This is a genomic window from Candidatus Njordibacter sp. Uisw_056, assembly GCF_047730085.1.
Classification (GTDB): domain Bacteria; phylum Pseudomonadota; class Gammaproteobacteria; order Pseudomonadales; family Balneatricaceae; genus Njordibacter.
This window is the reverse complement of sequence record NZ_CP159830.1, coordinates 485,001-542,671: the sequence shown is the minus strand read 5'-3', so window position 1 is coordinate 542,671 and position 57,671 is coordinate 485,001. Positions and strand designations below refer to the sequence as shown.

Sequence of the window (57,671 nt, the reverse complement as noted above, 5' to 3'; positions counted from 1 at the left end):
ATATGTCTCAGGCGTGATCTTTGTAGTGATATTTGCTAGTTCAGCCGTTGGCCTAAGGTGGTTTAAAGGCTCTTCGGCTTCGGCTATGGATGAGATCACCATTGCTAATTTCAGCTTGCCCGTCATGACTATGGCGTTCTATGGTATGGGCTACATCGCCCGCATGACACGCGCCTCAATGGCGGAGGTAATGACCGCGCAATATATTCGAACCGCACGTTTAAAAGGCGTTAGTTTTCGCAATATCGTACTCAAACATGCACTACGCAATGCGTTAATTGCACCCTTTACGGTGATCATGTTGCAGATCCCATGGCTGCTTACTGGTGTTGTTATTGTTGAAACCTTGTTTAACTATAAGGGCTTTGGTTGGCTGCTCGTTCAGGCTGCCTCCAACAATGATATCGACCTCTTGTTAGCCTGCTCAATGGTAGCGGTATTCGTGGTACTCATCACACAGCTTATTTCAGATATTGGCTATGTATTCCTCAATCCACGCATTCGTATCAATTAGGGCTCACTGATGGACGCATTATCCGCACTGCAAATTACCATCGGCATTTTTACCCAGCTGATCCCTGTATGGGTTGCTATGGGCATTATATTAAGCCTCTCACTTTATTATCGACAGCACCTAGGCTTGTATGGTCATCTGTTTGATAGCCGCGTTGGCACTATGGGCTTGGTGCTCGTGCTATTTTGGGTGTTAACCGCTATTTTCGCCGATTTAATCATCACTCACGACCCTTTGGGCCAAATTTCTGGTATGAAAAACAAAGGCGTAGGTTTCCCTGTGCGGGGCGAGGAAGGGGCATACTATTTGTTGGGCGGTGACAACCTAGCTCGTGACATATTCTCTCGCGTGGTGATGGGCAGCCGATCAGTATTAACCATTGCACCAGCAGCCACTGTGTTTGCATTTATGGTGGGCATTACTTTAGGGTTGCCCGCTGGTTATCGATCAGGAACGCTGGATACAGTGTTATCGTTTTTGTCTAATTTAGTGCTGGCCTTCCCCGTAATTTTACTGTTTTTCTTACTCGTAACACCAGAAATTCGTTCCACCGGCGTGCCTATTTATTTGGCTGCTGTGTTGTTCTTATTTCCTATTATATTGTTTGTGGTGTTATTTCAATCTCGCTTTTATACCCAGCCTGTGAAACGTAATATTTATGTCTTTATTGTACTGGTGTTGGGGTTTTGGGCCTATTCAGGCCTAGCTTTTAACATGGACCCATTAGGTGTCTTTTATATGGAACCTAACCTACTGAATATTTTTGTTGCCGTGGTATTTGTTAACTCGCCAACAGTGTTTCGTATTGTCAGGGGGCTCACTTTGGACATTAAAACCCGTGACTATGTAGCAGCAGCCGAAACTCGCGGCGAAGGCCCCTGGTACATTATGTTGTGGGAAATTTTACCTAATGCACGAGGGCCCTTAATTGTAGATTTTTGTTTGCGTATCGGTTACATCACTATTTTATTGGGCACCTTGGGTTTCTTTGGCCTAGGTGTTAGCCCAGAAAGCCCAGACTGGGGTATGACCATAAACGAGGGCCGCAAACTCTTATCGATATACCCACATCTGGCCATTCCTCCTGCCCTAGCGTTGATGTCGCTAGTGCTAGGCCTTAACCTGTTGGCCGACGGCCTGCGCGAACAGTCACTCAAAGACTAAAGGAGCAGGATCATGCAACAGTGGGATTACGATGGCCCTATTTTAGAAATAGACAACTTGTCAATCAGCTTTTTTACTCGACTGGGTGAAATTCCTGCAGTAATGGATTTCTCTTGTGTGGTAGAGCAAGGTCAAGCGATGGGCCTTGTGGGGGAGTCTGGCTGCGGCAAATCTACCGTAGCCTTAGGCGTGATGCAAGACCTTGGTGTAAATGGCAAAATTGTGGGCGGTAGCATAAAATTTAAGGGCCGAGAGCTCAACACAATGAACGAAGAAGAACTGCGCCATTTGCGTGGCTCTGAAATTGCCATGATTTATCAAGAACCCATGGCCTCTTTGAACCCGTCCATGAAAGTCGGTAAGCAACTCATGGAAGTGCCCATGATCCATCAAGGAAGCTCTGCCAAAGCCGCCTGGGATCTAGCCATGCAAGTGGTTGAAGATGTTCGGCTGTCAGACCCAGAGCGAATATTAAATAGTTATCCACATCAGCTATCCGGTGGCCAACAGCAACGTATTGTCATTGCTATGGCGCTGATGTCAAAGCCGTCATTGTTGATCCTTGATGAACCCACCACGGCACTGGATGTCACTATTGAAGCAGGCATTGTCGACCTCGTCAAAGGGCTCGGAGTGAAATATGGCACTTCCATGCTATTTATCTCCCATAACCTTGGCTTAGTATTGGAGACCTGTAATGATATTTGTGTGATGTATTCTGGTGAGGCTATAGAAGCTGGGCCGATTGAAAAAGTATTTGAGCGTATGCGTCATCCCTATACCCAAGCTTTGTTCCGCTCAATTCCATTGCCCGGCGCAGATAAAAATGCCCGCCCTTTAGTCACTATACCCGGTAACTTCCCGTTACCCCATGAGCGCCCCAACGGTTGTAATTTTGGTCCTCGGTGTAATTATTATGATGCCCAAACATGTGGCCAAAATGAAATTCCCATGCTGTCTTTGACAGACGATCATTACCATTCTTCACGCTGTGTAAGAATCAACCAAATAGACTGGCTAAACCCTCCAGTAGCTGCTGAAAATAGGCAATCTACCCAAATAGGTGAAGTGGTTCTTAAAGTTGATAAGCTACAAAAATATTATGAGGTTGCAGCCAGTGCTTTATTTGGTAGTGGAGAAAAGCGTGTTGTTAAGGCCAATGAGAGCATCACCTTTGAAGCACGAGAATCAGAAACTCTTGCTATTGTTGGCGAGTCTGGTTGCGGTAAATCCACTCTGGCCAAAATGTTATTAGGCCTAGAAGAAGCCAGTGCAGGCACTGCTAACTTGCTTGGCAAGGATATTCAAAGCACCTTAATCCATGACCGTGGGGTTGAGTCTGTATCCGCCATTCAAATGGTATTTCAGAATCCATTTGATACCCTTAACCCGTCTATGAGCGTTGGCCGCCAAATTGTACGCGCCCTTGAGGTTTTTAGGGTAGGCACTAGCGAGGAGGACCGTGAGCAAAGAATGTTGGGGCTATTGGATTTGGTTAAACTGCCCAGGGAGTTTGCTCTGCGCAAGCCACGCCAGTTATCAGGCGGTCAAAAACAACGTGTCGGCATTGCTCGCGCATTCGCAGGCAACGCTCAAGTAGTCGTAGCCGATGAGCCCGTTTCTGCGTTAGATGTTTCGGTTCAGGCAGCTGTAACGGACCTGCTAATGGAGTTGCAAAGAAAAAATAAAACCACCATGCTGTTTATTAGTCATGACCTATCGATCGTTCGCTATATCTCAGATAGGGTAATGGTTATGTATTTAGGTCATGTGGTAGAAATGGGGAGTACTGATCAGGTATTTAGCCCCCCCTACCATCCCTATACTGAAGCTTTGTTGTCGGCAGTTCCAATTGCCGACACTAGCATTAAGCGCAAACATATTGTCTTAGACGGTGATATACCCTCAGCCATGAACCCACCATCAGGCTGCCCTTTCCAAACGCGCTGTCAGCATAAACAGCAGGTTGCTGATAATCGTTGCGAAAAAGAGTTACCCACAATGAAGTTGATGGCTGATAACCATGAGCTTAGATGCCACTTATCTGATGACTTTTTAGGGGCTATGATTCCTGTTATACAGCTGGCTAATTAACTGCGGACTAAGGCCATTAAATCTGCTAAATTGCCACTTTCCAAGTGCTCAATATAGGCCAACACCTGTTGAGCTTTTTTGCGGCCCCACACCGGCTCGCACAAGTTCATATACTTATCCTGGAATTGTACTTTACTCATAGGCTTATGAGGATCCCCTAGGGCTTCATGAGGGTCTGATACCATTTCTGTACCGTCTACCATGCGGATACAGACATGCGCCCAACGCTGCGCTGGAAATACCTCATTATATTTGGCACTTTCCAATAACGTGACTTTACCAATCATGTCTTTGACCTTTGCGTCGTTAAAACCACTGTAAACATCATCCGTACTAATCACACCATTTAACACGGCCATGGCGACTGGAAAACTGATGGCATACTGAGCTTGCTCGGTATTATTAGGCACATTGCTGAACAACCGCACCCCTTCATGAAAAGTCCAAAGCGTAATTTGCTCTACCAAGCGTGGATCAAAGTGATGCTGCAAACGCAAACTTAAGCAGGCCGCAACAGCTGGCTGAGCCCAACGGCATACCGGGTAAGGTTTAAAATACTGATTGAGGATCTGCCAATGTTGGCCCAAATCCTGCCAATAAGAAGCTACATTATCGGCGGTAATAGTGATGGCGGGGGCTCCTGTGAAGCCTTCAGCTGCCAAATATGCTGCCGAGGTGCCCGCCATGGCACCCCATCCAGAACCATCTTTTAGCATGGTAGGGTGGTCAATGTTTCGCATCATCTGACTGCGTGGCCCATGATATTCAGCAATGCCCACAGCGTGATTAAATTGTTCTTCATTAAGCCCTAAAACATGAGCGGTTAACGCTGCACAGTTGACCGCACCCCATGCACCAGACGTATGATAATCAGTCACTGTTCCATGCAATGCCATACCAGCTCTAGTGCCTATTTCATAACCAGCAACAATCAAACTAATTAACTCACTACCCGTGACAGGCCGCGACTGAGACTCTAAAACTGCAATCAGGCTAGGCAGCATACTGCAACCTACATGCCCTTTGGTATCTCGCTGACCATCGTGACAGTCCAGTGCATCAATCATGGCTGCACCCACCAGAGCAGCTCCCACAGGGCTTATAGGGTTGCCGCCTAGTAAGGGTTGTACTGCAGTAATATTGGTGCCAGCACCGAAATGGTCCAGCGCATGCTGTGTGATAATTGATGCTGTGCGGGAACGGCTACCACCCACCGCCGTGCCAAGCAGGTCAAAACAGCAAATTTTTGCCTGTTCAATCACTTCGGGGGGTAAATGATCAAAGCTAATAGCTAATAAAAACTGCCTTACAGAGTCTTTTTTTGGCATTAGGTCAGCTCCGTGTTAATACCAGTAATAAATACTGCAAAGAGATTAATTAGTTGCACCAAGCCACTCACGGGACAGGACAGAATGCCTTTCACATTAGCATTTAACTGATTAAAACTAGAACACTAAATCGACAATAAACAGACTTACAACCGTAAACTTTTAATCACTTCGTAGCAGGCTCCCATGGTGTGATAATCGGTCTTTCCAGCAGGGCTTTTAAGGTCATCATAGCTGTTATTTTCACGCGTGAGAATGCGGTACCAAGCGCCATTTTCATGATCTACAAAATGTGTCCATGCATAGGACCATAATGCCTCATACCATTGCCAATAACGCTGTTCACCAGTTTTTTTAGCCAGTAACGCCGCCGCTGCAATGGATTCTGCCTGAACCCAAAAATACTTATCGGTGTCGCAGATTTCACCGCCAGGGGAAAACCCATAACACAAACCACCATACTCCTGATCCCAGGCTTTTTCTAAGGCTTTATCAAACAGCATTTTAGCCGTCTCTACAAACCATGGCTTTGGTGTGTGGCGATCTAATATGAGTAATAATTTTGCCCACTCAGTGAAGTGCCCGGGCTGATAACCCCATGGGCGAAATAAGTGTTTAGGATCGTGTTTGTTGTAATTCCAATCTGGCTGCCAAGCAGCGTTATAGTGCTCCCATATTTGCCCTTGGGTGGTTTGGGTTTGGCGCACACAAATATTTTCTGCTAGCAGCACTGCTCGATCCAAATAAGGTTCATGCCCGGTGGCTTCAAAGGCTGCAATAAGTGCTTCACATGAGTGCATATTAGCATTTTGCCCACGATACGCTGGCACTGTTTGCCAATCTGCACTGGCTTCATCGGCGTAAAGGCCATACTCAGGCAACCAAAAGTGTTGCTCCATAACAGCAAAGGTTTCATGCAGGTATGCTTGGGCTTCGGTGATGCCAGCTTTTACAGCAGAAGCGTAGGCCAATAAAACAAAAGCCAAGCCGTAACAATGATTAGTTTGATCTACTTTTTGGCTATTGTTAATAAGCCAAGCGTAGCCGCCACTCATAGGGTTTAAATGAGCAGTGCGAAGGTAATTTAGGCCATGGCGCGCAGTAGCAAGGTACTCTTTGTTGTCAAAATAACGCGCTGCTTCGCAGTAATTAAAGATAAACCGCGCACTACTGACTAAATGTCTAGTGTCAGTGTCGTAGACACTGCCGTCATCACGAAAGTGATGAAAAAAACCACCTTTAGTATCGATAGCTTGGGGGTGATAAAAATCCATAGTGGTTTGAATATGTTGAGCAAGAAAGCTGACATCTCGAAAACCTGAAGCTTGTATTCTATTCATGTGACTCCTATGCGTGAAGCGCCTCATCAGTAACTTAGGGCACGCGCAAAGTTTAATCTATTTAAGTGGCACCTCTGGTTCCAGCCGCAGCGCCTGAGGCACATCTTCTTGTTGCCAATAACCAATTAGAATGCCCACCTCGCCAGCCTTGCCTTCACGCTGACCAAAGGTTTCCTGACTCACCGTGACACGGTTCTTCAGCCCCGCTGACCAATCCAACATTTGTTCGCTGAGCTGCCCACGGATAGCTACATAACCCTCATCCCTGCCTAAGTCAGAAAACTCTTGGGGGTCTTCTTGTAAGTCAAACAACATCGGTTTAAACCCTAAACAATGAACGTATTTGTAACGTCCATCATACAACATGGTCATGCGAGCATTATCCCTAGTACGGCCTAATTGTTTAGCAAACCCCATAACACCATAATCACATTCTGACACCACACAATCTCGATCAACAGCTGCAGTTTTATGCAGCACAGGCACCAATGATTGGCCTTCTAACCAGTTCCACTGGGGCTTACCACCGGCCCAATCAACAAAGGTGGGAACTAGGTCAATGGCACACACTAATTGATCACACTCACTACCGCGGCTTGAGTTAGCCGCTGGGCTAGGGTCCATAATAAGCAAAGGCACGCGAGTCACCACATCATGGAACAAGTCTTTCTCTGCCAACCAATGGTCACCAAAAAAGTCACCATGATCCGACGTTAAAACGATCATGGTATTTTTATCTTGACCTTGCATTTCTAAGCTAGCAAATAGGCGGCCTAAGTTGTCATCTATTTCCTTTACTAAACCATAATAGGTTGGCAAAGCGTGATTACGATAGTCATCTTGGGAATAGGTTTGGCTTTGAGGCAACGCCATGAACGCTTGGTAAATAGGGTGGGCGTTATGTTTTTGGGCCTCACACTTACTCGCTTGTGGTAAGTCCACACCACGGTACATTTGATGGTAAGGCGCTGGAGCCGCCAAAGGCCAATGGGGTTTAATATATGACACGTGTAAACACCAGTTTTGGTGCCCCATGTGTTGCATCATTTCAATAGCGCGGTCGGTGGTGTAGGCCGTTTCTGAATGTTTGCTAGCCACTCTTGATGGTAGGTGACCATGTTTTAAAAACATACCGTTACGCACTACCCCTTCTTCATCCTCCATTGCGTTAGCCCAATTAGCCCAAGGGTTTTTTGCTTCGTACCCCTGCTTGCGCAAATAGTCAAAGTAAGCTGGGGTACCTTTGCCATAATTACCTGCCACTCCCACAGTGTGCAAACCATCATCATGCTCACCTTGGCCAAACCCTGCGTTACTCAAAAACCGCCCTAACTCCGATTGTGGTTCAAGACCTAAGCGGCGCATCCCAGAGAAGTCTGCTTTCATGTGGGTCTTACCCATTAGGGTAGTACTCATACCACAGGCTGCTAAATGATCTGCCAAAGTCAACTCATCAACCCTGTTCGGCCAACCATTCCAGGTTGCTCCATGGGAACGCACGTGCCGGCCTGTATAATAGGAAGCTCGCGAATTACCACAACTAGTCCCTTGTACGTAACAGCGGTTAAACTTCACACCGTTCTGTGCCAAGCGATCTATATTGGGTGTAGCCACTACACCGTTACCATAACACGACAGAGCGTCTGCTCGTAGTTGGTCTAACATGATGAAAAGTATGTTTTTTTGCGTCACAAAAATTTCCTTACCTGCCAAATTTATCAATAATAGACTAACACACGCTTTCCAGTTATTCAGGGGAGAAAAACATCGTCAGTCGCCTGCGGTTTAATAACTGCTATTAGTAATAATTTGCTTAGCTAGTGCAGATTTCGTTAAGACGCTTGGTGCTGACCAGGTGATTGATTACAAAAAAGAAGACTTTTTAGCGCAGGTGTGTGATTTTGATGTGGTATGTAACACCTTAGGCGGAGCCTAAACGCTTAACGCTTCTAAGGTGATAAAAAAAGGTAAAAGCAGTCATTGACTGCAGTTACCCATTTACAAAAATCATTGAGGCCTTCGACTACCTATCCAAGGCAATAGCCAAAACTAAACTAGTCATTACGCACTAGGCAATGGTTTTGGTTTGCCGTCTCTGTCTACCGCCACGAAGGTAAACATTCCTTCTGTTACCTTGTCTACTGTGTCGCTGTGGTGGCGCCTAACCCACGCCTCCACATGCACAGTAATAGAGGTAGTGCCGCGCTTAGCCGCACTGCAGTAGCAACTTACATCGTCCCCTATATACACAGGTTTATGAAAGGTCATGGCATCTACTGCCACTGTAACTACCCGCCCTTTAGCAACATGGGCTGCAAATACACCACTAGAGGTGTCCATTTGAGACATAATCCAGCCACCAAAAATATCCCCATCAGGGTTAGCGTCGGCAGGCATGGCAATAGTGCGCAGCGAAGGGTTCCCTTCGGGCATGGCTATTGGCTTAGGTGCTGAATTAGGCGTTGAAGTGGACACGAATATTTATACCTTCTCTAATGCTTGTTCAATATCAGCAATGATATCACTCACGTGCTCAATGCCCACAGAGATTCGCACTAAATCTTCCGTCACACCAGCTGCAGCAAGTTCTGTTTCATTCAACTGCCGATGAGTGGTAGAGGCTGGGTGACAGGCCAGAGACTTAGCATCACCAATATTCACTAATCGCAAAATCATTTGTAGCGCATCAATAAAACGACCGCCTGCTTCTCGACCACCTGCCACACCAAAGCTCAAGATGCCTGAGGCTTTACCACCACAGATCTTTTTACAAGTGGCTTGGTAAGGGCTATTTTCTAAACCTGCATAATTTACCCACTCTACCTTGGCGTGGTTTTGAAGATAATGAGCGACAGTTTCAGCGTTATCGCAATGGCGTTCCATACGCAAGCATAAGGTTTCTAAACCTTGCAGCAACATAAATGAACTGTGGGGAGATATAGCAGCGCCAGTATTCCGCAATGGGATCACCCGGCAACGGCCAATGTAAGCTGCTGGGCCTAAGGCTTGCGTATACACGACACCATGATAAGAAGGGTCTGGTGTATTAAGCACAGCAAAGCGCTCTTTATTCTTCACCCAGTCAAACTTGCCAGAATCAACGATCATACCACCAATGGTAGTGCCATGGCCGCCAATGTATTTGGTCAAGGAGTGGATCACGATATGTGCTCCGTGCTCTATAGGTCGGCACAATACTGGAGTTGCTACAGTATTATCTACCATCAAGGGAACACCATGACGTTCGGCAATTTCAGCCAGTTTTGCAATATCAACAACATTACCCGCTGGGTTACCAATAGACTCACAAAAAATAGCTCGGGTGCGGCTGTCTATATGAGCTTCTAATGCCGCATAATCATCGTGAGAAGCAAATCGTGTCTCAATGCCTTGGCGTGGCAACGTATGAGCAAACAAGTTGTACGTGCCACCATACACTTGGCTAGTGCTGACGATGTTATCACCTACTTCACAAATACACTGCACCGCATAAGTAATGGCAGCCATGCCAGATGCTACGGCTAAGCCGGCAATACCACCTTCCATTGAAGCCACCCGTTCTTCCAGTACCGCTGTGGTCGGGTTAGTAATTCGGGTATAGATATTACCTGCAACCTTAAGATCAAATAAATCAGCACCGTGTTGGGTGTCATCAAAGGTGTATGAGGTGGTTTGGTAAATAGGTACTGCCGCCGCTTTAGTGGTGGCTTCGGATTCATAGCCGTGATGTAATGCTAAAGATTCTAACTTCATGAAACACTCCTGTTGTTGTAGAATTAGATACAAGTTTGAGCATACCAAACTTGTTATTCCAAAAATAGCATTTTATGCTTTTTGTTATGCGTATTAGTTATATATAAACCAAGGACAACCCCTTATTATGCCGACACGCCACGTTATACATTGTTTATTGGGCTTTCTTGTTAGCCTGTCTGCTTCACACTCCGCTTTGGCGTCATGCGCGCCATGGCTCAAACACAACCTAAAACAACTCCACTCCGGAACACCACTGGACCTATGTGCAGTGACAGCTGGAAAACCACTGTTGCTAGTTAATACTGCAAGCCACTGTGGCTTTACGGGTCAATTTGAAGGCTTAGAAGAATTACATCAAGAATACAAAGATCAAGGGTTAGTGGTTATTGGTTTTCCAAGCAATGCCTTTAATCAAGCCGCTTTAAACGAAGAAGAGGCTGCTAAAATCTGCTTTTATAATTTTGGTGTTACCTTTTTAATGAGTGAAACTATTGCCGTTAAAGGTGCTAATGCACACCCTGTATTTCAACATTTAGAACAACAAAAGGGGGAACCTAGCTGGAATTTTAACAAATACCTTATTGATAAAGATGGCAATGTTGTTGAGCGCTATAGGCAGTGGACGTCTCCAACTTCATGGCCAATGACGAGCGCTATTGAAAAATTACTTTGAACAAAAAAGGGGCCCACGCTGATAACTTAAAAAACCCTCAGTGCTATTGTAACTCTGGTATAGGTTTTAAATTATGTTGTGAGCCCGCCCTTAGTGGCAACGATCCAGCTAAAACGGCAGAGATGTTAATGCGCTCGCGCTATACTGCCTTTTGCCTGCACGACCAAAACTACCTGTTACAAACTTGGCACTTGAGCACACGCCCGAAAGAGGTTAGTTTTGAAGCCCAGCAACAGTGGCTTGGCCTTAAAGTTTTAGCCACTCATTTTGGCAAGCAAGAAGATACCCAGGGGCAAGTGGAATTTATAGCCCGTTATAAAATTCATGGCAGAGCTTACCGGATACACGAGAACAGCGATTTTTTATGGCAGGATGGCCACTGGTATTACACCCAAGGCACGCTTTTTGCTGAGTAAGTTGTTGTGCATCTACTGCAAGCACAGTTTATCCAAGTGGCTCCATTATTCAGTTTGTATTTACTAATGGTAATAATGGGGATTACACAAAGAGACGCGTTATGTTTACACAAGATTTCAAACAACAGCCGTATTGGTGGGATCGCAGCGCACCACCAATAGAGCAAGACACAGAACTTCCCAAAAAAGTTGATGTCCTTATCATAGGGGCAGGTTACACAGGCCTTCATGCTGCAATCCAGACTGCCAGAGGGTCAAGAAACACATTAGTTATTGATGCTGAACACGCCGGCTGGGGCTGCAGCACAAGAAATGGTGGGCAAGTTAGCACCAGCATAAAACCAAGCTTTTCTGAGCTTGAGAAAACATACGGTAAAAAAATGGCGTTTGCCATTTATTCAGAAGGTGATCAATCTTTACAATTTACTGGGGACTTCATCAGAGATGAAAAGCTAGACTGCAGTTATGCTGAGGTAGGCTGCTTCCATGCCGCACACAATACTGCGCAATATGAAAAACTAGCAAGGGCTATTGAACATCAAGGTTCTGTACTTAATGATGACGCCTACATGATTCCAAGATCAGAACAGCGCTCTGAATTAGGCACAGATACCTATTTTGGTGGGATCATCTTTCCTAAACACGCTTCAATCGACCCGGCAGCTTATCACAAAGGCTTACTGGGCAAAGCACTTGAAGCAGGTGCGAACATTATTTCTAATTGCGCAGCTGAAAACATTAATAGAGACAAAGATGGCTTTACTGTAAAAACATCAAAAGGCATTGTGCAGGCCGATAAAGTTATTATTGCTACAAACGGTTATACGGGTTCTTTAACACCACGATTGCAACGTCGGGTGATTCCAATTGGCAGCTATGTGATTGCGACAGAACCTGTTGGAAAAGATCTTATGGATCAGCTAATGCCAAAAAATCGCATCGTTAGCGACACACGTAAGGTGGTATATTACTATCGGTCAAGCCCCGACCGAAGCCGTATTATATTTGGTGGTCGTGTATCTCTTGGAGAAAGTGATCCACGCCTGAGTGGCCCAAAGCTCCATAATTCCTTATCTAAAATCTTTCCAGAATTAGAAAATACAAAAATTAGTCACTCCTGGATGGGCTATGTGGCATTTACCTTTGACTCGCTCATGCATGTAGGAGAAGAAGATGGCCTTTTCTATGCAATGGGCTACTGTGGCTCCGGGGTAGGCATGGCTGGGTATCTAGGAAAGAAACTCGGGCAACAGGTGCTTGGACTTCAAGCAGGTAAAACACCTTTTAATGACATTAAATTCCAGACACGTCCGTTATACACGGGAAAGCCGTGGTTCCTTGCGCCATCTCTCATGTATTACCGATTCATAGACAGTTTAAACATTTAGCTAAAATAGTTTAAAGTGTATTTTGCTGCAGCAAAAGGTTGTTATCCCTCTCAGCTAAAAGTCAGGCTCCAAGGCGTAGACCGCGATAAGACAGCCATTTTTGGTGGTTGAATTGTGGACAGTGCCGTCTCGAAGCCACACCATATCGCCTGGGCCATAGTCGACACCATCATGGTCTCTTAGGTCCCCTTGGATAATTAAGAATTCCTCGTCGCCTGTGTGTTTATGCGGCACTGTTGTAGCACCTGGGGCCATTTTGTAGATATAAAAACCACTGCCTAACGGTTTGTCATTATTAAGTTGCAGAACCTCACCATCAGGTTTTCCGTTTGATTGAATTGGAGTGAACACACTGTTAAAAATGTTCACCACCCGCCGGTCTGTATTAGAAATTGGTTTCATTATGTATTCCTCAGGCACAATAGTAACTGTCTTTTAATGGCTCTTCCCTGTTACTACACTCTATCCATCCACATGATTTAGGGATTCTCTTTTCGAATCTCAACATCTTCACTCTTAACATGAGGCCACAAGTCTAGGCTAACCTTGTTTGGTGATGGTACCCAGCGGTGCATGAAAACGCCTCAATTGTTAATGCCTATATCGTATTAAGCTATTTTTGAGATTACTTTTATAGGTCAATTAAGAATTCAGGCTAGGCATTTCACGTTTGAATAGCCCTTGTTCTACAACATCAGGGTCAGCCTCAAACTCTTGGGCCCCTTGGTGCCCAGAAAATACCGCGTCAGCAATCAAGCCAGGCGCCAATGCATCACCGATTAAGGTCAGCGACATAGCCATCGAAGTGCCGTCGTCTTTTAGTAACTGCTGCAATTGTTCATACAAGGGTGAAGCTGATTCGCGTTCCGTTACTAGTAACAAACTGGCGCAAGCAAGCCATACATCTTGGCCGCCATATACACATTTCAATTCAACTCCCGCATGGCCAGACTTTTGGCTAACGCCAACAATACTCTTGTTGGTATAAATGTCTACTCCCTGAGCTACCAAGCTGCATTGAACTTGTTTTTGCTCAAGAGTAAGTTCAGTAAAGGGCGACACAATGCTAGCACTGGTAACAAAAAGCACCTTGTGACCTAAGTCACTCAAGTGGTCAGCCAACACGCCACCTAAATAACCTTGATCATCATCATAAATCACTACTGGGCCTTGGCCTGGAACAATCCCGTTCATAATGTCATCAGGGGTATAAACGGCAACCTGTTCTAACCCTTCTATCGGCATACGAGAAGTACGACCAATACCGTCTTTCCTCCAGATAGCACCCGTGGCAACAAACACCTGTTCGATGCCCAGTTCCAATACCTGTTGGGCATTTAGAGCACTGTCGAGGTAAATATTAACATTGTCCAGCTGTTGTAATTGATAGATTCGGTAATCACTTACACGGCGCCATAGAGCTAAGCCTTTTAAGTTAGACTCAGCGACTACTCGGCCACCTAAGTGTTTACTAGCTTCACTAAGAATAACCTCATAGCCACGGTTGGCCAGTTGTAAAGCACACTCCAAACCGGCAGGCCCAGCACCCACAACTAACACAGATTGTGGTGTTTTAGCAGCCGCAATTTTTTCTGGATGCCAGCCACGACGCCACTCTTCTCCCATGGTGGGGTTTTGTGTACAGCGAATAGGCACACCTAAGTTATCGCACGACACACACACATTGCAGCCAATACATTCGCGAATTTCTTCGGCCCTTTGTTCACGGATTTTATTGGGCAAAAAGGGGTCTGCAATTGACGGCCTTGCCGCACCGATAAAATCAAGGACACCGTGTTTAACTAACGACACCATCATGTCTGGTGAAGTAATTCGCCCTACACCCACGACAGGTTTATTGGTCACTTTTTTTACGAACTTCGTGTATTCGGTCTGATAACCTGAATCTGGTTTAAAACGAGAGGTGGCTGAATCATTTGCCCAACCAGACACATTAACGTCCCACAGGTCGGGTATATCTGCCAGCATCTCCACAACCGCCCGCCCCTCTTCATGTGCTTGCATACCATCAACACCCAGCATTTGATCCACAGCAAAACGAAATGCCACCGCACAGCTGTCACCTATAGCCTCTTGCGTGTCTTGCAGGAGTTCCCGGGTAAGTCTCAGCCGGTTTTCTAAACAGCCGCCGTATTCATCTGTTCGTTGGTTATATTCAGGTAATAAAAAATGGTGAGGCAAAGACATCTCGTGCCCAGCATAAACATAAATAATGTCAAAACCAGCTTGCTTAGCACGTATAGCAGCAGCTTTATGCCACCGGCGAAATTCTCGAATATCAGCTTTATCCATGGCCCTAGCTTGTTTTGGATAAATCATATCTAAAGAACGGCTACTGGGGGCCAATGCTGGGGTACGGGAATATAAGTTAGAAGTGTGGCTACCGTTATGCACTAATTCCACAGCGGCTAAGGCGCTATACTCATGCACACTCTGAGTCATTAATTGCAATGCTGGGATATCACGCTCATCCCAGAGACGCTGCTCTACAGCGGGTGATAAATCAGAACTGGGATGGATTTCTGTTTCTTCAGTACTCACTACGGCCCAGCCACCTTGGGCTTTCATGCCCCTCATAGCCGCGTGGGCTTGGGGACGCAGGTGGCCCATACCACAGCAATGAGGCACTTGATAAAAGCGATTTTTAGCCGTCACTGGGCCAATTTTAACAGACTCAAATAACACATCGTAATTAGACATTTACTGTGCCTCATGGCAATTAATGGACAATCGTCCATTTTATTTTTATACTTATGGCGCCATTTGTCAATACGATGTTTTCATGTTTCAAACTCCCACCCTGCGACAGCAAAAGAAAGCTCACAACCGTGAACTATTGTTAGAAGCCACAGCCAGTGTGATTGCCACTGAAGGAATTACAGGCGCATCTATAACCCGTATTATTGAACACGCGGGCCTGTCACGGGGCATGGTGCATTTGCATTTTGTCAATAAAGAAGCCTTATTAGTGGCCGTGGCTAGGCATATGAGAGAACAATATTTTCACCATATAAACGAATTTTTAACAACGACCTCACCTGCGCCTGCGCATCAGCTTGAAGCTATTATTAGCGCTGAGTTAAGTGAGCAAATACTAAATCGGCGTAGCATCAACATTTGGTACGCGTTCCGTGGCCAATGTCACCAAGAAAATGCCTATATGCAATATGCAGACACACGCGACGCGGCCATGAAAGACAAGGTTTACCAAGCCTTTTTACAACTTCTAAACCAACCATATAGCAGGCAAGACGGAAAGCAAGACCTATGCAGTGATGCGACCTATGGCTTACTCGCCTTATTAGAAGGTATGTGGTCAGATTATTTTTTACACAGCGATGAGTTTAATCGCCAATCTGCCAAACGTATAATATTCCGCCAGTTAAGTGGGTTGTTCCCCAACCACTTTGATTTAGCCGGTGCCATGTAAAAAACAGCCAGAGTTATGCTAATACGCCGCTTACGAATGAGCTAAGTATTCGCAACAAATAATGCTGAGGAAGCTAGCCTTATGAGCAAACGTGATTCTCGATACGACATATTGTTTGAACCTATAAAAATTGGCCCAGTAACTGCTAAAAATAGATTTTACCAAGTTCCCCATTGCACAGGAATGGGCTGGATGAGGCCGCGTATGGTGGCCGATTTACGCGGCGTGAAAGCCGAAGGAGGTTGGGGTGTGGTTTGCACAGAGTACTGTTCAATACACCCAAGTTCTGACGACTCTCCCTACCCATCACATTCGCTTTGGGATGAAAATGATATTAAATCTCATCGTTTAATGACTGACAAACTCCACGAGCATGGAGCCCTAGCCGGCGTTGAGCTTTGGGTGTCAGGTAGCAGCTCTGCTAATTTACTCACTCGTGAAGTGCCTATGGATGTGGTTTCATTGCCCAATGGTAACGGTGATCCTTATCAGTCCCGAGCAATGGACAAAGCTGACATTAAGGAGCTCAAGCGTTGGCACCGTAACGCCGCATTGCGAGCAAGGGAGGCTGGTTTCGATATCGTTTACGTTTACGCGACACATCATTATTTGTTGGACAATTTTCTCAACCCTAAATTGAATACTCGCAGCGACGAATACGGTGGTTCACTTGAGAATAGAATGCGCCTGGTGCGCGAAATTATTGAAGAAACTAAAGATGCAGTAGGTGACAAGTGTGCCGTGGCTGTTCGCTTTAGTATCGATGATGGTGGCGGTGCTGATGGCTTTCCTGTGCATGGCGAACGGATGAAAATGTTTGAATTAATGGCCGAATTACCTGACCTTTGGGACATCAACATCTCAGATTATTCACTGGAGATGGGTGTGTCTCGGTTCGTGAAAGAAGGCTCGCTGGAAGCGTATATGTCGGCCGTTAAATCGAAAACTAGTAAGCCAGTTGTTACCGTTGGGCGTTTTACCTCTCCAGATACTATGATCAGTCAAATTAACAGGGGCATTGTTGATTTTATTGGTGCTGCCCGACCATCGATAGCAGACCCCTTTTTACCACAAAAAATTGAACAAGGGCGGCCAGAAGATATTCGTGAATGCATCGGTTGTAACATTTGCTATACGGGTGATAGCCGACATGTGCCAATTCGATGTACACAAAACCCAACCATGGGCGAAGAATGGCGACGTGGCTGGCACCCTGAAAACATTGATCCTAAAGGATCAGACAGCCAAATATTGATTGTTGGTGCAGGCCCAACCGGTTTGGAAGCTGCGCGTGCACTTGGTCAGCGGGGTTACGACGTGATACTGGCCGAAGCGAGCCGGAAACTGGGTGGTCGAGTCAATCAAGAAAGCCAGCTTCCAGGTTTAGCCGAATGGGCCAGAGTAAGAGATTACCGAGTGACCCAAATTGCCAAAATGCCTAATGTAGCGGTTTACCTAGAGAGTAATCTGACCGTTAACGATATCTTAGAAATTGGCGCTGATCATGTCGCCATTGCCACAGGGGCAACGTGGCGTAGGGATGGTTTTGGTAGCTACAATACGGCTCCGATGCAGCCTTTACCACCGGCCAAATCAACCTATACTCCAGACGACATTATGTCGGGCCACTTACCAATTGGCAGCACGCTTGTGTACGATGACGACGGCTTTTACATGGGCAGTGTTATTGCCGAAAAACTACGAAAAAACGGTAACACGGTGATTTACTTAACCCCTGAACCAAAAGTTTCAAGCTGGAGCAGTAACAATGCGGAGCAACCGCGGGTTCACCGTCGCTTAGCAGAACTGGGCGTAGAAATTATATTAAACCATGGGCTGGATGCCTACGATGGCAAGCAGGCCCTTTTAGGGTGCAGCTATACCGGTCAACAACACAATGTCTGGGTTGACAACATTGTAGTGGTGACTAGCCGAACAGCTGAAGACCAACTTTATCATGGTGTACTTCAGGCAATAGAAAATAACTCACTCGGCGCACCAAAAACAGTTAAACGAATCGGGGATGCTGAAGCGCCTGCTATTATTGCCGCCGCCATATTTGCCGGCCACAAGTATGCTCGCGACATGGACGTTGCCATAGACCGTGACAACCCTTTCAAACACGATAGAGTATTTTTTCAAGATAATCAGTAACCTGAGAATTAACTATTAGTCATTACTGGTACTGGTATAAAAGCTTGTTATAAAACTAAAACTAGTAGAGTAATTCAATGCTTGCTAGGGCTAAAAATGAGACAGGACGCAGGGTATAAGGTGAAAAAAGCACCTATAACAGCGCCTTGGTTTTTAGCATCCTACCCACCTTACTGCCCAAATGTTGATTGTTCTACTTTGTGTTCGCATCACGCTCTAGTAGGTGCTTCTGACGGATCATTAACCAACATGCTAGTAATACGCCAATCGTGACCATCACAATCATAATCGTCGCCAGTGCATTAATATCTGGACGCAAGCCTACCTTTACCCGGGAGTAAATAAGCATCGGCAGAGTATTTGATCCAGGCCCAGATACAAAACTAGCAATAATTAAGTCATCAAGCGATAGAGTAAATGCCAACAACCAACCTGCAATCATACCAGGGGCTAATAATGGCAAAGTAATGTCAAACATCACCCTTAAAGGTCGGGCACCCAGATCCTGAGCGGCATCTTCCAAATCAGTACCCATACCAGAGAGGCGCGATTGAATAATGACCGCAACATAGGCAAGTGAAAACGTAATGTGAGCAATGGTGATGGTGGTAAACCCCCGTTGCGGCCAGCCAAATAGATGACTTAAGGCGATAAAGAACAGCAATAATGACAAGCCAGTAATCACTTCAGGCATGACCAAGGGTGCCGTAATCAAACCAGAAAACAGCGTACGCCCTCGAAACCGCCCAAAACGCACCAACGCAATGCCTGCAAGCGTTCCCAGTATCATTGCGAAAGTTGCATTAACTAGGGCAATCCGCAAGCTCAAGCCTAACGCCGCCCACATCTCTTCACTTTCAAATAAAACGGTATACCACCGCGTTGAAAAACCACCCCATACGGGCACAAGCTTAGAGTAGTTAAACGAGTAAATAATTAGCAAAATCATCGGTACGTAAAGAAACGCTAGGCCAAAGCACAGCATTGACAGTATGAATGTTGAACGGCGTTGCTTCATGAGTTCTGCCTCTCTCGCGCCTGAATCCTTTGATATAACATCATTGGCAGTACCAAAACGATGAGTAACACAATCGCGACGGCAGAGGCTATGGGCCAATCACTATTGGAGTTAAATTCATCTGACAGAATTCTACCAATCATCAACACGTTTCCACCGCCTAGCAGATCAGGAATCACAAATTCACCAGTAGCCGGAATAAACACTAACAAGGATCCAGCAATAATACCTGGAACCGTTAACGGTAGTGTAACTGTGAGAAATGCTATTGTAGGTTTAGCACCCAAATCTGCTGCTGCCTCGTTAAGCGACATATTAAGCTTTTCCATATTGGCATACAGCGGTAAGATCATAAAAGGCAGATAGGAATACACGATGCCAATGTAAACAGCGAGCTCTGAGTAAAGCATCCGAATGGGTTCATCAATGACGCCCAGCCAAATTAATAAGCTATTAATTGTCCCCTGATCTGCCAGTAACCCCATCCACGCATATACTCGCAAAAGAAACGACGTCCAAAAGGGCAAAATAATTAACATTAATAAAATATTTTTGGTGGTTGGGCTGGAACGGGTAATACCATAGGCCATAGGGTAGCCGATGAGCAAACAAAGAACAGTTGATACAGATGCTATTTTTAACGAGTTGATATAGCTATTAATGTAAAGATCGTCTTCCCAAAGGTAGCTGTAGTTTTCAAAAATCACCCTAATAGTGAGCACACCATCTTCGGCTCGCTCGTACAACGGGGTGTATGGGGGACTGGCAATCAATGATTCAGCAAGGCTGATCTTAATAACGATAATAAATGGCGCCAAAAAAAACAACAGTAGCCAGATAAAAGGAATACCAACTACAAGAACCTTCCAATGTGACTGAAGCATGTCGACCAATCGAGATAGCAACCGGCTGCCTGCCTGCCCTACTGAATGATTAGTATTATTCGCAACGGTCATTTCATCAGCACCACGGCGCTAGATTGGTCCCAGTTCAGGTAAATTTCTTCATCCCAGTCTATCGAGTGTCGCTCACCCCTAGGTCGCTTTTGACTAGGCACGCTCACTTCAATAATTTGATCATTATTAATGCGTATTCGGTAGGTGGATGTTTTGCCGTGGTAGCCAATATCAACGACTACTCCTTTGAGCTGATTTGTTGACGCATCCAACGATGTTTTTGATAGCGTGATTTTTTCTGGGCGCACTGCTACCCAAACTTTAGTTCCCTCTATAATCGACATAGGATGGTTGGTATAAAATTCGACATCCAGCTCTTTACTGGTAACAACAACATGACCAACGTCACTTTGAGTAACCCTCCCCTCAAACATATTGGCAGAACCAATAAAGTTAGCTACCAGTCTAGATTCAGGGTACTCATAAACTTCTGTTGGTTCGCCAATTTGCTGAAACTTGCCTGCATCCATCATTGCCATGCGGGTAGACAAGGTCATTGCCTCTTCCTGATCATGGGTCACCACAACAAAGGTAACGCCGAGTTGGTCTTGAATGTTTATTAGCTCAAATTGCGTTTGCTCCCTTAAACGCTTATCCAATGCACCTAAGGGTTCATCAAGCAGGAGGACTTTAGGCTGCTTGACTAGAGCTCGAGCAAGGGCGACACGCTGCCGCTGCCCACCCGATAGTTGATGGGGTTTGCGCTTCACAAAGTCTGATAGCTCAACCATGCTGAGAATTTCCTCAACGCGCCGCTTGATTTCGTCTTTTGGGATTTTATCCCGCTTGAGCCCATAAGCGACATTTTGTTCAACCGTCATATGCGGAAAGAGTGCATAGGATTGAAACATCATGTTAATAGGGCGAGCATAAGGAGGTACTTCGGTCATATCGACACCGTCGATATAAATGGTGCCACTTGATGGGGTCTCAAATCCAGCTAACATGCGCAGTAAGGTTGTTTTGCCGCAACCAGAGCCCCCTAAAAGGGAAAACAGTTCGCCTTTATAAATATCCAGATCAACATTGTCAACTGCAGTGAATTCGTCGAATTTTTTACTAATACCGCGCAGTTTGATAAATGGCTCTGCATCAGCATCAAGCCAAGGTCTATAGGAATAATCGGTTTGTTGTGGCATCGTAAAAATCCAATGGCTTATAGTAATAGGCCCTAGGCCATACAGATACAGTTACCGCTCTATGGAACGATAACCGTATTGCTTTAGATATTATTGGCCCGATTTAAACTTTGTCCATGCACGAGTTCGTACCCGCTGCATTTTTCTTGGAATAGCTTTGTAGGTGTACATTTTTGCGACAGATTCGGCAGTAGGGTAAGCAGCTGGGCTGCCTGTTACTGCTGGGTCAATCAAATCAAATGCCGTTTTGTTACCGCTTGCATACCATGTGTAATCAGTATTAGCTGCCGCCACTTCAGGACGCATCATATAGTTGATAAACAGGTGAGCATTTTCAACATTCTTCGCATCTGATGGAATCACAAGGCCGTCAATCCACAATACCGCCTTACCGTCTCCTGGTGGTACGAAAAAATCAAGCACTACGCCAGTGTTTGCTTCCTCAGCACCAGACATGGCTAATAACCCATCTGGTCCCCAAGTCACCGCGATACAAAACTCTTTCAGCGGCATTTGTTGGTAGGCGTAATTATCGAAGGTTTTAATGTAAGGTCGAACTGCAGACAACATTTCTTCTGCTGCGGCATAATCCGCTTTATTGGCTGAATAAGGATCTAACCCCATATGTGCCAACGCCATAGGTAAAATGTCTGTTGGTGAGTCCAAAAAGGCTACCCCACACTTCCCCAGCTTCTCCATATGTACCGGATCAAAAACCATATCCAATGAACCAATGGGCGCTTCTGGGTATGTTTCTAACACTAATGCCTTATTGTATGTAACACCGTGTGTGCCCCACATATAGGGGGTGAAGTAATTGTTACCGGGATCAATATTAACGTCTAATTGCTTGTCCAAGCTATCCATTATATGAACCAAATTAGGCAGTTTGGATTTATCCAGCTTTTGTAAAATATTTGCGGGGAGTAATCGTGCAACCGCACTACTTGAGTGACTCACCACGTCGTAACCAGAGTTACCAGCAAGCAATTTTGATTGAATCGATTCTTCCGAGTCATAGTTATCGTAAGTCACCTTAACGTCAAATTCTTTTTCAAAATTAGCGACGGTGTCTTCGGCAATATACTCTGCCCAATTAGTCACATTTAGCACACCTGCGGCATAACCAGTAGATGCACCAAACACCAAGGTAAAGGCTATTGTTCCACGCGTTAAATGTTTAACGAACGTATTATTTTTATAGTTCATGTTCTCTCCAATTGACATGGTTTACATGTCTAATGATTAATTAAACCAACTTTCCTGTTTTTTGTATAAATACTAGAGTGCTCGACAATAGCATAAAGCCGTTTTAACCTTCAAGTGAAGCGTGTATTATTTTGAACACCCTGATTAAGCCACTTTTATACCTTATCGATTGACGTAAACACCTGTTATACAACATATAAATAGTAGATAACGCCTCTTTTTTAAAAGGCTTTATGGTTTTTTTATAGAAAATAGTCGCATTATTCGAAACATATTCCTTTAGAAGCTTGTCTATTACGGCCTTATGTTTGCTGCCAAAGCACAAAAAAACCTGCATCTAAAACTAAGTCACGCTAAGTGCTTCGGGTTTTCAGGTCATCATGGCTAAGGCCATGCTCTGCTCAAAATTAATTTATACCGCCTTTTTCACTTGGCTATTTAATAACACTTTATACTGCGTTATCGTGCTTTTCTGCAACGGAAACATAAGCTCCATCACATCAAACACTGTTGTATTAGCCTCCTTAGGGCTAAATTTACTTTCGCCAATAAGACAACTTTGCCAAAGCCCATCGAGCATTCCCTCGATGCCCATGGCTGCAACGTCGGCTGATACAGGTGTTTTTAAACCCGTACATAACTGGGTGCACAAACTGAGCAGTGTTGATGAAAACTCACTATCCGTTTGACCACACACTTCCTGATAGGTTGGCCTCGATTGTGAAGCGCCCCAAAATGCATACCACACTCCAACATTCTTACGGTTACACACCTTGGGGCTGAATGCAGACATAACTATTGAGCACAATTTATCAATGGGGGCCTCTCCAGCCAAAGCAATCGCAGATTTCCAATTATCAGTGTATTCCTTAGACAAAAACCGCAAGACCTGCTCAAGTAACAGATCCTTAGTTTGGAAGTGAAAGATCACTACCCCCTGTGATACACGTGCATGCTGAGCTATTTTGGCTATGGTCGTTTGTGACAAGCCGAAATGATCAATACATTCAATGGTAGAGCCAATTAATTGTTGCTTTCGAAGGAGTGATTGAACCGCTCTACTTTGGTGTGCCTGAGTGCTTTTTTTGGCTTCAGCAACGTCCATTGACGCTCCTTATTTATCAATCTATGCCAGTTAGTATTATTGACAAATAAAGTTTTGTCCAGTATAAATTGACTGAGCACTTACTCAGTAAGTTATAGGGATGAACCTTATCGATACAAGCTGAACTGGTTTTTGGAGATCTATGAACAACCCTACCGAGCATATTCAAAAGCAGGATAACCAATTTATCCACCCTTGGGACAACTTCCAAAACTTGGGTAACAATCAACGTACTGTGGTTGAAAAAGGCGATGGAATTTATATATATGATAGTCAGGGAAACCGCTTAATAGATGGCCCCTCCGGCATGTGGTGTGTCAATATTGGGCATGGCCGCAAGGAGATGGCGCAGGCCATTTATGATCAAGTCATGCAGTTACCGTTCACTTCTCCATGGTCAATGGCCACCAGCCCAGCGGCTCAATTCAGTGAAGCTCTTGCAGCTGAAGCACCGGGGGATCTCAACCACGTATTCCTTACCACGTGTGGCTCAACAGCCGTTGACTCTGCCTTACGCTTTGTCCAATTTTATAATAATTACCGAGGCAAACCTGAAAAGAAAAAAATCATTTCCCGATTAAAAGGCTATCACGGCAGCACTTATCTCTCAGCAAGTGTGTCTGGGAAAGAGCGTGATAAAAACTATCTCGATTTTGCTACCGACCTTGTACACCATATCCCGGCACCACATCCATTGCTGAAACCAGATCACATGACTGATGCTGATTTTCTCGATCAATGTGTTGCCGACCTAGAAAATAAAATTATTGAACTGGGAGAAGACAAGGTTGCCGTTTTTGTTGCTGAACCGATCCTTGCTTCTGGTGGTGTTATTGTCCCACCAAAGGGTTATCACAAACGCTGCCTAGACGTATGCCATAAATATGATGTGCTTTATCTATCTGATGAAGTCGTTACCTCCTTTGGAAGGCTTGGGCATATTTTTTCTTCCGAAGCCGTGTTTGATATTGTCCCTGACATTATCACCACAGCCAAAGGTTTGACCTCAGCTTACATCCCCATGGGTGCTTTTTTGGTTTCAGACAGATTACTCAATGAGTTCAATAATCCAGACATTGAGAGTGCTATATTTTCTAATGGATTCACTTATTCAGGGCATCCAGTCGCTGCTACTGCAGGATTAAAAAACCTTGAAATAATCAAACGCGAAAACCTTTGCGAAAATGCGCGTGAAGTAGGCGCTTATTTGCAGGAAAGAATTAAGTCACTTTACGATATTCCTATTGTTCGGGATGTTCGAGGACTTGGCTTAATGTGCTGTGTTGAGTGCGAACTAACCAAGGGTGCAGATGACCTAGAAATGGACTATGAAATTGGCGAGCGCATTGACCAACATTGCCAAGCCATGGGCCTAGTTGTGCGACCACTGGCTAATATGTGTGTGATATCCCCACCCCTTATAATTACCAAAGCACAGATCGATGAGCTAGTCGACATTCTCTATAAAGGCGTGGAGCTGGCGATGCATGATTGTATTGCTGACGGCAAATTTAAAAACGTTTAAATTAGTTTATTTTTGGAGATGTAAGCATGAATTTTATGAGTCCAGACACTGTGTATGCACAAGCCAGCAATAGCCGCCAAGGCTTGCCTGCATGGACGTATAATAATGCAGAACTAACTGATCTAGAAATAAATAGTATTTTCTTGAAGACTTGGTTATGGGCCGGCCATGTCTCTGAAATTTCCGAGGTTGGAGATTATCAGTGTATGGAGTTAGCTCATGAGCGTGCGATCATTATTCGTGGCGAAGATGGTGTTGTTCGTGCTTTTCATAATGTGTGCAACCATCGTGCATCACGTGTTGTTGCCGACGATAAAGGACATTGCAGAAACGCATTAGTGTGCCCTTTCCATGGCTGGTCTTATCACCTTGATGGGCGCTTAAAAAATATTCCTCGTGCCGAGACATTTCCTGCCATTGATAAGTCTGCTTTGGGGTTAAAGCCAATTGAATGCGAAATATGGCACGGTATGATCTTTATTCGATTTTTTGGAAGTGGCCCTAGTGTTGCAGAAACACTTAAAGACGCCGAGGAAGAAATTTCGCTCTACAAAATTGAAGATATGCAGCCACTTGTTGAGCCTTGGACGACAGAATTTAACTGTGACTGGAAATCAATAGTCGACATTGATACTGAGGGTTACCATGTTCCAATGGGGCATAAAGATTTATACGACTTACTGGGCAGAAGTTATTACGATCAGGTTTTAAACGATGAAGTGAGTCGTTCATATGGCAATATTGATGCAGGCAAACATAAGTCTCAACTAAACCAAGATTATGTTAATACGCTGCCACAAAAGAGCTACCTACCTGCTACGCATCAACGGGAATGGATATACTGGTCCGCATTTCCAGGCTTCGTTATCACTCTCTTTCCAGATCAGATTGAAATTTATCACTCCTACCCAATCAGCTTTCAAAAAAGTGCCATGGCAGGGCGCAGCTACGCGCTTACAGATGACCGACCTGAGATGAAAAGCGCACGTGAATACAATCGCCAAATTAACATCATTGTGGGTCAGGAAGATGTGCAGCTCTTAAAATGGTCCGCAGAAGGAATGCGCTCAAGTGCCTATAATGGGGCAATAATGTCGGATTTAGAGGTAGGTACAGCCGCCTTTCACAATCAGTTGCGCAGTACCGTACCAGTGGCATTATTAGATAGCCCGCCCCCTGCCGGCACCTTGGCACAGGTTAATCAGCAGATGGTCAAAGAAGATTAACCTAACCATCAAAAACTAAGCATAACAAAAAGGCGACTAGTGAATGTGCAACGGGCTTTGCGTTTGTAATGCACTACTGCATGCAAAATTGCTCGTATATCTCTAATGGTAACCCGTCAGGGTCATTAAAAAAAGTGAACTTTTTATTCGTGTATTCATCCACACGAATGGGTTCTACAGCAATATTTTTTGATATTAAATAGTCTGACATCAAGTCGACTGAGTCAACCGAAAAAGCTAAATGTCTTAAACCTAAAGCTTCAGGAAAACTTGGTCTTTTGGGTGATTTAGGAAACGAAAATAATTCAATTTGTTCGCCACTTGGCAGCTTTAAATCTAGTTTATAGGAGCGCCGGCTTGGTCTATAATTTTCTGCAATAATTTCCATCCCTAGAATAGCCGTATAAAAATACTTTGATTTTTCATAATCAGAACAAATTATTGCTACATGATGAAACGAATTTAACACCTGCGCCTCCTTGGCATATAACCGTCAATTTATGAGGCTAAATCGCGTCATAATGGTGAGCAGCAATGCTTACCTAAACAGTAAGTATGTGATGCTGATGAGATCAAAATGCTTGTCGCCCACTCTAGACTATAAAACATAGCGCGGATAAGATGAAAAAACTTAGACAAAAAAAAGACCTACCCTTGGGTAAGCCTAGTCTTTGCAACATTTAAATCTACATTTGGATCCATTTTGATAATGGAAGCCAACTCTAAAATGGCGCGCCCGAGAGGATTCGAACCTCTGACCGCTCGGTTCGTAGCCGAGTACTCTATCCAGCTGAGCTACGGGCGCTCAAAAAATGGCGGAGAGGGAGGGATTCGAACCCTCGGTACCAGTATTAGGTACGGTTCCTTAGCAGGGAACTGGTTTAAGCCACTCACCCACCTCTCCGCAGAGAGCGCGTATATTACCCTAACCTTTTGGGAAATAAAAGCCTTAAGTTTCAATTATATTGAATGGCTATCTTGCCTTTGTTATTTCTTACCAAAAGGAAAACCACCACCTAATCCGGGCAAGCCTCCAGGCATCCCGGGTGGCATTCCTGGAGGCATTGCCCCAGCTCCAGCCCCACCACCCATGCTAGGGGGCATCTGGCCTTGCAGGCCACGCATCATCTTTTGCATACCGCCTTTACCCGACATTTTCTTCATCATCTTAGCCATTTGCTTATGCTGTTTAATTAAACGGTTAATGTCTTGAATTTGTGTACCAGAACCTGTCGCAATCCTGCGCTTACGTGACCCGTTTAGCGTGTCTGGCACTGCGCGTTCCTTTGGTGTCATAGAATTGATGATTGATTCCATTTGGTCAAAGTTCTTTTCTGTTCCTGCACTTGAAGCAGCTTGGGCCATACCACCCATGCCCGGCATTTTATCTAGCATTCCTGCCATGCCACCCATATTTTTCATTTGTTGCAACTGGTCTCGGAAATCTTCTAAATCGAAACCTTTGCCTTTTTTGATCTTTTTAGCAAGTTTCTCTGCCTTAACCTTGTCTACTTTTTGCTCTACTTCTTCAATGAGAGACAGTACGTCACCCATCCCCAAAATTCGTGACGCGATACGGTCTGGGTGAAAAGGTTCCAGGGCTTCTACCTTCTCGCCAACACCTAAAAACTTAATTGGCTTACCGGTAATGTGGCGCACCGAAAGTGCCGCGCCACCGCGGGCATCACCGTCTGTTTTACTAAGCACTACACCCGTTAGAGGCAATGCTTCGTTGAAGGATTTGGCTGTATTTGCTGCATCTTGGCCCGTCATGGCATCAACCACAAAGAGGGTTTCCACAGGCTCTAAGGTGGCATGAAGCGCTTTCACTTCGTCCATCATATCTGTATCAACGTGCAAGCGGCCTGCTGTATCAACAATCACTACATCATAATGCTGTTGCCTTGCGTGACTAATCGCTTTTTGCGCAATCGCTACAGGTTTTTCCATAACAGTACTTGGAAAGAAGTGAGCCCCCACTTCTTCACAAAGCATCTGTAACTGTTTGATGGCTGCTGGGCGATAAACGTCCACACTCACCAACATGACAGATTTCTTTTTCTTTTCGATAAGGAATTTAGCCAGCTTGGCAGCAGAAGTCGTTTTACCTGCGCCTTGAAGGCCTGCCATAAGGATCACAGCAGGCGGCTGAACCGCCAAGTTAAGATCTTCGTTGGCGGTGCCCATAATCGATTCCAGCTCTTGCTGGACGATTTTTACAAACACTTGGCCTGGGCTTAAGCTGCGACTAACTTCTGTGCCTACAGCACGGACTTTAACTTGCTCAATAAATGCTTTAACCACCGGTAAGGCGACGTCAGCTTCTAATAGCGCCATGCGAACTTCACGCAAGGTGCCTTTAATATTATCTTCTGTTAGGCGCGCTTGGCCACGGATGTGCTGTAACGTTTTGCCTAAGCGATCAGTTAAATTATCGAACATATAAGTCTCTGTAAAACACCAAATGATGGTCCCTAGTATACCCCCGCTAAGGCTATTTGGCGCTTAGTTTTAGTCTTTTTTAACATCAAGCCTAGGCATAGCTGCTGTGCTTGATTATGATGGGGGAACTAATTAGACAAAAATAATCACCATGATTTCTTTAATAGTTGGCCTGAGCGCAGTAATCTTCTACTTATCCAGTGCTTGGGCTCAAAGTAATGCCCCCTCAAAGCCAGTGTTTAAAAGGGGCTACACCCTAAGTTTTGTGGCATGGGTACTGCAAGGTTTTCACCTATACCTGCATCTATTTACCAAAGCCGGTCTTTTATTGGATTTGGGTGCCACCTTATCGTTGACAGCATGGGCAGTGATTGGGGTTATTCTACTCAGTAGTTTACGTAACCCAGTGTCTAGCTTGCTAGTCTTTACTGCGCCGATTGCGGCCTTAGCTATTATGGTAGATATGTTTAGCATACCTAAATTTGAAGGCCGTCAGTTTTCTTCTGGCATTCTACTACATATAATCACCTCAATATTGAGCTATGCTCTTTTTGCTGTTGCTGCCTGTCAGTCTGTGTTGCTCATTTATCAAAATCGCCACCTTAAACACCACCAATCATCACGCTTGGTTAAAAGTTTACCGCCCTTACAAACGATGGAAAGCCTGTTATTTGAAGTGCTGGCAGCAGGTCAAATTTTCTTGAGCATCGCTTTACTGACAGGGTTCGTGTTTTTAGACGACTTATGGGCTCAACATGTGGTTCACAAAACTATCTTAAGCCTTGTAGCCTGGGTCATTTTTACTATTCTTTTGATAGGCCATTACCGATTAGGCTGGCGGGGGCGCACAGCGATACGCTGGACCCTTTGGGGCTTTGCTAATTTAGCTGTTGCATTTTTGGGCACTAAATTAGTTCTAGAATTCCTGTTATAGCGCCTCAACACTTGACAGGAGGCGTCTCAGGCATAAGAATTGAGGGCCATATCTGATACGAGGTTAAACCCGCCTTGAGTGAAATTCCCTTAAGCTATTTATTCACTAGCTTGGTATTCCTTATTTTATTGTCGGCATTTTTTTCCAGCGCCGAAACTGGCATGATGTCTTTGAACCGTTATCGCCTGCGCCATTTGGTTAAGCAAAAACACCGCGGTGCTATGCGCGCGAGTAAACTGCTAGACCGGCCAGACCGGCTTATTGGCGTTATTCTCATAGGTAACAATTTTGTCAACATTTTGGCGTCTGCGATTGCGACGATGATAGCACTTCGTCTCATGGGTGATGCGGGTGTTGCCGTAGCCACGGCAATGCTTACCTTGGTGATCCTAATCTTTGCCGAGGTGACACCAAAGACGGTGGCCGCTATTAAGCCTGAACAGGTAGCCTTTCCGGCCTCTTTAATTCTCTCGCCTTTGCTTAAGTTATTGTACCCCTTTGTGTGGGTGGTCAATACCATTTGTAATGGGCTACTGCGCATGCTTGGGTTTAATGCAGCCGCAAAAGCTAGCGACCACCTTAGTTCTGAAGAGTTGCGCACTATTGTGCATGAGGCGGGGGCACTTATTCCGCGCCGAAACCAATCTATGTTATTGAGTATCTTGGATCTGGACACAGTTACCGTGGAAGATATTATGATTCCTCGAAACGAAATTGTTGGCATTGACGTTGATGACGATATTAAAACCATCTTGAACACCCTCAGTCAGAGCCCACATACCCGGTTACCTTTGTACCAAGAAGAACTAAATAATGTGGTGGGTATTGTACACGTAAGGCAAATATTGCCTCTTATTCATGCAGAAAATCCGACTAAGGAAGAGTTTTTGGCACTGGCTAGAGAGCCTTATTTTGTGCCCGAAAGTACGCCCTTAAATACCCAACTGTTAAACTTTCAAAAGCGTAAATCTTGGGTGGCTTTGGTCGTAGATGAATATGGTGATATCCAAGGCTTAACGACCTTAGAAGATATTTTAGAAGAAATTGTTGGCGACATGGCTGAAGAGCAAGACCATGAAAATGAAGATATTCATCCACAAGAGGATGGCTCATTTTTTATTGACGGTACCACAACCGTGCGCGACATCAACAAAGCGCTGACCTGGGCTTTACCCATTGATGGGCCCAAGACGCTTAATGGTTTAATCACAGAAAGGCTTGAGGAAATCCCTCAGTTTAACGTCTGCTTAAAGATAGGTGAGTACCAGCTAGAAACAGTACAGATTAGCGGCAACTTTATTAAGACTGTGCGTTTACAGCGAGTTCAGACATCTGCAGAAGAGGTGCATTAAACACTAACGATAGTGACAAAGGGGCTAGCCAGTTCGCGTTCTCGCACCTTGGTTAGCACCTGCTCACGGCCTTCGTTGTCCAACCGCATCCAAGCGGTAATCTCTTCCCCAGAACGATAACAGCCCTGACAGATGTCGTTATCATCAAGATAACAGACATTAACGCAGGGTGAGGCAATAGGTTTTCCTGACACAATCAAACATCCTTGGGCTGGGTTACGGGGTGACCGTAAAGATCAATGCGCGCATCGTAAACCAAATTAACAAATTCAGCCAGAATAAAAGCAGTCATTCCCCATATTCGATACTCATCATAATAGAAACTAGGCACCTGCTTAACACCGGCAACGATTGGCAGAGCGTCCATCACCGGGTTAGTATCAATAAAAAAGCTCAAAGGCACGGTGAATATTCGATCTAATTCACCCAAATTTGGTACCAGTTGGCTAACCACTGAAGCGGGCACAACGCCTACAACGGGTGTCACTAAAAACCCTTGGCGTGAAAGCACCTGTCCCATCTGCCCCACCACCTTCACCGAGTCTGGCTGCAGTGCAACTTCTTCATGGGCTTCTCTGAGCGCTGTGGCTATCAGGTCTGCATCTTCATGCTCTGCCTTACCACCTGGAAAAGCAATCTGACCTTTATGAGTAGGCATATGCTCGGCTCGCCGCGTTAATATGACCTGCGGGTTGTCCTTGTCATCAGTGATCGCTAGCAATACAGCAGCAGGTGTTTGTAGCTCGGCGGTAAGTAATCTAGGCCGGTGTTGTGCTAATTTTTGGGCAATAAACTGATACATTGGGTTGGATCTACAATTCCTTGTTTATAGTGACGTGCGTTTATCTTACAATAAACAAACCATTTAAGTCAGGGATCTACAACATACCATGAAATATTGCAGCCATTGTAGTGCTCTAGTGAGCTTTATTATTCCTCAGGGTGACAACCGCCATCGCTATGTATGTGATAAATGCGAATTTATTTTCTACGAGAACCCTCGCATTATAGCTGGCTGCATCCCTGTATTTGGCGAAAAGGTATTGCTATGTAAACGTGCTATAGAGCCTCGGCTAGGCTATTGGACATTACCTGCTGGGTTCATGGAAAATGGCGAAACAACAGAGCAAGCGGCTCTAAGGGAAACCTATGAAGAGGCCTATGCAACCCCTAAAATAGGACGCTTATTTAGCGTATGCAACCTATCTAAAGGCAATCAAGTGCATATATATTACTTAGCACAGATGACTGTAGCCGAGTATGGGTCTGGCCCAGAGAGTTTAGAGGTAGAGCTTTACGATGAAGCAGACATCCCTTGGGATAACATGGCATTTGGCACCGTTACCCAAACATTAAAACGCTTTTTTGAAGATCGAAAACAAGGGGTTAAACAACTTCACCATATTGATTTTTAACTAGCCCTGCAGGTGAGGGTTACTTCGACGCTCAGAGCCAATAGTTGACATTGGCCCATGACCTGGGACAAATTTTACTGTGTCTTGGAGCACTAGCAATTTTGTTTTGATCGCATTAATTAGTGTTGCATGGTCACCTTGAGGGAAGTCTGTGCGCCCTATTGAACCTTGAAACAACACGTCCCCCACAAATAACAAACCCTGACCTTGGTGGTGAAATACAACATGACCAGGCGTGTGGCCAGGACAATGCAATACATTTAAGGTTTCATTACCCACGTGGACTTGATCACCCTGATGTAGCCAGCGAGTTGGCACAAAAGATTTAGCCTCGGGAAATTGGAACATACGGCTTTGGTCAGCTAAGCCATCAATCCAAAACTGATCCCCTTCATGGGGTCCAATAATAGGCAAATGTTTATCTTCCGATAATTGTCCTGCTGCACCGGCATGATCAATGTGAGCGTGGGTCAATAGGATTTGCTTAAGTTGCACACCATGGGCTGAAACTCTGCCTAACAGGCGCGGCAATTCACCACCGGGATCTACCAGCGCAGCCTCCATGGTTACATCACACCAAACTAAACTACAGTTTTGTTGAAACGGAGTAACTGGAATAATTTCGTATTGTAAGGCCATCGTTATTACTCAATATTTACGTTCAAATGCCAAGGCGCACTAGTCGCTCTAACCTACCCACACACGGGCATTGCGGAACATCCTCATCCACGGCCCATCTTCACCCCAAGCACTGTCTACTGACGAATTAGTGCAGCTACGATACACTCGCTCTGGGTGCGGCATCATGATGGTAACACGACCATTAGCCGCAGTTAGACCCGTGATACCATTGACTGAACCATTAGGGTTGTCGGGGTAGTTTTGCGTCACTTTTCCATACCCATCTACAAACCGCAGCGCTACTTTGCTTTCACAGGCTTGGCGTTGCTCATTAGTGGCAAATTCTGCGTGGCCTTCACCATGAGCGATGGCAATAGGCATGTGAGAGCCGACCATGCCCTGTAAAAAGATAGAGTCGTTCTCTTGCACCTGAACCAGTGCCGTTCTGCCTTCAAACTGCTCCGATTGGTTGCGTACAAAATGAGGCCAGTGATCACTACCAGGGATTAATTCGGATAAGTTAGATAACATCTGGCAGCCATTGCATACACCCAGAGCGAAGCTGTCTTCACGTTGAAAGAATTGACTAAGTTCCTGCCTTGCTAACGGGTTAAACAAAATGGACTTTGCCCAGCCCTCACCAGCGCCTAAAACGTCTCCATAAGAGAAACCGCCGCAGGCAACTAAACCTTTAAATTCACTCAGCGCACGGCGGCCTTCAAGAATGTCACTCATGTGCACATCAACACAGTCAAACCCTGCTTTAACAAAAGCTGCAGCCATTTCTAGCTGCCCGTTCACGCCTTGCTCTCGGAGTATGGCTACACGGGGACGTTGGCCACTAGCAATCAAGTCAGCGGCAATATTTTCCTCACTGTCAAAGGTAAGCACTGAGTTAATACCTGGATTATTAGCATCTAACAATGCATCGTACTCTTGTTGAGCACAATGTGCGTTATCCCGCATAGATTGCAGACGATAACTGGTTTGCGCCCATGCACGATGCACTTGTGTTCTTGAATCAACCAATACTTCTTCACCTTCTAGGGTGAAGCGAATTTGGTCGTCATTATTCAGGCTTCCAATCACGCGACTCTGCTCTGCTAAACCGCATGAGCTAAGCTGACGCAGGACCTCAGCACAGTCTTGGTTCTTCACTTGCAGGACTACACCAAGTTCTTCGTTAAATAGCCACGTCAACAAGTCATCAGCGTCGCTGATCATTTCTGCACATTCAATATCAATACCAACGTGCCCAGCTAAGGACATCTCCACTAAGGTGGTGTACACACCTCCATCAGAGCGGTCATGGTAGGCTAATAATAAGCCATCCTCGTTTAAGCCTTGCACTGCACTAAATAAGCCTAATAAATCTTCAGCATCGTCTAAATCGGGGGTAGTGTCACCTAACTGACTATAGACTTGGGCCAAGCATGAACCCCCTAAACGATTTTTCCCGTTGCCTAAATCTACCAAAATAAGTGAGGTTTCAAAGGCATCCGTAACTAATTGTGGTGTGAGTGTTTTGCGTACGTCAGCCACCGGTGCGAAACCCGTAATGACCAATGAAACTGGTGACGTGACACTCTTATCAATATCACCATCCTGCCATACTGTGCGCATGGACATGGAATCTTTACCTACTGGCACTGAAATCCCAAGCGCTGGGCATAGCTCCATTCCCACCGCTTTTACCGTGTCATATAAGATTGCATCTTCACCGGCGTAACCTGCTGGCGACATCCAGTTGGCAGACAGGCGTATATCACTCATCTGTTCAATTTGAGCACACGCCATGTTAGTAATGGTTTCACCAATGGCCATGCGACCCGAAGCTGGCCCATCGATTAACGCCAAGGGTGTGCGCTCACCCATCGCCATGGCTTCCCCCGTCGTGGAATCTAATGCTGTAGTGGTTACAGCACAATTGGCTACGGGTACTTGCCATGGGCCCACCATCTGCTCACGGGCTACCATGCCAGTAATAGAACGGTCACCTATGGTGATCAAAAAGCCTTTACTTGCTACTGTAGGCAAATTCAATATGCGCTCTGCTGCCTCACTTAATTCTATGTTAGACAGGTCTAGTGCTGGCAATTCAACTTCTTGACGTTTAACGTCGCGATGCATTTTAGGTGGTTTACCGAACAACACCGACATCGGTAGATCAACAGGCTGATCATCAAACTGTGTATCACTCAAAGATAAGTGATGTTCTTCTGTGGCTTCGCCAACAATTGCATAGGGGCAACGTTCTCGCGTACAAAGAGCAGTAAAGGTGTTCATATTTTCTGGTGCCACGGCCAACACATAACGTTCCTGCGCTTCGTTACACCAAATAGCAAGAGGAGACATTCCCGGCTCATCGTTGTTGATATCACGTATGTGAAACGCGCCACCACGGCCACCATCTTTAACTAACTCAGGAAAGGCATTGGATAATCCACCTGCCCCAACATCATGAATAAAACTAATGGGGTTATGGTCACCCATCTGCCAGCAGCGGTCGATCACTTCCTGACAGCGACGTTCTAGCTCTGGGTTATCTCTTTGCACTGAAGCAAAGTCTAAGCTTTCAGCACTAGCGCCAGAGTCCATAGAGGATGCAGCACCGCCACCCAAGCCAATTTGCATAGCTGGGCCTCCTAAGCAGATCAACTTATCACCTACGCCTACTTCACCTTTTTCTACATGGTTGGCGCGAATATTGCCCATGCCACCGGCAATCATAATAGGTTTATGATAACCGCGAACTTCTGGCCCATTGACACCTTTAACTTGGGCTTCGTAAGTGCGGAAATAACCATTGAGCGCAGGGCGACCAAATTCATTATTAAAAGAAGCCCCACCAATAGGCCCTTCCAACATAATATCTAAAGCAGAAACAATACGGGCTGGTTTGCCATAATCCACTTCCCAAACCTGTTCAAAACCTGGAATGCGCAAGTTGGATACACTATACCCTGTAAGGCCAGCCTTAGGCTTAGAACCTTTTCCTGTTGCACCTTCGTCACGAATCTCTCCACCAGAGCCTGTAGCTGCTCCAGCGAATGGGGCAATGGCCGTAGGATGATTGTGAGTTTCTACCTTCATCAATAAATGAATATCCTCTTGGTGGTAAGCGTATTGCTGGTCTTCTGGTTGTGGGAAGAAGCGACCTGCTTTGTGGCCTTTAATAACTGACGCATTGTCTATGTAGGCAGACAATACACCATCACCATTGAGTTCATTGGTGTTCTTAATCATTTTGAATAATGACAAGCTTTGATCTTCACCATCGATAGACCAGCTAGCGTTGAATATTTTATGGCGACAGTGCTCCGAGTTTGCTTGGGCAAACATCATCAGTTCCACGTCTGTAGGATTGCGGCCTATCTCAACAAAAGCGTCGACAAGGTAGTCAATTTCATCATCAGCCAGAGCCATACCTAAATTAATATTAGCAGTAACCAGCGCATCACGACCTCCTTGAAGAACATCGATTCGTTCCAGAGGGACGGGTTCAGTTTGCACAAACAAAGCTTGTGCCTGATCCAGTGAAGTTAACGTTTGCTCTACCATGCGATCATGCAATATTGTGGCGGCCAGCGCGTATTCTATAGCCGACATAGGGTCAGTGGCTGTGAGATAAAAAGCTGTACCACGTTCAATGCGCTTTACCTGCTTTAAGCCACAGTTATGGGCAATGTCTGTTGCCTTGCTAGACCAGGGTGAAATGGTGCCTAAGCGGGGAATCACCAACACCAGATTATCACTCACATTTTGGACGGCCACATTGGGACCATAACGCAACACTTTATCGAGCTTATCTGCATCAGCATGGGCCAAGTCACCATCTACCAATACAAAGTGCATAAACTCGGCATAGACCGTTTTAATACTTGGCAATTCGCTTTGTAGGCGAGAAAGTAGGCGCTGGTTACGGAAGTTGGACAAGGCTGGTGCGCCGCGAAGAGTTAACATGGTAGGCCTCTAAAGAACTGCATCTTTGGGTTGATCTATAATGGAATTAGAACCAGCTTCAGCGGTTTTGTTAGCTTTATGATACAAGCGTCGCTGTTTAAAAAAACTGCTCAGCATGGCACTAGATTCATCAGCCATAATGCCTGATTCAACCTGTACTATGTGATTATAATGGGCAAGGGACAGCAACTGTAATTGACTCACAACAGCGCCAGCCTTGGGTTCAGTAGCGGCGTAAATAAGCCGCTGAATACGCGCATGAATAATAGCACCCACACACATAGTGCAGGGTTCTAATGTAACGTAGAGATTGCAACCACTAAGGCGATAATTGCCAATAACTTGGGCTGCTTGGCGCAAAGCTATGATCTCGGCATGTGCACAAGGGTCGTGTGCACTAATAGTTTGATTATACCCCTTGCCAATAATTTCACCTTCATGCACTACCAAGGCTCCAACAGGCACTTCACCTATTTGTGCAGCTTGGGCTGCAAGCTCTATAGCCTGCGCCATGAAGTCTTGGTCTGAAAAGGTTACGTTATGAGTATTAGCCTGCATTATTGAGTCTCAATAGATTCCAAAAGCACTTCACTGCTACTCAGCTTTAAAATTTATACAAAACGTTGATTTATATGTATTTATTTTAAATTTATACTAAGTTGGTCGAAACATATAAAACCTTAACCACTCTGAGCAAACTGAGATTGATATGATGAGTTTGACAATAAAAATGGTGTGCAGATTCTAACATAATGGGTGAGCAAAGTTTGTAATTACACTGGAATAAAATGACCTTAGGCTAAGCGTAGGCTTAAACTAGTTTATAAAGTGATGTGATTTAGAAATTCCAAGAGCAACAAGGCAAAAACGCCAAACTTGGGCAGGAAGTTAGGTGAGTTGCAGCCAAAAAAAAGTGCATGCATCTATTGCCTTTAATAATAATGGGAACACTTCCTAATTTTATCTAAAATAACCATCTTTCTTCAATAAAGTTATCAAAATTCAGCATAATGTTATTATCTAAATCAAGGCTGCGCCATAAAAATTGAGCCTTTTACATAAAAAAACCGCCTATAACCAGTGTATAGTAAAATCTAATACGTATAAGATTAACAAAATATATGAGTTTATTCCAAGGAAGGGCGAGTGAATTTATCGGAAAGGTTTGGCGGAAGAGTTCGCGAAGCGAGAAAGGCTTTAAACTTTTCACAAGAAGAGCTTGCAAGTATATCCGGTGTAAATAGGTCCCACATGGGTGAAATTGAAAGAGGGCAAACAAGTCCAACTTTGATAACGATTGACCGTATTGCTACAGCGCTTAATTGCTCAATAGCCCAATTAATGGATGATAATCCAAGTCATTAACCATCTGGCCTCAGGGGTATTGATGCTACCGAAGGTACTCCTAGATATGCATTTAAACAGCACTCTAGGCTGTAATATATAGCTGCTTATATCAATTTCCAACTCAGTTACTAATCTGTTGCCAACATAATAATAAAAAGGACACTTTAAATATGCTACATACTTTGTTAGGTACATTGCCATGAACACATTAATTAGTAGCGAAAAAAAAGAACTATTAAATCTTCTATATAAACAACTAGAAACCCTTAAAGAAGATGTAGACCTTGATAGCTTAACCATTGAGTCTGTGGAAGCAGATTTATATTTAACCTGCGGGGTTGGAATTAAGGACGAAAAGAAAACCATCTATGGCAATGAACTTGGTAAGTCAACGTTGAGTATGGTTTATGCCACTAATATTAAAGCAATAAGCCCTAGCGATCCTATGCATCATATTCTCATGGGTTGTTGTGTAGCTGAAAGTTACTGGAGTAATTTATCCTTTGTAACTGATGTGGTAAACAGTGACTTGAGCGACAAAGAATTACTGGATGGCTTTAAACGCGGATTAAAGTTAAGGCATATGGCACAACAATCGCCGAGATGCTGGGAACAACACTAGATTCAGGCCTTGGCGCCTAGGAACATAGCGCAAGGTAGGCCAAAACACGTAATTAGCATCAAGTAATATCTTATAATGTTTTTCACACACACTACTAAGTCATTTAGAAGTGCCATAAGCCAAAACCTGCCCAATATAACACTTGCCAGACACGGACATACACCGGTCCTGCATTAACTTTAAATCTAGATCACTACGGCTTGGATCCCTAAAGAGGACGGGGCCACCACAACCTTTATTAGGCGTAGTTAATTCAAGCGCCGATAAGGCAATAATTGCTGTCGCTGTTTATTGCGCAGCCCTTCTTGTTGTATGAGGTGTTTGGCGTCAACACCGGATAGAGGCACTTCTAATTGACGCGAGAGATCACCATCGGCGATAAGGGACAGGTAACGTGAACAGCAGACCCTTAAAAAAGACGTAAAGTTACCCGTATCATGGCCAGCATCGAGAGACTCAAGGTACAACTTGGTAATTGATTCGTTCACGGTCATATGGTCACGAAATGACAGCTCTTCCAATATGTTCCAAAAAAATACTTCTAAACGAATGGACGTTACCATTCCTTGAATGCGCAATGATTTAGTTTTACTACTCCATAAATCACTATTAGCATTAATAAACAATTCACACATATGAGCCTCTCTGCATTACCTCAGCCTATAACAATGCCACAAATTGCCTTAACATGGCAGGGTGAGCAGGCCATGCAGGTGCAGTAACTAGCTGTCCATCGGTGATCGCACCGTCCATAGGCAGCACCACATACTCAGCACCCGCCATTTCTACTTCGGGTTGGCAAGCAGGGTAGGCTGACACTTTTTTGCCTTTAATAATACCGGCAGTAGCCAGTAGTTGGGCTCCATGACAAATAGATGCGATGGGTTTATCATTATCAGCAAAGTGTTGCACCATCTCCAGCACTTGGGCGTTTAACCGCAAATACTCGGGCGCCCGCCCCCCTGGCACATAAAGGGCATCGTAATCTGCCACGTTAACAGCTGAAAAAGATGCGTTAAGACCAAAGTTGTGCCCACGTTTTTCAGTATAGGTTTGGTCACCTTCGAAGTCATGTATTGATGTCGCAATGGTCTCCCCCGCTTGCTTATCTGGACATACTGCATGCACTTCATGGCCCATGGCTATGAGCGCTTGAAAAGGCACCATGTTTTCATAATCTTCAACAAAGTCACCGGTAATCATTAGTACTTTTGACATTTTTTCCCTCACTATTTTTATTAATATGATTACAAGCTAGGTCAGTTTTTGTAGTTAATTTAGCTTGCTGTTAGATTACAACATAAGGCAATTACGACTAGGTACTATAATAATACTACAAATTAATACTTTCATTATCTGTCAGAAACCCAAAAGGTCGCTCTGCTATAGTCAATATATAGGGCTTCGTCTAAACAAATCGCAACTTAAAAAATAGAAAAACGCTCAGTTATTATATGAAAAAAGTAAAATGTTTAGATTCTTGAAACATAAAAGTATATGAATTATTGATATATTTATTTAATTTGATAATAGTGGCTATAAGCAGTGTATTAACAACCGCTTTTGATACAAGATTAAGCAAGTTTACAGGCAGGGAGCCTCAATCAATTATGTCAATTACAGAACACTTTGGTAAGACGGTTAGGGAACGCCGAAAAGAACTTAAAATGTCACAGGAAGATCTCGCACATGTGGCGGGAATCAACCGATCACATATTGGGCAAATCGAGCGAGGCTTAAAAAGCGCAAGCTTGACTACTATTGGCCGTATCGCTAAGGCACTTAATTGCTCGCCCGCTCTATTATTAGATTGCCCCGCGCCAGATTGAATAGGTCTGTCAAAAAAGAGCAGGCCTACTCACTTGAAACTAGTTCGTACCCTTTAATTTACGTTAATGCCACTTAAACTCAATCCAGCGCAAGTATATTGATATGAAAAGCTCAAAGGCTAAAGTGTGAAGCGTAATAAGTGAACTACTTACATAGTTAAACTGAATTAATTGGCCGTTATAAAGAGCTTAATCAGGCTTAAAAAGTGTAAGCTTGTCCACTATTGGCCGTTATAACTTCTTGAAGACTGGTTCCCAAGAAATACTTTCATTAATTACTTAAGTTCATTTAAACAACGGTTATGTTCTTAAAATGTGATGCAGTTAACGTAGTACATTCTATTGTATTCCCACGCACTAAAGTCAGGCCTCAGTTATGTTGACAGAACCTTTAGTATTAATCGTCTATGGAGCGACTGGGTTTACGGGGCAGTTGGTCGCCGCTTACCTAGACGCCCACCCCGAACTCCGTGGCAAACCTTGGGCTATTGCTGGCCGCACTCAAAGCAAGCTTGCCAAACTGTCTGCCAAACTCGGGGGTAGACCCGAGACTATCTGCGTTGACCTCGAGGACACCGACGCAGTGATCACGATGGTGTCCCGTGCCACAGTGATTCTCAATTGCGCTGGACCCTACTCTGTCAATAACGGGGCTGCCCTTTTGGGTGCATGTGCTCAATTAGGCGTTCACTACTCAGACCTCGCCGGCGAAGGATTCTGGCAGGCCGAAATGATCGAGGCATTTCATGACATCGCAATAGGTTCTGGGGCGAAGGTGATTTTGGGCGGTGGTGTGGATTCAATACCCTCCGACCTTGGTGCCTTAATGGCCGCAGAGGCACTGCCCAGTGCCCCGAATGAGAGTGTGCAGCTTCGCGGCGTTTATACTCGCTACACGGGTTCGTTTTCTGGAGGCACCTTAAACTCTGGCAAGGCAACCGGGTCGGCCAAAAAGTCTGGCCGCTACACGGATATGATGGAAGCAAATCCCTATATCCTAGCACCGGGAGTCATAGGGGTAGAAACCAAAACACCTAGAACAGCCGATGGCATGGCCCCAGACTTCAAGTGGACTTTTGATTCGACCTACGGTGCCGTTTCGAAGTTTTTTATGGCTCCCATCAACGCCAGAGTCGTACGACGCAGCCTCACGCTGCGCAACGAACATCAAAATATATCATATAGCGAGTGCGCAGCTGTAGGGATGTGGTTGCGCATAGCAGCAATGTGGGTGAGTCGAGGGTTTGGCTATTTCCTGGGCGAACCTATCAAGTTCAAACCCAAATCTGGAGAAGGTCCGCCTTCCTGGTTACTTCGTGATGGAGGCTTCGAGATGGAAGTGACCGCAAGAACAAACAAGAAAGTCGCACGCACGCGGATCGTTGGACAAGGCGATCCTGGCTACGGCGCAACTTCCAAAATGTTGGCCGAGCTCGGTCTCTGCCTAGCACACGATGACCACAGTAAGTCATTCCACCGAGCCGGCGTGCTGACTCCTTCCACTGGTTTAGGACATGTTCTGGTGTTGCGCCTGTCGCACGCTCAAGACGGGGGCTTCATGCAGTTTCATACAACACCCCCGAAGGCGAATTGATCATTACGACGCTAGATGAGTTGGGCTTGCTGCACTGATACTGCGTTCTTGTGTTATCCACCACTAGAGCCACGTGGACGCAAGAAGAAGGTGTATCTAATGAAATGAACAATATCCGCAATCATATATTGCTCTTAAAAAAACGCGGTCACTTCTTTAATAGTTTAGCCTGACATTCCTACGCCCACTGAATAGTTTCTACGCTGACAGCAATTGATATAGTTTATTTTTAGACTAGGTAATTTCGTTTGTAACTTTTAGGCGAAGTGTTGTTCGTAATAATTTTCACGCTCAGGCTTCAACATTCCTGCAGTATCATTCACAAACTTATTTCTGTCGTCTCTGGTTTTAAAAACCCAAATACATACAGTGTCCTTGCTGTGATAAATAGCTTTAAGTTCATCGTCAATATCACAAATATTTTGAGGTATATCTACCTGAATACAATACATTTATATTTATTCCCACTCAATAGTGACGATTTCTGAAACCCTTATGCCACATAGCTTTGAGGGTAACTGAAAAGGTGTGTGTTGTGACTGTGTTGTAAACAGGTTATTTTCAATTTGTTCCCTTCCATCATTATCAATAACTTACCAGGTTCTAACTACACAGTGTGTAGTCCTCTAATGAGTTCGTAGTTGCCTTCAACTAAAAGTTGTCATCTCCAAATACTCTTCTAAGTGATTCTCAATCCATTCGAGAGTTTCAGTTTGTTTTCCCTGCCATTTCGATTGTCTCAAAATTCCAACTATCCCACGAACAGATGCCCAAATATTGACTGCTTTTATCATGACATTTTTATCTGACTCATCAGGCATAAAAGATTTCAGTCCTTCGACTATCCCACCAAAGGATGTCTCGGATAGAGCTTTTAAATCAGGATAAAGAGAAAAATCTAATTCCGTATTCCCAAACATCAAATCGTAAATATGCGGATAGTCCAATCCAAATCTTATGTAATGAGCTCCGTAACTTGAAAAATTATTGGCTAAATCTTTCATGCCTTCATTTAGAATTTGGAAACCTCTTCGCATCAACTCTGCTTTAAGATCATTTTTGTTTTTGAAATGTCTATAAAAGGCAGTATTTGAAACTCCAGCTTTTTGAGCAACCCTTCGCATATTAACTTTTTGCCAAGACTCTGCGACACAAATTTCCCATGCGATTTCAACAAGTTGCTCTTTCAGACTTTCTTTGTGATATCCCATATAAAATTATGTTTACTTAGTAAACATTTTTCTGTATTGTTGATGTTAACTTAGCAAACATAATAACAAAGTTTTTAAGTATAATGATTAAATATTTTAGTTTCCTTTCATTTATTTTGTGTTCTTTTCATTTAAGTGCAGCCACCTTGGACGTTGAAATCCAAGGCGTCACCGAAGGAGGCGTACTTCATTTGGCAATCTATAATTCTAAGGAAGTTTTCGAATCAGATCGAGGTGACAAACCCGGTTCACAGCCTGGAATAGAGGCAGGTGTTGTAGAAAAAATTGGCAAAGGCACTTATAAAGGTTCTTTTGAGATCCCTCCTGACACCTACGCAATTGGGGTATATATTGACGAAAATGAAAATGAGAAGCTTGATACTAACTTTTTAGGAATACCTAAAGAACAATATGGATTCTCTAATAATGCTAAGGCTTTCGGTATTCCTAAATTTGAAGCTGCATCCTTTGTCATTGATACATATAAAAAAATTCAAATAGACTTATAACCATGACAATAATATACGTACATGCTTTTTTTGCGTTAGCAGCAGTCCCAGTTGGTTTATATATTTTCTTCAAAAAAAAGGGAACTAAGCAGCATAGATTCATTGGACGCGTTTGGGTTTCTTTTTTGTTGATCGTCTCTTTTACAGCGTTATTCATTACTTCACCAATGACGGACACAGTGTTTAATCCTCGGTTTTATTCTTGGATACACCTCCTAATTCCTTTCACAGTTGGCAACTTAATTTATTCGGTTTGGAGCATTCGGCAATTCAAGAAAACGAAGTTGGAAAAACATAAAAATGCACATATTTATTCAATGGTAGGAGTATATATTGGAGCACTTCTAGTTGCTGGTGCATTCACCTTAATGCCCGGCAGAATGTTTCATGAAATTATATTTGGATAACAGACTAGCTCAAATGTTAAAGCCTAATAGTAACTGCACTAGTTTGTAACTACGAAATTTAGATAAATCAATGCTTTAAGAGTACTAGGGGATCTTGGTAAGACACGAAACGTATTCATCAATTTCCAAAAACACTTATATCTCGAGAATGTGAGCTAAAAGCTTAAAGAACAATTACAGCATTTTTCAGCTTGTGGTCTGAGACATCAATCTATCTCTGTGTTGTCACCATACTGCTATGACGAGCTAATTTCTGTATTACCCTTGTCGAGATAACCTTCTCGCTCAGATTAGTGATAAACGAACGTCTACCGCTATGACTGCTGACGTTGGGTATGTTGGCTAATTGATAGAGCTGCCTGAACAGATTCTGTATCCATTGTGATGAAAACCCACATACATACAGTGTCCTTGCTGTGATAAATAGCTTTAAGTTCATCGTCGATATCACAAATATTTTGAGGTATATCTACCTGAATACAATACATTTACCTTCATTCCCACTCAATAGTATCTTCCTTGTAATCCATTGTTTTAAATAACTTTTAAAAAGGGTATGTAAGTATTTTGTAAGTCGATATACTAAAACTTATAAATTCTGTTTTGAAAAAAACTATTATAATTCAATAGTAATTTTAAAAAAGGTTACATACTTTGCAAGTAATTTGTAATTTCAAAATCAAACATTTTAACGTTCTAATGGCCCTTGTGCATTACCACTAATATACTAAAATAGTGACACATTTAATTATGATCTTTTTTATATTATTCATAATTTTTAACAACTGTATTGTATAAATTTCTAAAAAATAGAAACTGACCTCTGCGTAAATTTTGAAAATCAGTTGCCTAAAAGCGTTAGTGAAAAGTTAGTTAGTAGATTTCAAAATAAGCATTAAACACATTTAAAGAGATAGTCATGTGATGAAAACTGCTTTTCTAATACATATCCGCGTTCTATCAAAAAATCTTCCACACGCTTCAAATTTCTAACTTCGATAAGCATATATTTAAATGAAAACTTTTCAAAATTTATTCCTTTTAAAACTTCCAATTCAGCTCCTTCAACATCAAGTGACAGAAAGTCTATCACTTTAGGCGCCTCAGCCTTTTCTAACAAAGAATTTAGAGTTTTGGCGACTGCACCAAAAGCAAATACCGTCTCTGTTTCTTTTAGGTGTGCTTTGCTACTCTCCAAATGCGCTTCTTTATCCTCTATATCCAACGCCAAATTTTCTGATATTGACATAAGGTTTGCGTATTTAATATCAACATACTTATCTTCGTAATCAAAACCCACACAAGCATTGCAAAAGATTCGATTTTTATTGCTTCTTTGCTCTCTACATAAAAGAAAATTATGGGGTGATGGTTCTACAAGAACCCCTTTCCAATTTCTATTTAATTCAAAGTAAAGTGAGTTGGATTGGTTGACTCCATCATTGGCACCTAATTCAACATAAAAACCATTATCATAATCAACATACTTTTCCAATTGCTTGTCGAGTTCATTAATCGAGTGGTAGCCACCTCTAAAGTTCTTCAGTAGATAGTTTTTTCTCCTTACTAAACTTGAAAATGCAAAACCAAAAATCATCATAAGCACTTTTTTTATAAAATTTTTCATATCTAGTTTTTCAAACTACTGTTTAAGCTATTTTCGCCAATCAATTGCTTCATTGCTTTACCACGCAAATCGCCTTTTGTCACCTTAAAGTCTAATATCAACTTTTTAACATCTACTACTGCTTTTTTCTTGTTTTCTTTAATTGCATCTTCTTTCTTCTTTTGTAACTCTGCAATTTGCTTGTCTATTTCACTAATATCCATTGTCTTCTCCTTTGTTTAACCAAACTTACCTTCAACAACATTGATTATAGCATCTATTGCTGTCTTCTTTTTACGAGTAACAGCAACCGATATTTTTCTATGCTCATATGCTTCATCTGTTGTTCTACTTCCAACTTTCAAACCAACAACCTTTGCTAATTTGTAGTTTGATACTTTCTCTCCATCACTCTCTGCAAGTAATATTTGTTCATACACATCAAAAGCCATCTTAGATGTTTCAACTTTTAGAGAAAATTGACAAAGGGTTACAAAGTTGAAGTCACGTTATCTGCTTTAATGCTACACATAATATAAAACAATATGTTGATAGAATGGAGCAAATAATTACACAACATAGTTTGCCAATGTTGAAAGACAAAACGCTTGTAGAGATAGCAAGTAATAATAATGGAGATTGGAGAAGTATGTGTTCTACACTACAGCAAGCGTGTAGTAAGTTCATTCCTCCAACTAAACCAAAGTTACAATTAGTAAGTTCTAAGTAACTAGAATAAAAAGACAGCACTACAAGTTAGTGCTGTTTTTTTGTGTAAAGTATTTAAGCCTGGCATCACTATACCTTTCAGTCATTCAGTCAAACATATAATGACAAGCGTATAGAAGTGTACTGTTTTGACGGATAAAGCCACACTAAGCAAATAGACAACGTTAATTATATAACGCTATATACTAGCTTGTGGCTTAATTGATTGTACTGCTATCTGCTTTGCTAACAATTCGTCTTTTGGATTACTAATCGTTTGTTGCTTTGTATCGCTTGTATTCTTTGTTTTAGATTGTGGAATAGGCAGTGGAGTAACAGAAGGAAAAGCTTTTAACTTAGCATTGCTTTTCTTTTTAACACTTGCCTTTGCTTTCTTATGATTTGGTTGCAGACTTTTAGACACACGTAAAGTTATTCTGTCACTCAAGTCGCTAACAGCAGTAGTCAACATATTCATATCATCTAACGTACTTTCTAATGGAGCATCAAAACTTTGTTGCTTTACCAAGTCTATTAACTTTCTCATTTCATCTTTGTAATTCATCTTCATCCTTTATTAGGGGGGTTGTAAAATCACCAACCAACTTCTGTAAGTACTCCACCCTATAAATCCGCACAGCAAATTTTTGTGAGTACAAATACCCTTTTCAGTGTACAGTTGTGTTTACCTTTTCGTTTACAGTATTCATCCATTTTGACTTACTTGTGCTGTAAATAACATTATCTAAATTTTGTGAAAGATTAGAGAAGTTGTCAGCAAGTAGCTTACTTTCGTTATCTTCTTTTGCTTCTAACAATCGACTGTAGTGCTTTAGCTTACTACTGCAGATAGCAATAGTTTGTGTTGAAGGTTGACGCTTATGAAAACGCAAACAACGAAAGTAGCTTTCGCTTCTGTTTAACCAATCTCTATAAAATTCAGTTTGTGTAGCTACAATACCAATACTGTTTAGTAGTTCATATGTTTCATCAAAAACCGTTTTCATCATAATATATTTCTCCGTTGCTAAATAACATTAACGCTTAAAGGAAACGCTCAATGTTATTTAGTCCAACACACAACACACAGCTTACTAAACGAGAGATGTACATCAATGCTGTTGGAGATTGGCAAAGGAGGCAAAGGTTTACACTTTTTGGAACTGCAACTTTTGAATATAAGAATACATTTAGAAAGGAAGAAGTAATAAAAACATGCAGTTACTTTTTGAATGCTTTAGATAGAAAACTATACACACATAAAGAAGTGTTAAGTGGAAATAGAATTGAAAGGTTTGTTTACATAGAAGGGGGTAAAGACAGAGATAACTTACATATGCATTATTTTTGTAAAGGAGAAACATTAAAAGAGACACATAACATTATTAAGCATGCTAATTTCTTATGGAACGAAAAAGTACACAAGGCAAATAACATGAAAATATTAATAAACGAAATAGGCGAAGATAGAAGTACATATGGTATGAAGGAGTTTTGGCAGATGGATGACGATAATTTAGTTGTACAGCTATGCCATCTAAAACAAAGTAAATCATTTTAATAAGTGGCTATGCTCGAAATTTAAAATGTTGTTTTAGTAATTGTGCATCAATTTGATGTGCAAGTTCTTCTTATATGTAATGTTTAGAAATACACAATACTAAACATTATGAAGTAACCAATTGAAACTATTGAAGATATACAACTACTGATAAAAGGTAGGAATAACTAATGTTTGAAAATATACTTATGTAAATGAAAACTAAACATTAGAGGCTGAAATGAAACAAGCAAAAGTACTTACACAAAAAGAACTTAAGAAGGTATTAGACTACATAGATGCATTTGATAGACACGCAGAACGCAATAGAGCAATGCTACTACTTACACACTTATGTGGTTGTAGGGTTTCTGAAGTAGCTAGTTTAAAGCTTTCTGATGTAGTTAACGACAAAGATGAAGTTAATGACATTATATTTTTAAGTGCAGAACAAACGAAAGGAAGTGATAGCAGACGAGTATTTGTTAACACTAAAGCTAAATCAGCTATCAAACGCTATCTGCAAAGCAATATAAGCGTCTACAACAGCGTTTACTTGTTTACTACGCAAAAGAGTAAGCGTTTTGATGCTAACACGCTACAACAGCTATTAAAGCGTTTATACGCACGTTGCAGTATTGTTGGAGCAAGTAGTCACAGCGGAAGACGCAGTTTTATTACTAAGCTTGCTACAAGTGGAGTAAGTGTTCGTGTTATTGCTGAGTTAGCATCACACAAAAGCATACAAACTACACAGAGGTATATCGACATAAATGATGAGTTGTGTGGTAATGCTGTAGAACTTATATGAAGCAGTCAAAACACAAGTTATCAAAAGAACTGAAAAGAGCTGAAAGACATAAAGAGTGGTTAGGTAAGAATTTACCAAAGTCTAAGCAAGTAAGAGAAAATCAAAAGCAGATATTAGAGTTATATACTGCTATTAAATGTGATTACCAATCGGTATAACTTTACCATCTTTACGTATAAAGTCAGCTGTAGCAGTTGTCATCATCATCTCATCTGTCAAATGAAAATACGTCTGCTCAATTTGCTTAATGCTTGTTCCACACATGTAAGCAACATCGCTAAACCTACATCCACTTTGTATTCTGTTTGTAATCATAAAGTGTCTTATGCTGTATGGTACAAGCTCTTTTTGTCTCTCTAAACTAATATCTGTTAGCAAAAGTATTCTTCTAAAGTGTTTATGCAATGTTGAATTAGGAAAAACATCAATACCATCTCTACTAAACACTAATCCGCTATCGTTAGTTCCATACTTTTTAACTAAGCTTCTCCATCTCTCAATATAGTAACCACCTCTGCAATAAAGTCGTCTTGCTTTACGTACTTTACTCGTTTGTGCTTCAACAAAAACGTTTGCTAACAAATCTTCATTAGTATTGCTTGTTTCATCTTGTCTAAAAGTATCAACATTATACCAACTCAATTGCTTCAACTCGCCACTTCTTAATCCACTATTCGCCGCAAATAAGAAGTAATGCCTAACAAGCTCTCTTTCAAAGTATTCTTCATCTGTCAGCTTCAATTTTACTTTTGCACAGTAACTACGCATTGCTGTTGTAAAAGATTGCCATTCTTTATATTCGAATGTTTGTCTTCTTATTCCTTCGCCACTCTTATCGTATTTTTTTCTATCAAATTTTGGTAAATGAAAACGTGCAATATAACTCGCTTTTCTAATGCTGTATAAGTAATTCATACACGCATTTATTGTACTCATTTCATTAGAAATGGTACTTGGAGAGGCATTTTGTGCGAGACGGAAATGTAAGTAAGTTGTTTCTTTTCCATTACGTTCATAATAGACAAGGGTATTATCACTCAAGTTTGTTACTTTATCATCTTTGCGTACATACTCTAAAAAGTGTTTTAGATGTGTTTTGATTGTATCAAGTCTACCTTTAACAATACCAACATTACCTAAACCAACTTCTTTACTTCGTGCTTCAATATACTGCTCAACACCTTCTTTAATGCTAATTCCAAAGTGCTTAATACCACTTTTTTGTTTATGTGCTACTTCAATATATAACTCTTCGCCTCGTTCAATCGCCAATGTCTTTTCTTTAGTCTTAAGCGATTTACGTACGTATTTGTTTTCATTAGCAAGCCAAAGCCTAAACTGCCACATACCAAACTTGTTGGTATATATGGTTGCTTTATTGCCTAATATTTTTGTTTCGTTATCTTCTGCCATTTGCCTATTATGTGTAATAGTACACAGAGTTTGTAAGTTTGTTTGTAAGTTATAACAAGTAAACTCAACAAAATCAATAACTATAATCTTTTGTATGTAAGTAGTTTGTAAGTATTATTTTCATAAAAACTGTTTATAAACAATTACTTAAGTTTTAGACACTACTCCCACTCAATAGTGGCAGGCGGTTTACTGGAAACATCATAGGCAACACGGGAGATACCAGAAATTTCATTAATGATTCTGCCAGACACTTTTTCTAATAGTTCGTAAGGCAAGTGAGCCCAACGAGCCGTCATAAAGTCCACAGTTTCCACAGCCCTTAAGCTCACTACCCATTCATAACGACGGCCATCACCCACCACACCAACAGACTTAACGGGTAGGAAGACCACAAAAGCTTGGCTGGTTTTGTGGTACCAGCCAGAAGCATGTAACTCTTCCATAAAGATAGCATCCGCCAAACGCAGGATGTCGGCATATTCTTCTTTCACTTCCCCTAAAATACGCACACCAAGGCCTGGCCCTGGGAACGGATGGCGATAAACCATGTCATAAGGCAAGCCTAACTCTAGGCCAATTTTACGAACTTCATCTTTAAATAGTTCGCGTAATGGCTCAACTAATTCAAAGGCCATGTCATCTGGTAAGCCACCCACGTTGTGATGAGATTTAATCACATGGGCTTTACCTGTTTCGGCAGCAGCAGATTCTATAACATCTGGGTAAATAGTCCCTTGAGCGAGCCACTTAACATTAGTGATTTTAGTGGCTTCTTTATCAAATACATCAATGAAGGTATTGCCAATTACTTTACGCTTAGCTTCTGGGTCTGATACACCTTTAAGATTACCTAAGAATAATTCTTGTGCATTAGACCGAATCACACGCACGCCCATGTTATCAGCAAACATTTTCATTACTTGGTCGCCTTCATTAAGGCGCAACAAACCATTGTCTACAAACACACAAACTAGCTGATCACCAATGGCTTTATGCAATAAAGCCGCAACAACAGAGGAATCTACACCACCAGAGAGGCCAAGTAATACTGTATCTGAGCCTACTTTTTCACGCACTGTAGCAATAGCATCGTCAATAATATTACTCGCTGTCCATAGGCCTTCACAATGGCATATGTGACTAACAAAACGTTCTAAAATAGCCCCTCCTTGTTTCGTGTGGGTGACTTCTGGGTGGAACTGTAGTCCATATAAACGCCTTGCTTCGTTGCTCATACCCGCAATTGGCGCACTTTCTGTAGAAGCCATGCAGGTAAAGTTTTCAGGCATCTGAGTCACTTTATCACCGTGGCTCATCCATACATTAAGGCTGCATATATCAGCGTCAACTTCGTCATGAATACCGTTAAGCAAAGCGCCTGCTGTTTCTACTTGAACACCGGCATAACCAAACTCACGTTCATTAGATGCACTTACTTTGCCACCCAACTGCTCAGCCATGGTTTGCATTCCGTAACATATACCAAGCACAGGAACATCCATCTGAAATATAATTTCTGGCGCTCGAGGACTACCCGCTTCAGTTACAGATTCTGGGCCGCCAGCAAGAATAATACCTTTGGGTGCAAAATCACGGATTGCTTGGTCTTTCATATCATAGGCGCGAATTTCGCAATAAACGCCAATTTCTCTTACACGACGTGCTATTAATTGCGTGTATTGTGAACCAAAATCCAAGATGAGAATCCGTTGTGCGTGGATATCCTGCATCATGTGTAACTCCGTGAGTGGGTTGTAGCGCGTATTAAGCATCTACAACTAAATTTATAAAAGAAGTACGCCAATAATTTAACGCCGTTTACTTGGCCCGATAATTAGGTGCTTCTTTGGTAATGGTTACGTCGTGCACATGGCTTTCGCTCATACCCGCACTGGTAATTCGGGTGAAAATAGGGATGGTGCGCATTTGTTCCATATCGCTGCAGCCGGTATAACCCATACTAGCGCGCAAGCCGCCCATCATTTGATGTACGATAGCTGCCATTGGTCCCTTACACGCAACGCGCCCTTCAATACCTTCTGGTACTAGCTTTTCTACACCAGCGTCAGTACTTTGAAAATAACGGTCACTAGAACCTTGGCTTTGCCCCATAGCACCGATGGAACCCATGCCACGATAAGCTTTATAAGCCCGGCCTTGGTATAGCTCTACCTCTCCTGGTGCCTCATCAGTACCAGCCAGCAAACTACCTGCCATAACCACACTTGCACCAGCAGCGATGGCTTTTGCCAAGTCGCCCGAATAACGCACACCACCATCGGCTATCACTGGAATGCCCCGCGGAGTCATTGCAGCCGCCACATTAGCTACTGCAGTGATTTGAGGAACACCGATGCCAGCAACAATTCGTGTGGTGCAGATTGAGCCAGGGCCAATACCTACTTTAACACCATCTGCTCCTGCGTCTGCCAAAGCTTCAGCGGCAGCAGCAGTAGCAATATTGCCACCAACAACTTGTACTTGTGGGAAGTTAGTCTTAATCCAACGAACCCGTTCAATCACTCCAGCTGAATGACCATGTGCGGTATCAACGATAATTAAATCGACACCTGCATCCACTAATGCTTTCACACGATCTTCAGTCTCAGGCCCAGTACCCACAGCTGCGCCCACCCGTAAACTGCCTTGGGCATCTTTACAAGCATTGGGATAAGCTTTGGCACGATACATGTCTTTAACCGTCATCATGCCTTGTAAGGTGAAATCGTCACCTACTACCAATACACGTTCAATGCGATGTTTACGCAATAAGTTACGCACTGTGTCCTGATCTACACCAGGCTCGACGGTTACCAAATTTTCTTTAGTGGTCATTATGGTATCTACACGAGCTTCAACATGGTTTTCAAAACGCATATCACGACTTGTTACAATACCCACTAATTGGCCATTATCAACCACAGGGAACCCAGAAAATCCTGTTTGAACAGCTAAGCTCTGCAGTTCACCTACCGTCATGTTAGATGAGCAAGTTACTGGGTCCTGAACTACGCCACTCTCGTGCTTTTTTACACGACGTACTTGATCAGCTTGGTCTGCCACAGTAAGGTTTTTGTGAACAATACCAATTCCACCTTCTTGGGCTATAGCAATAGCTAAACGCGCTTCGGTCACAGTGTCCATAGCAGCAGAAGCAAGGGGTATATTCAAGGGTAAATCGCGTGCAATGCGGGTTTGCAGCTGAACATCTTTTGGCAGCACCTCCGAATAACCAGGCACTAAGAGTACGTCATCAAATGTGAGTGCTTCTTCGGCAAGTCGTAACATAGGGGGCGTCCTTTTTTAGATGGTGAAAGGAAACGGTACATTATACCGGAACACAGCCCCTTTTGACCACTAATAGCGCTTCATTTAGCTACTCTTTTATACATTGATTTAGTGTATGATTTAGCTTGTTTTTATACACCTGAGCAGCTACTTATGACAGACACACCACGCATTTGGCAAGTGAGCGAGCTTAACCATGCTGCTAGAAACTTGTTAGAAACACGCTTTGGCATTGTTACTGTGAGCGGTGAAATATCTGGCTTTACAAGGGCACGTTCAGGTCACTGGTATTTCCGTCTAAAAGATATGGACGGGCAGGTGAGCTGCGCCATGTTTCGTAATAGAAACCTATATTGCTCATTTGAACCCAAAGAAGGTGATTTGATCCATTTTAAAGCCAAGGTTAGCCTGTATCCAGACCGAGGAGATTACCAGCTCATTGGCGAACAAATGCAGCTTGCAGGTAGTGGTAATCTGCAGCAGGCATTTTTGGCACTGAAACAAAAGCTCCTCGACGAGGGGCTTTTTAATGAGCAGCACAAGCGATCCATTCCAGCGCATTGCCAACGGGTAGCGGTGATTAGCTCTGCTAATGGGGCTGCGATACATGACTTTTTAAAGGTTTTACAACAGCGCATGCCAAGCTTAGCAGTAGACCTGCTGCCAGTAACTGTTCAGGGACACAGTGCGGCTGTGGAGAGCGCCAAAGCGATTGAGTTGTGTAATCTAATGGGCCAACATGACGTGATTATACTTACCCGCGGTGGTGGTTCTATTGAGGACCTCTGGAGCTATAATGATGAGTTCCTTGCCCGCACTATATATGCAAGCCAAATACCTACGGTGAGTGCAATAGGCCATGAGACCGATTTTACCATTGCAGACTTTGTTGCGGATTGCCGCATGCCCACACCCTCAGCTGCTGCTGAGCTGGTCAGCCAAGATCAGTCTGAATTAGTATACAAAGTGCAACAACTGGAGCGCCAATTAAAGCAACAATGGCAAAAACAGGTGCAGAACCAACACCTTAACCTGTCTCGTCTTCGTGCACTATTGCAACATCCAGGACAAAAGCTTAACGATCAAAGCCAACGTCTCGATCACCTGCAAGTGAGACTGGAGCAAGCCTCCCTGAAACAACTTCAAGCGAAGAAGTTCTTCTATGATCAACAATACAGTAAGCTGATTAGCCTCAACCCAAACTTTCGTATTGAAGCTCACTCTAAAAATGTAACACAACTGAAACAACGCCTAAAAATTGGCCAACACTCTGGTCTGCAAAGACGTTCACAAAAATTCATCGGCCTGGCTGCCCAGCTTAATCAATTAAGCCCACTGCACACATTATCGCGCGGATATAGCGTCACACAGAACATGCAGGCACAGGTGATTACTAAAATAGAACAAATTGAAGCTAAGCAAGCATTGAAAATTACTCTGTTGGATGGCCATGCCCAAGTTATTGTCGACAAGGTGTCGCAAAGGTAGTTAGGCACAGAGGAAGACGCATAATTATTTACCTTCTACGCGCAATAAAAAACCCCTAGTCTGATTAAGGCTAGGGGTTTTTTAGTACTGAATGAGGTGCTTGGCGATGACCTACTCTCACATGGGGAAACCCCACACTACCATCGGCGCTAAAACGTTTCACTTCTGAGTTCGGAATGGGGTCAGGTGGTTCCATCTCGCTATGGTCGCCAAGCAATAAAAAGGTGAATGAAGATCGTTAAATCGCCATCCTTGAATTTGTGATATGTCTTCGTTTAGGTATTACACAACTTGCGCTTACCGAGGGCTTACCCATCGTACTTCTATCGTAAACTTAATTGTTTGTACTTCATACTCACACACTCTCATGCGTTCATATTAGCTTGTACAACGCTTTTGGCGTTATATGGTCAAGCCTCACGAGCAATTAGTATTGGTTAGCTCAACACGTTACCGCGCTTACACACCCAACCTATCAACGTCCTAGTCTTGAACGGCTCTTTAGGGAGTTAAACTCCTGTGAGATCTCATCTTGAAGGGGGCTTCCCGCTTAGATGCTTTCAGCGGTTATCCTGTCCGAACGTAGCTACCCGGCAATGCCACTGGCGTGACAACCGGAACACCAGAGGTTCGTTCACTCCGGTCCTCTCGTACTAGGAGCAACTCTTCTCAAATCTCAAACGTCCACGGCAGATAGGGACCGAACTGTCTCACGACGTTCTAAACCCAGCTCGCGTACCACTTTAAATGGCGAACAGCCATACCCTTGGGACCGGCTTCAGCCCCAGGATGTGATGAGCCGACATCGAGGTGCCAAACACCGCCGTCGATGTGAACTCTTGGGCGGTATCAGCCTGTTATCCCCGGAGTACCTTTTATCCGTTGAGCGATGGCCCTTCCATTCAGAACCACCGGATCACTATGACCTACTTTCGTATCTGCTCGACGCGTCTGTCTCGCAGTTAAGCATGCTTATGCCATTGCACTAACCTCATGATTTCCGACCATGATTAGCATACCTTCGTGCTCCTCCGTTACTCTTTGGGAGGAGACCGCCCCAGTCAAACTACCCACCACACAGTGTCCTCGATCCGGATTACGGACCTGAGTTAGAACCTCAAACATACCAGGGTGGTATTTCAAGTTTGGCTCCACGATGACTAGCGTCACCGCTTCAAAGCCTCCCACCTATCCTACACAAATAGGTTCAAAGTTCACTGTGAAGCTATAGTAAAGGTTCACGGGGTCTTTCCGTCTAGCCGCGGATACACTGCATCTTAACAGCGATTTCAATTTCACTGAGTCTCGGGTGGAGACAGTGTGGCCGTCGTTACGCCATTCGTGCAGGTCGGAACTTACCCGACAAGGAATTTCGCTACCTTAGGACCGTTATAGTTACGGCCGCCGTTTACCGGGGCTTCGATCAAAAGCTTCGCTTGCGCTAACCTCATCAATTAACCTTCCGGCACCGGGCAGGCGTCACACCGTATACGTCCACTTTCGTGTTTGCACAGTGCTGTGTTTTTAATAAACAGTCGCAGCCACCTGGTATCTTCGGCCGCCATCAGCTTAAGGAGCAAGTCCCATCACCAACAGCGGCGTACCTTCTCCCGAAGTTACGGTACCATTTTGCCTAGTTCCTTCACCCGAGTTCTCTCAAGCGCCTTGGTATTCTCTACCTGACCACCTGTGTCGGTTTGGGGTACGGTCACTCAATATCTGATGCTTAGAAGCTTTTCCTGGAAGCATGGCATCAACCACTTCAGTCCTAATGGACCTCGTCATCACGCCTCAGCCTTAAAGAATCCCGGATTTTCCTAAGATTCAAGCCTACACGCTTAAACGCGGACAACCAACGCCGCGCTGGACTAGCCTTCTCCGTCCCTCCTTCGCAATATTGAGTGGTGCAGGAATATTAACCTGCTTTCCATCGACTACGCTCTTCAGCCTCGCCTTAGGTGCCGACTCACCCTACCCTGATTAGCATTGGATAGGAAACCTTGGTCTTCCGGCGGGGGAGCTTTTCACTCCCCTTATCGTTACTCATGTCAGCATTCGCACTTCTGATACCTCCAGGATGCCTCTCAGCTTTCCCTTCAACGGCCTACAGAA

Annotated in this window: 55 protein-coding genes, 2 tRNA genes and 2 rRNA genes (2 of these 59 cut by a window edge); 22 read left to right on the top strand and 37 right to left on the bottom strand. The window is 43.6% G+C overall.

Annotated elements, in window-relative coordinates:
- The 3 genes in view from ABXT60_RS02665 to ABXT60_RS02655 are tightly spaced (at most 12 nt apart) and all read left to right on the top strand, a layout consistent with a single transcriptional unit that may run on beyond the window.
- On the top strand, nucleotides 1-514 hold the end of the coding sequence (locus ABXT60_RS02665; protein WP_443631229.1) for an ABC transporter permease. The gene continues 527 nt to the left of window position 1, outside the view; 514 of the gene's 1,041 nt are visible here — the last part of the coding sequence; its start codon lies beyond the left edge, outside the window; its stop codon occupies nucleotides 512-514.
- A 9-nt stretch (nucleotides 515-523) separates the two neighbouring features.
- A complete protein-coding gene (locus ABXT60_RS02660; RefSeq protein ID WP_443631228.1) occupies nucleotides 524-1,678 on the top strand; it encodes an ABC transporter permease in 1,155 nt (384 codons plus the stop codon).
- 12 nt (nucleotides 1,679-1,690) lie between these two features.
- Nucleotides 1,691-3,772, top strand: a complete 2,082-nt coding sequence (locus tag ABXT60_RS02655) for a dipeptide ABC transporter ATP-binding protein (RefSeq protein WP_443631227.1) — start codon at nucleotides 1,691-1,693, stop codon at nucleotides 3,770-3,772.
- Here ABXT60_RS02655 and ABXT60_RS02650 read toward each other — a convergent pair.
- The 5 genes from ABXT60_RS02650 to ABXT60_RS02630 all read right to left on the bottom strand — a co-directional run bounded on the left by ABXT60_RS02650 (nucleotide 3,769) and on the right by ABXT60_RS02630 (nucleotide 10,193).
- Entirely contained in the window at nucleotides 3,769-5,100 is a 1,332-nt protein-coding gene (locus ABXT60_RS02650; RefSeq protein WP_443631226.1) for an MmgE/PrpD family protein, read from the bottom strand. The genes ABXT60_RS02655 and ABXT60_RS02650 overlap by 4 nt on opposite strands.
- 146 nt (nucleotides 5,101-5,246) lie before the next feature.
- Entirely contained in the window at nucleotides 5,247-6,440 is a 1,194-nt protein-coding gene (locus tag ABXT60_RS02645; protein WP_443631225.1) for an AGE family epimerase/isomerase, read from the bottom strand.
- Between the two features lie 57 nt (nucleotides 6,441-6,497).
- Nucleotides 6,498-8,132, bottom strand: coding sequence for a sulfatase-like hydrolase/transferase (locus ABXT60_RS02640; RefSeq protein WP_443631224.1), 1,635 nt, complete (start codon nucleotides 8,130-8,132; stop codon nucleotides 6,498-6,500).
- A 369-nt stretch (nucleotides 8,133-8,501) separates the two neighbouring features.
- Nucleotides 8,502-8,915, bottom strand: a complete 414-nt coding sequence (locus tag ABXT60_RS02635) for an acyl-CoA thioesterase (RefSeq protein WP_443631223.1) — start codon at nucleotides 8,913-8,915, stop codon at nucleotides 8,502-8,504.
- A gap of 6 nt (nucleotides 8,916-8,921) precedes the next feature.
- Nucleotides 8,922-10,193, bottom strand: a complete 1,272-nt coding sequence (locus ABXT60_RS02630) for an O-acetylhomoserine aminocarboxypropyltransferase/cysteine synthase family protein (protein ID WP_443631222.1) — start codon at nucleotides 10,191-10,193, stop codon at nucleotides 8,922-8,924.
- 127 nt (nucleotides 10,194-10,320) lie between these two features.
- Here ABXT60_RS02630 and ABXT60_RS02625 point away from each other — a divergent pair, with 127 nt between their 5' ends.
- From ABXT60_RS02625 to ABXT60_RS02615, 3 genes are all read left to right on the top strand, one after another.
- Complete coding sequence (locus ABXT60_RS02625; protein WP_443631221.1) at nucleotides 10,321-10,869, top strand: glutathione peroxidase; 549 nt, start codon at nucleotides 10,321-10,323, stop codon at nucleotides 10,867-10,869.
- Nucleotides 10,866-11,285, top strand: coding sequence for a YchJ family protein (locus tag ABXT60_RS02620; RefSeq protein ID WP_443631220.1), 420 nt, complete (start codon nucleotides 10,866-10,868; stop codon nucleotides 11,283-11,285). Before ABXT60_RS02625 ends, ABXT60_RS02620 begins: the two co-directional genes overlap by 4 nt.
- Nucleotides 11,286-11,386: 101 nt before the next feature.
- On the top strand, nucleotides 11,387-12,673 hold the full coding sequence (locus tag ABXT60_RS02615; RefSeq protein ID WP_443631219.1) for an NAD(P)/FAD-dependent oxidoreductase: 1,287 nt from the start codon (nucleotides 11,387-11,389) through the stop codon (nucleotides 12,671-12,673).
- 54 nt (nucleotides 12,674-12,727) lie between these two features.
- Here the strand turns inward: ABXT60_RS02615 and ABXT60_RS02610 are convergent, their stop codons facing one another.
- Entirely contained in the window at nucleotides 12,728-13,075 is a 348-nt protein-coding gene (locus ABXT60_RS02610) for a cupin domain-containing protein (RefSeq protein ID WP_443631218.1), read from the bottom strand.
- A 240-nt stretch (nucleotides 13,076-13,315) separates the two neighbouring features.
- A complete protein-coding gene (locus ABXT60_RS02605; protein WP_443631217.1) occupies nucleotides 13,316-15,394 on the bottom strand; it encodes an oxidoreductase in 2,079 nt (692 codons plus the stop codon).
- Nucleotides 15,395-15,476: 82 nt separating this feature from the next.
- On the opposite strand from ABXT60_RS02605, the gene ABXT60_RS02600 reads away from it, so the two are divergent.
- Both ABXT60_RS02600 and ABXT60_RS02595 read left to right on the top strand, forming a co-directional pair.
- Nucleotides 15,477-16,124 carry a TetR/AcrR family transcriptional regulator gene (locus ABXT60_RS02600; protein ID WP_443631216.1) on the top strand — a complete coding sequence of 216 codons (648 nt, stop codon included), beginning with the start codon at nucleotides 15,477-15,479 and terminating at the stop codon, nucleotides 16,122-16,124.
- 81 nt (nucleotides 16,125-16,205) lie between these two features.
- Nucleotides 16,206-18,278, top strand: a complete 2,073-nt coding sequence (locus ABXT60_RS02595; RefSeq protein ID WP_443631215.1) for an oxidoreductase — start codon at nucleotides 16,206-16,208, stop codon at nucleotides 18,276-18,278.
- Nucleotides 18,279-18,471: 193 nt separating this feature from the next.
- On the opposite strand, the gene ABXT60_RS02590 is transcribed toward ABXT60_RS02595, so the two are convergent.
- From ABXT60_RS02590 to ABXT60_RS02570, 5 genes are all read right to left on the bottom strand, one after another.
- Entirely contained in the window at nucleotides 18,472-19,296 is an 825-nt protein-coding gene (locus ABXT60_RS02590; RefSeq protein ID WP_443631214.1) for an ABC transporter permease subunit, read from the bottom strand.
- A complete protein-coding gene (locus ABXT60_RS02585) occupies nucleotides 19,293-20,252 on the bottom strand; it encodes an ABC transporter permease subunit (protein WP_443631213.1) in 960 nt (319 codons plus the stop codon). Before ABXT60_RS02585 ends, ABXT60_RS02590 begins: the two co-directional genes overlap by 4 nt.
- Entirely contained in the window at nucleotides 20,249-21,391 is a 1,143-nt protein-coding gene (locus ABXT60_RS02580; protein ID WP_443631212.1) for an ABC transporter ATP-binding protein, read from the bottom strand. Before ABXT60_RS02580 ends, ABXT60_RS02585 begins: the two co-directional genes overlap by 4 nt.
- Before the next feature lie 90 nt (nucleotides 21,392-21,481).
- Nucleotides 21,482-22,600, bottom strand: coding sequence for an extracellular solute-binding protein (locus ABXT60_RS02575; protein WP_443631211.1), 1,119 nt, complete (start codon nucleotides 22,598-22,600; stop codon nucleotides 21,482-21,484).
- A gap of 412 nt (nucleotides 22,601-23,012) precedes the next feature.
- Nucleotides 23,013-23,705 carry a TetR family transcriptional regulator C-terminal domain-containing protein gene (locus tag ABXT60_RS02570; RefSeq protein ID WP_443631210.1) on the bottom strand — a complete coding sequence of 231 codons (693 nt, stop codon included), beginning with the start codon at nucleotides 23,703-23,705 and terminating at the stop codon, nucleotides 23,013-23,015.
- A gap of 142 nt (nucleotides 23,706-23,847) precedes the next feature.
- Between ABXT60_RS02570 and ABXT60_RS02565 the strand changes: the two genes are divergently transcribed.
- Nucleotides 23,848-25,230 (top strand): aminotransferase, encoded by a 1,383-nt coding sequence (locus ABXT60_RS02565; protein ID WP_443631209.1) that lies wholly within the window; start codon nucleotides 23,848-23,850, stop codon nucleotides 25,228-25,230.
- A 26-nt stretch (nucleotides 25,231-25,256) separates the two neighbouring features.
- Nucleotides 25,257-26,456: an aromatic ring-hydroxylating oxygenase subunit alpha gene (locus ABXT60_RS02560; protein ID WP_443631208.1), complete on the top strand. Its 1,200-nt coding sequence runs from the start codon at nucleotides 25,257-25,259 to the stop codon at nucleotides 26,454-26,456.
- A 73-nt stretch (nucleotides 26,457-26,529) separates the two neighbouring features.
- Here the strand turns inward: ABXT60_RS02560 and gloA2 are convergent, their stop codons facing one another.
- The 4 genes from gloA2 to ffh all read right to left on the bottom strand — a co-directional run bounded on the left by gloA2 (nucleotide 26,530) and on the right by ffh (nucleotide 28,898).
- The gene (gene gloA2 / locus ABXT60_RS02555) at nucleotides 26,530-26,925 is read right to left on the bottom strand and encodes an SMU1112c/YaeR family gloxylase I-like metalloprotein (RefSeq protein ID WP_443631207.1); all 396 of its coding nucleotides are present in this window, start codon (nucleotides 26,923-26,925) and stop codon (nucleotides 26,530-26,532) included.
- A 259-nt stretch (nucleotides 26,926-27,184) separates the two neighbouring features.
- Nucleotides 27,185-27,261 (bottom strand) — tRNA-Arg (locus ABXT60_RS02550).
- Nucleotides 27,262-27,269: 8 nt separating this feature from the next.
- Nucleotides 27,270-27,360, bottom strand: a tRNA-Ser gene (locus ABXT60_RS02545).
- Between the two features lie 83 nt (nucleotides 27,361-27,443).
- A complete protein-coding gene (ffh, locus tag ABXT60_RS02540) occupies nucleotides 27,444-28,898 on the bottom strand; it encodes a signal recognition particle protein (RefSeq protein WP_443631206.1) in 1,455 nt (484 codons plus the stop codon).
- Between the two features lie 151 nt (nucleotides 28,899-29,049).
- Between ffh and ABXT60_RS02535 the strand changes: the two genes are divergently transcribed.
- Both ABXT60_RS02535 and ABXT60_RS02530 read left to right on the top strand, forming a co-directional pair.
- Nucleotides 29,050-29,832, top strand: coding sequence for a cytochrome C assembly family protein (locus ABXT60_RS02535; RefSeq protein WP_443631205.1), 783 nt, complete (start codon nucleotides 29,050-29,052; stop codon nucleotides 29,830-29,832).
- A gap of 74 nt (nucleotides 29,833-29,906) precedes the next feature.
- Nucleotides 29,907-31,184, top strand: a complete 1,278-nt coding sequence (locus tag ABXT60_RS02530; protein WP_443631204.1) for an HlyC/CorC family transporter — start codon at nucleotides 29,907-29,909, stop codon at nucleotides 31,182-31,184.
- On the opposite strand, the gene ABXT60_RS02525 is transcribed toward ABXT60_RS02530, so the two are convergent.
- On the bottom strand, nucleotides 31,181-31,378 hold the full coding sequence (locus ABXT60_RS02525; RefSeq protein WP_443631203.1) for a DUF1289 domain-containing protein: 198 nt from the start codon (nucleotides 31,376-31,378) through the stop codon (nucleotides 31,181-31,183). The genes ABXT60_RS02530 and ABXT60_RS02525 overlap by 4 nt on opposite strands.
- A 2-nt stretch (nucleotides 31,379-31,380) precedes the next feature.
- The gene (locus ABXT60_RS02520) at nucleotides 31,381-31,986 is read right to left on the bottom strand and encodes a CoA pyrophosphatase (protein ID WP_443631202.1); all 606 of its coding nucleotides are present in this window, start codon (nucleotides 31,984-31,986) and stop codon (nucleotides 31,381-31,383) included.
- An 88-nt stretch (nucleotides 31,987-32,074) separates the two neighbouring features.
- Between ABXT60_RS02520 and ABXT60_RS02515 the strand changes: the two genes are divergently transcribed.
- Nucleotides 32,075-32,599 (top strand): NUDIX hydrolase, encoded by a 525-nt coding sequence (locus ABXT60_RS02515; protein WP_443631201.1) that lies wholly within the window; start codon nucleotides 32,075-32,077, stop codon nucleotides 32,597-32,599.
- Here the strand turns inward: ABXT60_RS02515 and ABXT60_RS02510 are convergent, their stop codons facing one another.
- Genes ABXT60_RS02510 through tadA form a run of 3 tightly spaced genes read right to left on the bottom strand, consistent with a single transcriptional unit; the run spans nucleotide 32,600 to nucleotide 37,741 of the window.
- Entirely contained in the window at nucleotides 32,600-33,238 is a 639-nt protein-coding gene (locus ABXT60_RS02510; RefSeq protein WP_443631200.1) for an MBL fold metallo-hydrolase, read from the bottom strand. It abuts the gene before it with no gap.
- Between the two features lie 48 nt (nucleotides 33,239-33,286).
- Nucleotides 33,287-37,183 (bottom strand): phosphoribosylformylglycinamidine synthase, encoded by a 3,897-nt coding sequence (gene purL, locus ABXT60_RS02505; RefSeq protein ID WP_443631199.1) that lies wholly within the window; start codon nucleotides 37,181-37,183, stop codon nucleotides 33,287-33,289.
- Between the two features lie 9 nt (nucleotides 37,184-37,192).
- Entirely contained in the window at nucleotides 37,193-37,741 is a 549-nt protein-coding gene (gene tadA, locus ABXT60_RS02500) for a tRNA adenosine(34) deaminase TadA (RefSeq protein ID WP_443631198.1), read from the bottom strand.
- A 588-nt stretch (nucleotides 37,742-38,329) separates the two neighbouring features.
- Here tadA and ABXT60_RS02495 point away from each other — a divergent pair.
- Together ABXT60_RS02495 and ABXT60_RS02490 are read left to right on the top strand one after the other, a co-directional pair.
- Nucleotides 38,330-38,548, top strand: a complete 219-nt coding sequence (locus ABXT60_RS02495; protein WP_443631197.1) for a helix-turn-helix domain-containing protein — start codon at nucleotides 38,330-38,332, stop codon at nucleotides 38,546-38,548.
- Between the two features lie 181 nt (nucleotides 38,549-38,729).
- Nucleotides 38,730-39,152, top strand: coding sequence for a hypothetical protein (locus ABXT60_RS02490; RefSeq protein WP_443631196.1), 423 nt, complete (start codon nucleotides 38,730-38,732; stop codon nucleotides 39,150-39,152).
- Nucleotides 39,153-39,400: 248 nt separating this feature from the next.
- Here ABXT60_RS02490 and ABXT60_RS02485 read toward each other — a convergent pair whose 3' ends face one another.
- Together ABXT60_RS02485 and ABXT60_RS02480 are read right to left on the bottom strand one after the other, a co-directional pair.
- Nucleotides 39,401-39,787: a ribbon-helix-helix domain-containing protein gene (locus ABXT60_RS02485; RefSeq protein ID WP_443631195.1), complete on the bottom strand. Its 387-nt coding sequence runs from the start codon at nucleotides 39,785-39,787 to the stop codon at nucleotides 39,401-39,403.
- A 25-nt stretch (nucleotides 39,788-39,812) separates the two neighbouring features.
- Nucleotides 39,813-40,370: a DJ-1/PfpI family protein gene (locus ABXT60_RS02480; RefSeq protein WP_443631194.1), complete on the bottom strand. Its 558-nt coding sequence runs from the start codon at nucleotides 40,368-40,370 to the stop codon at nucleotides 39,813-39,815.
- A 392-nt stretch (nucleotides 40,371-40,762) separates the two neighbouring features.
- Between ABXT60_RS02480 and ABXT60_RS02475 the strand changes: the two genes are divergently transcribed.
- Nucleotides 40,763-40,981 (top strand): helix-turn-helix domain-containing protein, encoded by a 219-nt coding sequence (locus ABXT60_RS02475; protein WP_443631193.1) that lies wholly within the window; start codon nucleotides 40,763-40,765, stop codon nucleotides 40,979-40,981.
- A 376-nt stretch (nucleotides 40,982-41,357) separates the two neighbouring features.
- Nucleotides 41,358-42,575: a saccharopine dehydrogenase family protein gene (locus ABXT60_RS02470; RefSeq protein ID WP_443631192.1), complete on the top strand. Its 1,218-nt coding sequence runs from the start codon at nucleotides 41,358-41,360 to the stop codon at nucleotides 42,573-42,575.
- Nucleotides 42,576-42,832: 257 nt separating this feature from the next.
- On the opposite strand, the gene ABXT60_RS02465 is transcribed toward ABXT60_RS02470, so the two are convergent.
- Together ABXT60_RS02465 and ABXT60_RS02460 are read right to left on the bottom strand one after the other, a co-directional pair.
- The gene (locus ABXT60_RS02465; RefSeq protein ID WP_443631191.1) at nucleotides 42,833-43,027 is read right to left on the bottom strand and encodes a hypothetical protein; all 195 of its coding nucleotides are present in this window, start codon (nucleotides 43,025-43,027) and stop codon (nucleotides 42,833-42,835) included.
- Between the two features lie 195 nt (nucleotides 43,028-43,222).
- Entirely contained in the window at nucleotides 43,223-43,786 is a 564-nt protein-coding gene (locus ABXT60_RS02460) for a TetR/AcrR family transcriptional regulator (protein WP_443631190.1), read from the bottom strand.
- Nucleotides 43,787-43,869: 83 nt separating this feature from the next.
- On the opposite strand from ABXT60_RS02460, the gene ABXT60_RS02455 reads away from it, so the two are divergent.
- Together ABXT60_RS02455 and ABXT60_RS02450 are read left to right on the top strand one after the other, a co-directional pair.
- On the top strand, nucleotides 43,870-44,295 hold the full coding sequence (locus tag ABXT60_RS02455) for a DUF2141 domain-containing protein (RefSeq protein WP_443631189.1): 426 nt from the start codon (nucleotides 43,870-43,872) through the stop codon (nucleotides 44,293-44,295).
- A gap of 2 nt (nucleotides 44,296-44,297) precedes the next feature.
- Complete coding sequence (locus tag ABXT60_RS02450) at nucleotides 44,298-44,702, top strand: DUF2306 domain-containing protein (protein WP_443631188.1); 405 nt, start codon at nucleotides 44,298-44,300, stop codon at nucleotides 44,700-44,702.
- Between the two features lie 211 nt (nucleotides 44,703-44,913).
- On the opposite strand, the gene ABXT60_RS02445 is transcribed toward ABXT60_RS02450, so the two are convergent.
- The 7 genes from ABXT60_RS02445 to ABXT60_RS02415 all read right to left on the bottom strand — a co-directional run bounded on the left by ABXT60_RS02445 (nucleotide 44,914) and on the right by ABXT60_RS02415 (nucleotide 48,026).
- A complete protein-coding gene (locus ABXT60_RS02445; RefSeq protein ID WP_443632062.1) occupies nucleotides 44,914-45,039 on the bottom strand; it encodes a tyrosine-type recombinase/integrase in 126 nt (41 codons plus the stop codon).
- Nucleotides 45,017-45,190 (bottom strand): hypothetical protein, encoded by a 174-nt coding sequence (locus ABXT60_RS02440; protein ID WP_443632117.1) that lies wholly within the window; start codon nucleotides 45,188-45,190, stop codon nucleotides 45,017-45,019. The genes ABXT60_RS02445 and ABXT60_RS02440 overlap by 23 nt, the downstream gene beginning before the upstream one ends.
- A 407-nt stretch (nucleotides 45,191-45,597) precedes the next feature.
- A complete protein-coding gene (locus tag ABXT60_RS02435; RefSeq protein WP_443631187.1) occupies nucleotides 45,598-46,329 on the bottom strand; it encodes an FkbM family methyltransferase in 732 nt (243 codons plus the stop codon).
- Between the two features lie 2 nt (nucleotides 46,330-46,331).
- Complete coding sequence (locus ABXT60_RS02430) at nucleotides 46,332-46,532, bottom strand: hypothetical protein (protein ID WP_443631186.1); 201 nt, start codon at nucleotides 46,530-46,532, stop codon at nucleotides 46,332-46,334.
- Nucleotides 46,533-46,547: 15 nt separating this feature from the next.
- On the bottom strand, nucleotides 46,548-46,760 hold the full coding sequence (locus ABXT60_RS02425) for a hypothetical protein (RefSeq protein ID WP_443631185.1): 213 nt from the start codon (nucleotides 46,758-46,760) through the stop codon (nucleotides 46,548-46,550).
- A gap of 455 nt (nucleotides 46,761-47,215) precedes the next feature.
- On the bottom strand, nucleotides 47,216-47,581 hold the full coding sequence (locus ABXT60_RS02420) for a hypothetical protein (protein ID WP_443631184.1): 366 nt from the start codon (nucleotides 47,579-47,581) through the stop codon (nucleotides 47,216-47,218).
- Nucleotides 47,582-47,684: 103 nt separating this feature from the next.
- Nucleotides 47,685-48,026 (bottom strand): DUF6626 family protein, encoded by a 342-nt coding sequence (locus tag ABXT60_RS02415; protein ID WP_421848377.1) that lies wholly within the window; start codon nucleotides 48,024-48,026, stop codon nucleotides 47,685-47,687.
- A gap of 50 nt (nucleotides 48,027-48,076) precedes the next feature.
- Here ABXT60_RS02415 and ABXT60_RS02410 point away from each other — a divergent pair, with 50 nt between their 5' ends.
- Nucleotides 48,077-48,577, top strand: coding sequence for a hypothetical protein (locus ABXT60_RS02410; RefSeq protein WP_443631183.1), 501 nt, complete (start codon nucleotides 48,077-48,079; stop codon nucleotides 48,575-48,577).
- A gap of 220 nt (nucleotides 48,578-48,797) precedes the next feature.
- Complete coding sequence (locus ABXT60_RS02405; RefSeq protein ID WP_443631182.1) at nucleotides 48,798-49,367, top strand: tyrosine-type recombinase/integrase; 570 nt, start codon at nucleotides 48,798-48,800, stop codon at nucleotides 49,365-49,367.
- A gap of 132 nt (nucleotides 49,368-49,499) precedes the next feature.
- Here ABXT60_RS02405 and ABXT60_RS02400 read toward each other — a convergent pair whose 3' ends face one another.
- The 3 genes from ABXT60_RS02400 to guaB all read right to left on the bottom strand — a co-directional run bounded on the left by ABXT60_RS02400 (nucleotide 49,500) and on the right by guaB (nucleotide 54,071).
- On the bottom strand, nucleotides 49,500-50,780 hold the full coding sequence (locus tag ABXT60_RS02400; protein WP_443631181.1) for a tyrosine-type recombinase/integrase: 1,281 nt from the start codon (nucleotides 50,778-50,780) through the stop codon (nucleotides 49,500-49,502).
- A gap of 161 nt (nucleotides 50,781-50,941) precedes the next feature.
- The gene (gene guaA / locus ABXT60_RS02395; RefSeq protein WP_443631180.1) at nucleotides 50,942-52,516 is read right to left on the bottom strand and encodes a glutamine-hydrolyzing GMP synthase; all 1,575 of its coding nucleotides are present in this window, start codon (nucleotides 52,514-52,516) and stop codon (nucleotides 50,942-50,944) included.
- 85 nt (nucleotides 52,517-52,601) lie between these two features.
- A complete protein-coding gene (gene guaB, locus ABXT60_RS02390) occupies nucleotides 52,602-54,071 on the bottom strand; it encodes an IMP dehydrogenase (protein ID WP_443631179.1) in 1,470 nt (489 codons plus the stop codon).
- 153 nt (nucleotides 54,072-54,224) lie between these two features.
- Between guaB and xseA the strand changes: the two genes are divergently transcribed.
- A complete protein-coding gene (xseA, locus tag ABXT60_RS02385) occupies nucleotides 54,225-55,559 on the top strand; it encodes an exodeoxyribonuclease VII large subunit (protein ID WP_443631178.1) in 1,335 nt (444 codons plus the stop codon).
- A 98-nt stretch (nucleotides 55,560-55,657) separates the two neighbouring features.
- Here the strand turns inward: xseA and rrf are convergent.
- Nucleotides 55,658-55,773, bottom strand: a 5S ribosomal RNA gene (gene rrf, locus ABXT60_RS02380).
- A 192-nt stretch (nucleotides 55,774-55,965) separates the two neighbouring features.
- A 23S ribosomal RNA gene (locus tag ABXT60_RS02375) occupies nucleotides 55,966-57,671 on the bottom strand; it runs 1,183 nt beyond the window's last position.

Bases quoted from the DNA above. Each gene is read 5' to 3' on its own strand.
- ABXT60_RS02660 (WP_443631228.1), top strand. From the start codon at position 524: ATGGACGCATTATCCGCACTGCAAATTACCATCGGCATTTTTACCCAG.
- ABXT60_RS02655 (WP_443631227.1), top strand. From the start codon at position 1,691: ATGCAACAGTGGGATTACGATGGCCCTATTTTAGAAATAGACAACTTG.
- ABXT60_RS02650 (WP_443631226.1), bottom strand. From the start codon at position 5,100: ATGCCAAAAAAAGACTCTGTAAGGCAGTTTTTATTAGCTATTAGCTTT.
- ABXT60_RS02645 (WP_443631225.1), bottom strand. From the start codon at position 6,440: ATGAATAGAATACAAGCTTCAGGTTTTCGAGATGTCAGCTTTCTTGCT.
- ABXT60_RS02630 (WP_443631222.1), bottom strand. From the start codon at position 10,193: ATGAAGTTAGAATCTTTAGCATTACATCACGGCTATGAATCCGAAGCC.
- ABXT60_RS02625 (WP_443631221.1), top strand. From the start codon at position 10,321: ATGCCGACACGCCACGTTATACATTGTTTATTGGGCTTTCTTGTTAGC.
- ABXT60_RS02615 (WP_443631219.1), top strand. From the start codon at position 11,387: ATGTTTACACAAGATTTCAAACAACAGCCGTATTGGTGGGATCGCAGC.
- ABXT60_RS02610 (WP_443631218.1), bottom strand. From the start codon at position 13,075: ATGAAACCAATTTCTAATACAGACCGGCGGGTGGTGAACATTTTTAAC.
- ABXT60_RS02605 (WP_443631217.1), bottom strand. From the start codon at position 15,394: ATGTCTAATTACGATGTGTTATTTGAGTCTGTTAAAATTGGCCCAGTG.
- ABXT60_RS02600 (WP_443631216.1), top strand. From the start codon at position 15,477: ATGTTTCAAACTCCCACCCTGCGACAGCAAAAGAAAGCTCACAACCGT.
- ABXT60_RS02595 (WP_443631215.1), top strand. From the start codon at position 16,206: ATGAGCAAACGTGATTCTCGATACGACATATTGTTTGAACCTATAAAA.
- ABXT60_RS02590 (WP_443631214.1), bottom strand. From the start codon at position 19,296: ATGAAGCAACGCCGTTCAACATTCATACTGTCAATGCTGTGCTTTGGC.
- ABXT60_RS02585 (WP_443631213.1), bottom strand. From the start codon at position 20,252: ATGACCGTTGCGAATAATACTAATCATTCAGTAGGGCAGGCAGGCAGC.
- ABXT60_RS02580 (WP_443631212.1), bottom strand. From the start codon at position 21,391: ATGCCACAACAAACCGATTATTCCTATAGACCTTGGCTTGATGCTGAT.
- ABXT60_RS02575 (WP_443631211.1), bottom strand. From the start codon at position 22,600: ATGAACTATAAAAATAATACGTTCGTTAAACATTTAACGCGTGGAACA.
- ABXT60_RS02570 (WP_443631210.1), bottom strand. From the start codon at position 23,705: ATGGACGTTGCTGAAGCCAAAAAAAGCACTCAGGCACACCAAAGTAGA.
- ABXT60_RS02565 (WP_443631209.1), top strand. From the start codon at position 23,848: ATGAACAACCCTACCGAGCATATTCAAAAGCAGGATAACCAATTTATC.
- ABXT60_RS02560 (WP_443631208.1), top strand. From the start codon at position 25,257: ATGAATTTTATGAGTCCAGACACTGTGTATGCACAAGCCAGCAATAGC.
- ffh (WP_443631206.1), bottom strand. From the start codon at position 28,898: ATGTTCGATAATTTAACTGATCGCTTAGGCAAAACGTTACAGCACATC.
- ABXT60_RS02535 (WP_443631205.1), top strand. From the start codon at position 29,050: ATGATTTCTTTAATAGTTGGCCTGAGCGCAGTAATCTTCTACTTATCC.
- ABXT60_RS02520 (WP_443631202.1), bottom strand. From the start codon at position 31,986: ATGTATCAGTTTATTGCCCAAAAATTAGCACAACACCGGCCTAGATTA.
- ABXT60_RS02515 (WP_443631201.1), top strand. From the start codon at position 32,075: ATGAAATATTGCAGCCATTGTAGTGCTCTAGTGAGCTTTATTATTCCT.
- ABXT60_RS02510 (WP_443631200.1), bottom strand. From the start codon at position 33,238: ATGGCCTTACAATACGAAATTATTCCAGTTACTCCGTTTCAACAAAAC.
- purL (WP_443631199.1), bottom strand. From the start codon at position 37,183: ATGTTAACTCTTCGCGGCGCACCAGCCTTGTCCAACTTCCGTAACCAG.
- tadA (WP_443631198.1), bottom strand. From the start codon at position 37,741: ATGCAGGCTAATACTCATAACGTAACCTTTTCAGACCAAGACTTCATG.
- ABXT60_RS02490 (WP_443631196.1), top strand. From the start codon at position 38,730: ATGAACACATTAATTAGTAGCGAAAAAAAAGAACTATTAAATCTTCTA.
- ABXT60_RS02485 (WP_443631195.1), bottom strand. From the start codon at position 39,787: ATGTGTGAATTGTTTATTAATGCTAATAGTGATTTATGGAGTAGTAAA.
- ABXT60_RS02480 (WP_443631194.1), bottom strand. From the start codon at position 40,370: ATGTCAAAAGTACTAATGATTACCGGTGACTTTGTTGAAGATTATGAA.
- ABXT60_RS02475 (WP_443631193.1), top strand. From the start codon at position 40,763: ATGTCAATTACAGAACACTTTGGTAAGACGGTTAGGGAACGCCGAAAA.
- ABXT60_RS02470 (WP_443631192.1), top strand. From the start codon at position 41,358: ATGTTGACAGAACCTTTAGTATTAATCGTCTATGGAGCGACTGGGTTT.
- ABXT60_RS02465 (WP_443631191.1), bottom strand. From the start codon at position 43,027: ATGTATTGTATTCAGGTAGATATACCTCAAAATATTTGTGATATTGAC.
- ABXT60_RS02460 (WP_443631190.1), bottom strand. From the start codon at position 43,786: ATGGGATATCACAAAGAAAGTCTGAAAGAGCAACTTGTTGAAATCGCA.
- ABXT60_RS02455 (WP_443631189.1), top strand. From the start codon at position 43,870: ATGATTAAATATTTTAGTTTCCTTTCATTTATTTTGTGTTCTTTTCAT.
- ABXT60_RS02450 (WP_443631188.1), top strand. From the start codon at position 44,298: ATGACAATAATATACGTACATGCTTTTTTTGCGTTAGCAGCAGTCCCA.
- ABXT60_RS02440 (WP_443632117.1), bottom strand. From the start codon at position 45,190: ATGTATTGTATTCAGGTAGATATACCTCAAAATATTTGTGATATCGAC.
- ABXT60_RS02435 (WP_443631187.1), bottom strand. From the start codon at position 46,329: ATGAAAAATTTTATAAAAAAAGTGCTTATGATGATTTTTGGTTTTGCA.
- ABXT60_RS02430 (WP_443631186.1), bottom strand. From the start codon at position 46,532: ATGGATATTAGTGAAATAGACAAGCAAATTGCAGAGTTACAAAAGAAG.
- ABXT60_RS02425 (WP_443631185.1), bottom strand. From the start codon at position 46,760: ATGGCTTTTGATGTGTATGAACAAATATTACTTGCAGAGAGTGATGGA.
- ABXT60_RS02420 (WP_443631184.1), bottom strand. From the start codon at position 47,581: ATGAATTACAAAGATGAAATGAGAAAGTTAATAGACTTGGTAAAGCAA.
- ABXT60_RS02415 (WP_421848377.1), bottom strand. From the start codon at position 48,026: ATGATGAAAACGGTTTTTGATGAAACATATGAACTACTAAACAGTATT.
- ABXT60_RS02410 (WP_443631183.1), top strand. From the start codon at position 48,077: ATGTTATTTAGTCCAACACACAACACACAGCTTACTAAACGAGAGATG.
- ABXT60_RS02405 (WP_443631182.1), top strand. From the start codon at position 48,798: ATGAAACAAGCAAAAGTACTTACACAAAAAGAACTTAAGAAGGTATTA.
- ABXT60_RS02400 (WP_443631181.1), bottom strand. From the start codon at position 50,780: ATGGCAGAAGATAACGAAACAAAAATATTAGGCAATAAAGCAACCATA.
- guaA (WP_443631180.1), bottom strand. From the start codon at position 52,516: ATGATGCAGGATATCCACGCACAACGGATTCTCATCTTGGATTTTGGT.
- guaB (WP_443631179.1), bottom strand. From the start codon at position 54,071: ATGTTACGACTTGCCGAAGAAGCACTCACATTTGATGACGTACTCTTA.
- xseA (WP_443631178.1), top strand. From the start codon at position 54,225: ATGACAGACACACCACGCATTTGGCAAGTGAGCGAGCTTAACCATGCT.